Annotated in this window: 51 protein-coding genes (2 of these 51 only partly in view); 22 read left to right on the top strand and 29 right to left on the bottom strand. The window is 72.6% G+C overall.

The window, feature by feature from the left end:
* The 6 genes from AB0I06_RS15030 to AB0I06_RS15005 all read right to left on the bottom strand — a co-directional run.
* Positions 1–1,060: the 5' portion of a cytochrome P450 gene (locus tag AB0I06_RS15030; protein ID WP_363119199.1), read on the bottom strand. Its footprint begins 173 nt before the window's first position; the window shows 1,060 of its 1,233 coding nt (coding positions 1–1,060); it begins with the start codon at positions 1,058–1,060; its stop codon lies beyond the left edge, outside the window.
* A gap of 140 nt (positions 1,061–1,200) precedes the next feature.
* Complete coding sequence (locus AB0I06_RS15025) at positions 1,201–3,291, bottom strand: SWIM zinc finger family protein (RefSeq protein ID WP_363119215.1); 2,091 nt, start codon at positions 3,289–3,291, stop codon at positions 1,201–1,203.
* 590 nt (positions 3,292–3,881) lie between these two features.
* Positions 3,882–6,734 (bottom strand): SNF2-related protein, encoded by a 2,853-nt coding sequence (locus AB0I06_RS15020; protein WP_363119198.1) that lies wholly within the window; start codon positions 6,732–6,734, stop codon positions 3,882–3,884.
* Positions 6,735–6,819: 85 nt separating this feature from the next.
* Entirely contained in the window at positions 6,820–7,401 is a 582-nt protein-coding gene (locus tag AB0I06_RS15015; protein ID WP_363119197.1) for a sugar kinase, read from the bottom strand.
* On the bottom strand, positions 7,398–8,546 hold the full coding sequence (locus AB0I06_RS15010; protein ID WP_363119196.1) for an ROK family glucokinase: 1,149 nt from the start codon (positions 8,544–8,546) through the stop codon (positions 7,398–7,400). Before AB0I06_RS15010 ends, AB0I06_RS15015 begins: the two co-directional genes overlap by 4 nt.
* A 123-nt stretch (positions 8,547–8,669) precedes the next feature.
* Positions 8,670–9,407, bottom strand: coding sequence for a GntR family transcriptional regulator (locus tag AB0I06_RS15005; protein ID WP_363119214.1), 738 nt, complete (start codon positions 9,405–9,407; stop codon positions 8,670–8,672).
* A 128-nt stretch (positions 9,408–9,535) separates the two neighbouring features.
* Between AB0I06_RS15005 and AB0I06_RS15000 the strand changes: the two genes are divergently transcribed.
* On the top strand, positions 9,536–10,558 hold the full coding sequence (locus AB0I06_RS15000) for a Gfo/Idh/MocA family oxidoreductase (protein ID WP_363119195.1): 1,023 nt from the start codon (positions 9,536–9,538) through the stop codon (positions 10,556–10,558).
* A 574-nt stretch (positions 10,559–11,132) separates the two neighbouring features.
* Here the strand turns inward: AB0I06_RS15000 and AB0I06_RS14995 are convergent.
* Together AB0I06_RS14995 and AB0I06_RS14990 are read right to left on the bottom strand one after the other, a co-directional pair.
* On the bottom strand, positions 11,133–11,810 hold the full coding sequence (locus AB0I06_RS14995) for a response regulator transcription factor (RefSeq protein WP_363119194.1): 678 nt from the start codon (positions 11,808–11,810) through the stop codon (positions 11,133–11,135).
* Positions 11,811–11,916: 106 nt separating this feature from the next.
* Positions 11,917–13,191, bottom strand: a complete 1,275-nt coding sequence (locus AB0I06_RS14990; RefSeq protein WP_363119193.1) for a histidine kinase — start codon at positions 13,189–13,191, stop codon at positions 11,917–11,919.
* Positions 13,192–13,369: 178 nt separating this feature from the next.
* Here AB0I06_RS14990 and AB0I06_RS14985 point away from each other — a divergent pair, with 178 nt between their 5' ends.
* A complete protein-coding gene (locus AB0I06_RS14985; RefSeq protein ID WP_363119192.1) occupies positions 13,370–13,570 on the top strand; it encodes a hypothetical protein in 201 nt (66 codons plus the stop codon).
* A gap of 38 nt (positions 13,571–13,608) precedes the next feature.
* On the opposite strand, the gene AB0I06_RS14980 is transcribed toward AB0I06_RS14985, so the two are convergent.
* Complete coding sequence (locus tag AB0I06_RS14980) at positions 13,609–14,004, bottom strand: ribonuclease domain-containing protein (protein ID WP_363119191.1); 396 nt, start codon at positions 14,002–14,004, stop codon at positions 13,609–13,611.
* A 106-nt stretch (positions 14,005–14,110) separates the two neighbouring features.
* On the bottom strand, positions 14,111–14,737 hold the full coding sequence (locus AB0I06_RS14975; RefSeq protein ID WP_363119190.1) for a dihydrofolate reductase family protein: 627 nt from the start codon (positions 14,735–14,737) through the stop codon (positions 14,111–14,113).
* Positions 14,738–14,944: 207 nt separating this feature from the next.
* Between AB0I06_RS14975 and AB0I06_RS14970 the strand changes: the two genes are divergently transcribed.
* A complete protein-coding gene (locus tag AB0I06_RS14970) occupies positions 14,945–15,688 on the top strand; it encodes an SDR family oxidoreductase (RefSeq protein WP_363119189.1) in 744 nt (247 codons plus the stop codon).
* A gap of 57 nt (positions 15,689–15,745) precedes the next feature.
* Here AB0I06_RS14970 and alc read toward each other — a convergent pair whose 3' ends face one another.
* Complete coding sequence (gene alc, locus AB0I06_RS14965) at positions 15,746–16,861, bottom strand: allantoicase (protein ID WP_363119188.1); 1,116 nt, start codon at positions 16,859–16,861, stop codon at positions 15,746–15,748.
* 38 nt (positions 16,862–16,899) lie between these two features.
* Positions 16,900–18,240 (bottom strand): allantoinase AllB, encoded by a 1,341-nt coding sequence (allB, locus tag AB0I06_RS14960; RefSeq protein ID WP_363119187.1) that lies wholly within the window; start codon positions 18,238–18,240, stop codon positions 16,900–16,902.
* 246 nt (positions 18,241–18,486) lie between these two features.
* Between allB and AB0I06_RS14955 the strand changes: the two genes are divergently transcribed.
* A complete protein-coding gene (locus AB0I06_RS14955) occupies positions 18,487–19,284 on the top strand; it encodes an IclR family transcriptional regulator (RefSeq protein WP_363119186.1) in 798 nt (265 codons plus the stop codon).
* Between the two features lie 319 nt (positions 19,285–19,603).
* On the opposite strand, the gene AB0I06_RS14950 is transcribed toward AB0I06_RS14955, so the two are convergent.
* Positions 19,604–19,933 carry a DUF5955 family protein gene (locus AB0I06_RS14950; RefSeq protein WP_363119185.1) on the bottom strand — a complete coding sequence of 110 codons (330 nt, stop codon included), beginning with the start codon at positions 19,931–19,933 and terminating at the stop codon, positions 19,604–19,606.
* A 243-nt stretch (positions 19,934–20,176) separates the two neighbouring features.
* Between AB0I06_RS14950 and AB0I06_RS14945 the strand changes: the two genes are divergently transcribed.
* A complete protein-coding gene (locus tag AB0I06_RS14945) occupies positions 20,177–20,791 on the top strand; it encodes a nucleotidyltransferase family protein (protein WP_363119184.1) in 615 nt (204 codons plus the stop codon).
* Between the two features lie 221 nt (positions 20,792–21,012).
* Entirely contained in the window at positions 21,013–22,638 is a 1,626-nt protein-coding gene (gene aceB, locus AB0I06_RS14940; protein ID WP_363119183.1) for a malate synthase A, read from the top strand.
* Positions 22,639–22,707: 69 nt separating this feature from the next.
* On the opposite strand, the gene AB0I06_RS14935 is transcribed toward aceB, so the two are convergent.
* A complete protein-coding gene (locus tag AB0I06_RS14935; protein WP_363119182.1) occupies positions 22,708–23,622 on the bottom strand; it encodes a HipA family kinase in 915 nt (304 codons plus the stop codon).
* 185 nt (positions 23,623–23,807) lie between these two features.
* Between AB0I06_RS14935 and AB0I06_RS14930 the strand changes: the two genes are divergently transcribed.
* The 3 genes from AB0I06_RS14930 (at position 23,808) to AB0I06_RS14920 (ending at position 26,988) form a co-directional block, all read left to right on the top strand.
* Positions 23,808–24,740, top strand: a complete 933-nt coding sequence (locus tag AB0I06_RS14930; protein ID WP_363119213.1) for a Rieske 2Fe-2S domain-containing protein — start codon at positions 23,808–23,810, stop codon at positions 24,738–24,740.
* On the top strand, positions 24,718–25,266 hold the full coding sequence (locus AB0I06_RS14925) for a DUF1360 domain-containing protein (RefSeq protein WP_363119181.1): 549 nt from the start codon (positions 24,718–24,720) through the stop codon (positions 25,264–25,266). Before AB0I06_RS14930 ends, AB0I06_RS14925 begins: the two co-directional genes overlap by 23 nt.
* Before the next feature lie 222 nt (positions 25,267–25,488).
* A complete protein-coding gene (locus tag AB0I06_RS14920) occupies positions 25,489–26,988 on the top strand; it encodes an APC family permease (protein ID WP_363119180.1) in 1,500 nt (499 codons plus the stop codon).
* Positions 26,989–26,994: 6 nt separating this feature from the next.
* Here the strand turns inward: AB0I06_RS14920 and AB0I06_RS14915 are convergent, their stop codons facing one another.
* Both AB0I06_RS14915 and AB0I06_RS14910 read right to left on the bottom strand, forming a co-directional pair.
* Complete coding sequence (locus AB0I06_RS14915; protein WP_363119179.1) at positions 26,995–27,366, bottom strand: (2Fe-2S) ferredoxin domain-containing protein; 372 nt, start codon at positions 27,364–27,366, stop codon at positions 26,995–26,997.
* A gap of 62 nt (positions 27,367–27,428) precedes the next feature.
* Entirely contained in the window at positions 27,429–28,967 is a 1,539-nt protein-coding gene (locus AB0I06_RS14910; protein ID WP_363119178.1) for an IucA/IucC family protein, read from the bottom strand.
* A 102-nt stretch (positions 28,968–29,069) separates the two neighbouring features.
* On the opposite strand from AB0I06_RS14910, the gene AB0I06_RS14905 reads away from it, so the two are divergent.
* The 3 genes from AB0I06_RS14905 to AB0I06_RS14895 are packed head-to-tail and all read left to right on the top strand — an operon-like array spanning position 29,070 to position 32,661.
* The gene (locus tag AB0I06_RS14905; RefSeq protein ID WP_363119177.1) at positions 29,070–30,560 is read left to right on the top strand and encodes an IucA/IucC family siderophore biosynthesis protein; all 1,491 of its coding nucleotides are present in this window, start codon (positions 29,070–29,072) and stop codon (positions 30,558–30,560) included.
* Positions 30,561–30,604: 44 nt separating this feature from the next.
* A complete protein-coding gene (locus AB0I06_RS14900) occupies positions 30,605–31,870 on the top strand; it encodes a VWA domain-containing protein (protein WP_363119176.1) in 1,266 nt (421 codons plus the stop codon).
* Entirely contained in the window at positions 31,870–32,661 is a 792-nt protein-coding gene (locus tag AB0I06_RS14895) for a hypothetical protein (protein ID WP_363119175.1), read from the top strand. Before AB0I06_RS14900 ends, AB0I06_RS14895 begins: the two co-directional genes overlap by 1 nt.
* Positions 32,662–32,713: 52 nt before the next feature.
* Here the strand turns inward: AB0I06_RS14895 and AB0I06_RS14890 are convergent, their stop codons facing one another.
* A complete protein-coding gene (locus tag AB0I06_RS14890; protein WP_363119174.1) occupies positions 32,714–33,370 on the bottom strand; it encodes a helix-turn-helix domain-containing protein in 657 nt (218 codons plus the stop codon).
* 87 nt (positions 33,371–33,457) lie between these two features.
* On the opposite strand from AB0I06_RS14890, the gene AB0I06_RS14885 reads away from it, so the two are divergent.
* From AB0I06_RS14885 to AB0I06_RS14875, 3 genes are all read left to right on the top strand, one after another.
* Positions 33,458–34,666, top strand: a complete 1,209-nt coding sequence (locus AB0I06_RS14885) for a pyridoxal phosphate-dependent aminotransferase (RefSeq protein WP_363119173.1) — start codon at positions 33,458–33,460, stop codon at positions 34,664–34,666.
* A gap of 94 nt (positions 34,667–34,760) precedes the next feature.
* Entirely contained in the window at positions 34,761–35,393 is a 633-nt protein-coding gene (locus AB0I06_RS14880) for a hypothetical protein (protein ID WP_363119172.1), read from the top strand.
* A gap of 79 nt (positions 35,394–35,472) precedes the next feature.
* Positions 35,473–35,895, top strand: coding sequence for an acyl-CoA thioesterase (locus AB0I06_RS14875; protein ID WP_363119171.1), 423 nt, complete (start codon positions 35,473–35,475; stop codon positions 35,893–35,895).
* Between the two features lie 142 nt (positions 35,896–36,037).
* Here AB0I06_RS14875 and AB0I06_RS14870 read toward each other — a convergent pair whose 3' ends face one another.
* The 9 genes from AB0I06_RS14870 to AB0I06_RS14830 form a co-directional block, all read right to left on the bottom strand.
* On the bottom strand, positions 36,038–37,468 hold the full coding sequence (locus tag AB0I06_RS14870; protein ID WP_363119170.1) for a non-reducing end alpha-L-arabinofuranosidase family hydrolase: 1,431 nt from the start codon (positions 37,466–37,468) through the stop codon (positions 36,038–36,040).
* Between the two features lie 236 nt (positions 37,469–37,704).
* Positions 37,705–39,339 (bottom strand): serine/threonine-protein kinase, encoded by a 1,635-nt coding sequence (locus AB0I06_RS14865; RefSeq protein WP_363119169.1) that lies wholly within the window; start codon positions 39,337–39,339, stop codon positions 37,705–37,707.
* Between the two features lie 82 nt (positions 39,340–39,421).
* Positions 39,422–40,810 carry a nucleobase:cation symporter-2 family protein gene (locus tag AB0I06_RS14860; RefSeq protein ID WP_363119168.1) on the bottom strand — a complete coding sequence of 463 codons (1,389 nt, stop codon included), beginning with the start codon at positions 40,808–40,810 and terminating at the stop codon, positions 39,422–39,424.
* A gap of 264 nt (positions 40,811–41,074) precedes the next feature.
* Positions 41,075–42,454, bottom strand: a complete 1,380-nt coding sequence (locus tag AB0I06_RS14855; RefSeq protein WP_363119167.1) for an 8-oxoguanine deaminase — start codon at positions 42,452–42,454, stop codon at positions 41,075–41,077.
* A 117-nt stretch (positions 42,455–42,571) separates the two neighbouring features.
* Positions 42,572–43,519 (bottom strand): factor-independent urate hydroxylase, encoded by a 948-nt coding sequence (gene pucL / locus AB0I06_RS14850; protein ID WP_363119166.1) that lies wholly within the window; start codon positions 43,517–43,519, stop codon positions 42,572–42,574.
* 6 nt (positions 43,520–43,525) lie between these two features.
* On the bottom strand, positions 43,526–43,924 hold the full coding sequence (uraH, locus tag AB0I06_RS14845; RefSeq protein ID WP_363119165.1) for a hydroxyisourate hydrolase: 399 nt from the start codon (positions 43,922–43,924) through the stop codon (positions 43,526–43,528).
* Between the two features lie 7 nt (positions 43,925–43,931).
* Positions 43,932–44,441, bottom strand: a complete 510-nt coding sequence (gene uraD, locus AB0I06_RS14840; RefSeq protein ID WP_363119164.1) for a 2-oxo-4-hydroxy-4-carboxy-5-ureidoimidazoline decarboxylase — start codon at positions 44,439–44,441, stop codon at positions 43,932–43,934.
* A gap of 132 nt (positions 44,442–44,573) precedes the next feature.
* Complete coding sequence (locus AB0I06_RS14835; RefSeq protein WP_189593286.1) at positions 44,574–44,942, bottom strand: helix-turn-helix domain-containing protein; 369 nt, start codon at positions 44,940–44,942, stop codon at positions 44,574–44,576.
* Entirely contained in the window at positions 44,939–45,190 is a 252-nt protein-coding gene (locus tag AB0I06_RS14830; protein ID WP_363119163.1) for a hypothetical protein, read from the bottom strand. Before AB0I06_RS14830 ends, AB0I06_RS14835 begins: the two co-directional genes overlap by 4 nt.
* A 160-nt stretch (positions 45,191–45,350) precedes the next feature.
* On the opposite strand from AB0I06_RS14830, the gene AB0I06_RS14825 reads away from it, so the two are divergent.
* The 4 genes from AB0I06_RS14825 (at position 45,351) to AB0I06_RS14810 (ending at position 49,297) form a co-directional block, all read left to right on the top strand.
* The gene (locus AB0I06_RS14825; protein ID WP_363119162.1) at positions 45,351–46,172 is read left to right on the top strand and encodes a TIM barrel protein; all 822 of its coding nucleotides are present in this window, start codon (positions 45,351–45,353) and stop codon (positions 46,170–46,172) included.
* A gap of 26 nt (positions 46,173–46,198) precedes the next feature.
* Entirely contained in the window at positions 46,199–47,092 is an 894-nt protein-coding gene (locus tag AB0I06_RS14820; RefSeq protein ID WP_363119161.1) for a 2-hydroxy-3-oxopropionate reductase, read from the top strand.
* A 207-nt stretch (positions 47,093–47,299) separates the two neighbouring features.
* Entirely contained in the window at positions 47,300–48,757 is a 1,458-nt protein-coding gene (locus AB0I06_RS14815; protein ID WP_363119160.1) for a catalase, read from the top strand.
* A 303-nt stretch (positions 48,758–49,060) separates the two neighbouring features.
* Positions 49,061–49,297: a hypothetical protein gene (locus tag AB0I06_RS14810; protein ID WP_363119159.1), complete on the top strand. Its 237-nt coding sequence runs from the start codon at positions 49,061–49,063 to the stop codon at positions 49,295–49,297.
* 548 nt (positions 49,298–49,845) lie between these two features.
* Here AB0I06_RS14810 and gcl read toward each other — a convergent pair.
* Positions 49,846–51,630 (bottom strand): glyoxylate carboligase, encoded by a 1,785-nt coding sequence (gene gcl, locus AB0I06_RS14805; protein ID WP_363119158.1) that lies wholly within the window; start codon positions 51,628–51,630, stop codon positions 49,846–49,848.
* A gap of 210 nt (positions 51,631–51,840) precedes the next feature.
* Here gcl and AB0I06_RS14800 point away from each other — a divergent pair, with 210 nt between their 5' ends.
* Both AB0I06_RS14800 and AB0I06_RS14795 read left to right on the top strand, forming a co-directional pair.
* Positions 51,841–52,782: a hypothetical protein gene (locus tag AB0I06_RS14800; RefSeq protein WP_363119157.1), complete on the top strand. Its 942-nt coding sequence runs from the start codon at positions 51,841–51,843 to the stop codon at positions 52,780–52,782.
* Between the two features lie 41 nt (positions 52,783–52,823).
* Entirely contained in the window at positions 52,824–53,330 is a 507-nt protein-coding gene (locus AB0I06_RS14795) for a GNAT family N-acetyltransferase (protein ID WP_363119156.1), read from the top strand.
* A gap of 18 nt (positions 53,331–53,348) precedes the next feature.
* On the opposite strand, the gene AB0I06_RS14790 is transcribed toward AB0I06_RS14795, so the two are convergent.
* Both AB0I06_RS14790 and AB0I06_RS14785 read right to left on the bottom strand, forming a co-directional pair.
* Entirely contained in the window at positions 53,349–54,935 is a 1,587-nt protein-coding gene (locus AB0I06_RS14790) for an AMP-binding protein (RefSeq protein WP_363119155.1), read from the bottom strand.
* Positions 54,932–56,611: an AMP-binding protein gene (locus AB0I06_RS14785; RefSeq protein WP_363119154.1), complete on the bottom strand. Its 1,680-nt coding sequence runs from the start codon at positions 56,609–56,611 to the stop codon at positions 54,932–54,934. The genes AB0I06_RS14790 and AB0I06_RS14785 overlap by 4 nt, the downstream gene beginning before the upstream one ends.
* Positions 56,612–56,737: 126 nt before the next feature.
* Here AB0I06_RS14785 and AB0I06_RS14780 point away from each other — a divergent pair, with 126 nt between their 5' ends.
* Positions 56,738–56,777: the 5' end (the start) of a LuxR C-terminal-related transcriptional regulator gene (locus AB0I06_RS14780; RefSeq protein WP_363119153.1), read on the top strand. The gene runs 770 nt beyond the window's last position; the window shows 40 of its 810 coding nt (coding positions 1–40); the start codon lies at positions 56,738–56,740; the stop codon falls past the right edge of the window.

Here is a 56,777-nt window from a genome sequence, read left to right as displayed (position 1 = left end):
GTGGGTCCGCGCCGCCTTGCGGGATCAGCTCGTCCCGGCCGGGCGGATGGTCGAGGAACCTCTCGGGGCGGAAGGAGTACGGGTCCTTCCAGAGGCGTTCGTCGTGGTTCTGCCCGTGGACGTCCAGCAGGACGAGCCCGCCGGCCGGGACGTGACGGCCCTGCCAGGTCAGGTCGGTGACGGCCCGCCCGCCCAGGAAGGGGGCGAAGGGGTAGAAGCGACGGACCTCGTGGGCGAACGCCGTGGCGAACCCGGCCTCGCCCGCCCGGAGCCGCTCCCCGTGTTCGGGCCAGCGGTGCAGGGCGTGTGCCGCGAAGGTCACGAACCAGGTCAGGGCCGTGGTGGGGCGGATGACGTTGAGCAGCTCCACCGCCGCGATCCGGGGCGTCAGCTCGGCACCGTCCGCGTCACGGTGGCGGCAGACCCGGTCCAGCACGGAACCGGCCGGGGCCCGGACCGTCCCGGACCTCACGTCGCCGACGAGATCGGCGAACCGCTGTTCCTGACGGGCCCGCGCTCGCCTGGCCCGCCAGTGCCGGGCGCCCGCCGTGGCGAATCCGTCCACCATGGCCAGCAGGTCGCGCGCCAGCCGCTCCTCCTCGTCCTCGGCGAGGGAGACGCCCGCCCAGCGGCAGACACCGCGGGTGATCACCCGGCCGACGGCGTTGAAGAGCACCACGCTCGGCTGCTGCCGCCAGCGCGGTACGGCCTCGTCCCAGGCGGTGGCGATGTGCTCGGCCGAGCCCGTCACGGCGTCCGTCTCCAGCAGGGGCAGGAAGAACGACTTGCGCTGCCGGTGGGCTTCGCCGTCGAGGGTGTGGACCGCGCCGTGACCGAAGAGGGTGCTCAGGACCGGGCCGGGCAGTGCGCCGTGACGGCGGACGTGACTCTCGTCGTAGAAGAACCGGACCGCCTCGGGGCCCCGCACGGCCAGGGCCGGGCGCCCGAGGACGCGAAAACTGAGCGCGGTGTCGTCCTCGGCGCGCATCAGGTCGGGCAGCCAGGCGTAGCCCTCCGTCAGGAGCGCCAGGGACTCGGGTACCAGTCGGTGGGGACTCATGCGCCTGGAGTGCCCCTGACGGCTTTCCCGACACCGGCACGGTGCGGCGGCCGACGGTCGTCACGCCGTCGATTCCGCCGCCCGGGCCCCCTCACCCGGCTCTTGCGGTCGCCCTCGCCTCTGCCCTGCGGGTGTGGATGTCAGAGGTCGCTCGGCAGGCCCAGGCCGGTGAGGGCGCCGACCGGGTCCAGGTCGGGGGTGCCCCGGGGCCACCAGTCGTCGTGGCCCGGCTCGGACTCGTAGGCGTACCAGAGGCCGTCGCGGCCCAGGCGGAGCTGCACGTGGCCCCGGGGGTGGGTGAGGTGGTTGCGCCAGGGCCGGAAGGCGGGCAGGTCGGCGGCGAGGAGCAGGGGCCGGGCCCTGTCGAACCGGCCGGCGGGCGGGTCCCACGGCTCCTCCAGCACGGCGAGGCCCTCCAACCCGCCCTGACGCCAGGCGGCGACCGCCCGGGCCAGCTCGGACGGGGTGCGGCCCGCCGCTTCGGCGAGGGACGCGTACAGCGCCCGGGTGCCCGCGGTGAGCCCCGCCCCCGGGCGGGCCGCGGCCAGCCGGACCGCGTCCTGCCAGAAGGTCAGCTGTCCGACCGGGTCGCGGCCGGTGCTGAGCAGGGCGTGGGCACGGGCGGCGGCGTCCGTGGCCAGCTGGTCCAGGGCGAAGGGGTCCGGGCCGCCGGGGGCCGCCGGATAGGCCGGGGGCTGCTCGGGATGCGCGGGCGCAGGCAGTGGTGCGGGCAGGGGCGGGTGGGCGCGCGACGCGAGCACGTCGGCGGCCCGCACACCGGGCAGGGGCGCCGGGCCCCTGTCCTGCGCGGCCCGGGCGGCGCGGGTGGCGCTCAGCCGGGACAGCGCGTCGAGCAGTTCCCGCTCGCCCCGGCCTCGCAGCAGGAGCAGCACGAAGGGATCGGCGTCGAGCAGCCGGGCGGTCTGGTAACACAGGGCCGCCGCGTGCTTGCAGGGGTGGCCGCGGTCGGGGCAGCTGCACCGGGGCTCCAGATCGCCCGCCCCCGGCAGCAGCGGCACGCCGCAGTCCGCGAGCGACTGGGGCATCTCCTTGTCGAGCAGCGCCGCGATGTGCCCGGGGCGGTCGGCGGCGGCGTCCAGGAAGCGGTCCCAGTCGGTGTCGTCGAGCGTGCGCAGACGGACCTGGACGCGGTAGGGGCGGGGCCGGCTGCCCTGGACGTAGGCCAGCACCAGGCCGGGTGTCACCGTGATGGCGTCGACGTGTCCCTGCCCGGCGTACCCCCTCCCGCGCTCCAGCCGCTTCACGTCCAGCGCGCCCTGCTCCAGGGCACTCACCCAGGCGTTTCCCCACCAGCTCTCGGCGAAGCGGTCGCCGTCGCGGGGCGGGAAGGGCGGGAAGGTGCGGCGGAGTTCGCTGTCACGGGTCGGGGCGGCCATGGAGCGGGGGGACCGAGGGGGGCGATGGCTTCGGGCGGCGGCGGCCGGGAACGGGGCGTGGGCCGGGTCCAGGTCCGGGGCTGCCGGGTCACCGGGGTGCGGGCCGGGTTCCGGTGCCCGGGGGGCCGGGCGGCTGGACCCGGCCGGAGCGGAGTGGGGCTCGGGCGGAAGTTCTGCGTTCTCGGTGCCGGGTGCGCTGTCCGGCGTGTGCGCGCCGGGCGCGGCCGGGCCGTGCAGCAGGCCGGTCATGCGAGGCGACCGGCCCTCATCCTGCCCGGACGTCTGCTCGCCGTCGTCCGGAGTCGCGTCGGGCGGGCTCGGCATGCGGAACGCGTCGGACAGCAGCTGACGTACGTCACGCGCGCCGCCGCCCGGGGCGTCCGCACTCGCCCGCCGCACAGCCGCCGTCCTTTCGTCCACGGCACTCTGCCGGGCCCGGCGCCTGCGGCGGGCGCCTTCCCTTTCGGTCTCCTCCCGGGCCCGTCGCGCGTCGTCCCGTGCCGCGCGCAGCGCCTCCCGTGCGACGTCCGCGGGGCGTTGCCCGGTACCCGGCCGGTACTCGGACCGTACGGGGGCGGCACCGGCCGGGGTGGGCCCTGCCGGGGCGGCCGGCTGCGGGTCACCGGGGGTCTCCGGCTCCGGCGACGGGACGGCCGGGGTGTCGTCCGGCGGGCTTACGGTGCGGGGGGCGGCGGCGGACTCCGGCGCAACGGCGCTACGGGGTACGGCAGCGACCCCTGGCGCGTTGACCGCCCCGGGCTGGGAGCCGTCCTCCGACGCACCGGCACTGCGGGACACACCAGCCGATCCCGACGCACCGGCACTGCGGAGCACACCCGCAGACCCCGACTCACTGACCCTGCCGGGCTCGGAGCCGCCCTCCGACCCACCAGCACTGCGGGACACACCAGGAGATCCCGACGCACCGGCACAGCGGAGCACACCCGCAGACCCCGGCTCACTGACCTTGCGAGGCTCGGAGTCGCCCTCCGGCGCAGCGGTCTCCTCAGGGGTGCCCGAGGAGACCGGCGCGTAGGCGGCCTCGGCGGTATCGGAGCCGTACGGCGCACCGGGCACCTCACGCCCACCCCGAATCCCCTGGTCCTCGGCCTCCTCAGTCTCAAGCTCGTCGACCGGCTCGGCGGCATCGGCCGCCCTATGCCGGACCTCCCCCGCGTCGGCGTCCTGCCGGTCGGCACCGTCTGCCGCGTCTGCCGCCTCGTCCGCCGGGTCGGTCAGCCCCCTCTGGTCGGACACCGCTCTGCGCAGCGCCTCGCGTGCCACGTCCGCCGGCCTGGGCGCCTCCTGGCCGGCGTCTCGGGCGGCTCCGGCAGCCGGGGACGGGTCCGGGAGGGCCGGGTCCTGGGCCGCCCGTTCCCTGGCCTCCCGCAGCGCGCGGCGGGCCTCGTCGGCCGGGCGGGATGTCATGCGGGCCTCCGCAGGGAGACCAGGTCGGACAGCTCGCGGTCCGTCAGTTCGGTGAGGGAGGATTCGCCGGAGCCGAGGACGGCGTCGGCGAGGGCCCGCTTGGACTGGAGCATCTCGGCGATGCGGTCCTCGACCGTGCCCTCGGCGATGAGGCGGTGCACCTGCACCGGCTGGGTCTGGCCGATGCGGTAGGCGCGGTCGGTGGCCTGTTCCTCGACGGCCGGGTTCCACCAGCGGTCGACGTGCACGACGTGGCCCGCGCGGGTGAGGTTCAGGCCGGTGCCCGCGGCCTTGAGCGACAGCACCAGGACCGGCGTCGAACCGGCCTGGAAGCGGTCGACCATGCGCTCCCGCTCGGGAACCGGAGTGCCGCCGTGCAGGAGGTCGACCGGGACCGCGCGGCCGGCCAGGTGCGAGGTGATCAGGCGGGCCATCCCGACGTACTGGGTGAACACCAGGGCGGACCCGTCCTCCGCCAGCACCGTGTCCAGCAGCTCGTCCAGCAGGGCGAGTTTGCCGGAGCGGGCGGCGAGCCGGTCGCTCGCGGCCGGGGTGTGCTCCTCCTTGAGGAACAGCGCCGGGTGGTCGCAGATCTGCTTGAGCGAGGTGAGCAGCTTGAGCACCAGGCCCCGGCGCGGCATGCCCTCGGCCGTCTCGATGGCGAGCATCGACTCCCGGACCACCGCCTCGTACAGCGCGGCCTGTTCACGGGTGAGCGGGACGGGATGGTCGGTCTCCGTCTTGGGCGGCAGCTCCGGCACGATGCCCGGGTCGGACTTCTTGCGGCGCAGCAGGAACGGCCGGACCAGCCGGGCCAGGCGCTCCACCGCCTCTTCGTCCTCGCCGTTCTCCACGGCCCGCGCGTGCCGGGCGCGGAAGGACTTCAGCGGGCCGAGGAGGCCCGGGGTGGTCCAGTCGAGCAGGGCCCACAGCTCCGAGAGGTTGTTCTCGACGGGTGTGCCGGTGAGGGCGACGCGCGCGGGGGCCGGGATGGTGCGCAGCGCCTTGGCCGTGGCGGAGTAGGGGTTCTTGACGTGCTGGGCCTCGTCGGCGACGACCATGCCCCAGCCGCGCTCGGCCAGGGCGGGGGCCGCCGAGCGCATGGTGCCGTACGTGGTGAGGACGAAACCGCCGTCCAGGTCGTCGAGGCTGCGGTCCGGGCCGTGGAAGCGGCGGACCGGTGTGCCGGGGGCGAAGCGGGTGATCTCCCGCTGCCAGTTGCCCAGCAGGGAGGCCGGGCAGACGACCAGGGTCGGCTCGCGGCGGGAGCGCTTGAGGTGCAGGGCGATGAGGGTGACGGTCTTGCCGAGGCCCATGTCGTCGGCGAGGCAGCCGCCGAGGCCGAGGGAGGTCATCAGGTCGAGCCAGGCCAGGCCCCGGAGCTGGTAGTCGCGCAGGGTGGCCCGCAGGCCCGGGGGCGGCTCGGCGGGGCGGATCCCGGCGGTCAGGCGGTCGCGCAGGGCGGCCAGGGCTCCGGCCGGTACGGCCTCGACCGTCTCGCCGTCCACCTCGGCGGTGCCGGTGAGGGCGACGGACAGCGCGTCGACCGGGTCGAGCAGGCCCAGGTCCCGTTTGCGGGCCTTGCGGACGAGGGCCGGGTCGACCAGCACCCACTGGTCGCGCAGCCGGACCACCGGGCGGTGGGCCTCGGCCAGGGCGTCCATCTCGCTGTCGGTGAGCGGGTCGCCGCCGAGTGCGAGCTGCCAGCGGAACTGGAGGAGGTCCTCGCTCTCGAAGAAGCCGGTGCCGTCGGTCGCCGAGCCGGGGGCCGGACGCACCACCGCCGCGGCGGACAGGTCCTGGGCGAGGTCCCGGGGCCAGTGCACGGCGACCCCGGCGGCGGCGAGCCGGGTGGCCGCGACGCCGAGCAGGTCGCTCAGCTCGTCCTCGGACAGGGCCAGCACATCGGGCACGTCCTGGTCGGCGAGCCGGTCCAGCGGGGGCCAGACCCGGGCCGCCCGGCGGACGGCGAGGGCCGCGTCCACGCGGGCGCGGGGCCCGAACGTGTCGTCGGCCGCGCCCGCCCAGAGGGCCGCCGCGTCGGTCACGAGTGTGGGGTCGGCGAGGCTGTGCACCTGGACGATCGCGGCTCCGGCGCTGCGGGCGGCGTCGTCGGACGCGCCGTCGAACAGGTCGTAGGCCGACAGGTCGAGGCGGAGCGAGATCCGCACGCCGGCGTCCATTCCGGCGGCGACCTCGGCGGCCCAGTCGTGGGCGGTGGGCAGGTGCTGGGGCGGGCGGGCCGCGAAGGGCCGGCCGGAGGCGTGGGGCGCCGCCGGGGTGCGGGGCAGGGTGTCGGCGACCGCGTCCAGGAAGGCGCGCACCAGCGCTTCCGGTTCGGGCAGCCGGATCGGCCCCGGGCCGGGAAGCGGTACGGCGTGTCCCTCGGGGGGCAGGGCGGCGGCCACCGCGCGCAGGTGTGCGATGTCGTCCGGGTCGAGGGGGCCGGCGCGCCAGGCGTCGTGGCCCGTGGCGGTCAGGCCGGGCAGCAGCCGGCCGCGGGCGGTCAGCCGCAGGGCGTGCAGGGCGGCCGCGCCCCAGCAGGCCGTGGCCGGATGGGCCGCGGGGTCGTGCCGGGCGCGGACGAGGAGCGGCAGGGCGGCGTCCAGCGGGAGGATCAGGGCGGGGGTGGTGCGCCGCCGGACTCCGTGAGCGCCGTGCCGTCGGACGACGGTCAGCTCGGTGTCCTCGGCGGGCAGGGGCTCGCCCCGGGGGTCCCAGAAGGCGATACGCCCCTCGCGCGGCAGAGGCGCGGGCAGGAAGACGGCCGGCAGCCGGACCGGCACCGGCGCGGCCGGTGATTGCGGTGAGTCCGGAGCCCGGTCGATCGTCGGAGCCGTCTCTCGCATACGTCCTGCCACCTCCCGCCCTGCGTGTCGGATCAGTCGTCTCCGACTCTACGGGCGGGGTCCGACAATCGGCTCCGGCGGCGGCTCAGGGCACGGTCCGGGACACCACGTACACCCAGGGGTACGCCGGGTTGGAGAGGTCCACGACCACGTCGTGGGTGGGGGCCGGGTTCTTCTGCCGGTGGACGAAGCCGTACCAGGAGTCGGTCGTGGCGAACTTCCAGCCGGTGATCTTCCGGTCGCGGGCGCCAATGGTGACGTCGCCCCGCTTCAGGTCCGCACGCGTCACGCCCAGGCCGGTCAGGTAGGCGTCCAGGCCGGCCGCGTTGGTCTCGAACTGGGTGTAGAGGCGGCTGGTCTTCCAGTTGTTGGTCTCGTAGTACGCGACGTGCCAGGCCGGATGCGGGACGGGCACCTGGTAGATCCGGCGCTGGAGCTTGGAGGGCCAGCCCGCGGTCAGGCCGGTCGCCGAGTACTTGGCCTCCTTGTCCTTGCCGCTGTCACGGCTCTGGTTCGCGGAGATCACGAGGTAACCGGCCGGGACGCCGATGAGCAGCACGATGATCAGCAGGGTGAGGGCCCTGCGGCGGATCATGTGGCGACGGTCCTCGACCGGACGGTCCGGCCCGTCGGTCCAGGAGCCCTGGTGCGGCAGGGAGGCGGTCACAGCGTCTCCTGGCTGCTGCGCAACGACTGCGTGTACCGCTCGTAGCGCTCGTGGCGCTCCACGCGGCGGCGCTTGGCGCGGCGGAAGCGGCGCGCGACCAGCCGGGCGAGGTCGGCGGCGCCGACCATGCCGGCCTCGGGGCCGAGCTGGGCGCGGACGATGCGGGCCTCGGGGCGGTAGCCGCGGCCGGTGAGGTGCCGCTTGAAGGCGTCCCGGGCGGGGCCGATGAGCAGGTCGTCGGCGGCCGAGACACCGCCGCCGATCACGAAGCAGGAGGGGTCGAGGGCGGCGGCGAGATTGGCGATGCCGACGCCGAGCCACTGGCCGATGTCCTGGAGCAGCTCGATGCACATGGCGTCGCCGTCACGGGCCAGCTCGGTGATCATCGGGCCGGTGATGTCGCCGATGCTGCCCTTGACGTGCTCGATGATCCCGTACGCGACGGGCGAGTCTGCGGCGGCCAGCTCGCGGGCCTCGCGGACCAGGGCGTTGCCGGAGCTGTACTGCTCCCAGCAGCCGCGGTTGCCGCAGGGGCAGCGATGGCCGCCGGGCACGACCTGCATGTGGCCGAATTCGCCGGCGACGCCGTACTTGCCGCGCTTGACCTGGCCGTCCTCCAGGATCGCGCCGCCGATGCCGGTACCGAGGGTGATCATGACCAGGTGGTCCTCGCCACGCCCGGCGCCGAAGCGCCACTCGGCCCAGGCGGCGGTGTTGGCGTCGTTGTCCACGAGGACCGGGACGGAGAGCCGGCCCGAGAGGCGGTCGCGCAGCGGTTCGTTGCGCCAGGACAGGTGCGGGGCGAACAGCACCCGGTTGCGGTCGGCGTCCACCCACCCGGCCGCGCCGATGCCGACGGCGTGCACGTCGTGCCGATCGGAGAGGTCCAGGACCAGCTCGGCGATGGTGTCCTCGACGACCTTGGGGCTCTTGGACTTGTCCGGGGTCTCCGTGCGGAGCATCTCCAGGATGTTGCCGTCGGCGTCGACGACGCCCGCCATCACCTTCGTGCCGCCGATGTCGATGCCGACCGTGGGCACGCGGGGGGCCGTCAGGTGTGAGCGGCGCTCCCGCGTGCCGACGGTGCGGAGCGCGGTGGCACGGCGGGAGCCGATGGGGGCGGTGAGGTCGCGGTAGGTGCTCATCGCCGCCGATTCTGCCTCACGGGGAGGCAGGGTGCGGAGCAGAGGGGTGGTGCGAATCGTCGCCGAGGGCGGGCCGGTGGGGGCTTGTCGCGCAGTTCCCCGCGCCCCTCATCAGCATGACCATCACGTGCGTACGAGCAACTGGAACTCGAACGAATAGCGCGTCGGGCGGTACGTGTGTGTGCCGTACTCCACTGCCCGGCCGGTGTCGTCGAACGTGACGCGTTGCATGGTCAGCAGTGGCGCGCCCGTCTCCTCCGCCAGTCGCTCCGCCTCCTCCGTCGTCGCCGCCCGGGCGCCGATCGACTGGCGGGCGCTGTGCAGGGTGATGCCCGCCGAGCGCATCAGACGGTAGAGGCCGGTCGTCTCCAGCTGGTCCGTGTCCAGGTCGATCAGGCCGGGGGGCAGGAAGTTGCAGAGGTGGGCCATGGGCTCGCCGTGGGCGAGGCGCAGCCGCTCGACGCGGTGCACGTCGCTGTCCTCGGCGACGCCGAGCGCGGCGGCGATCTCGGCCGTGGCGGGCACGAGGGTGTTGACGAGGACCTTGGTGGCCGGGCGCTGGCCCGCCGCTTCGAGGTCGTCGTAGAGGCTGCTGAGCTCCAGCGGGCGTTTGACCTGGCTGTGCACGACCTGGGTGCCCACGCCGCGGCGGCGGACGAGGAGGCCCTTGTCGACGAGCGACTGGATGGCCTGGCGGACGGTCGGCCGGGACAGGCCGAGCCGGGCGGCGAGTTCGATCTCGTTGCCCAGCAGGCTGCCGGGGGTCAGCGTGCCGTGCTCGATGGCTGCCTCGAGCTGCTGGGACAGCTGGAAGTACAAGGGCACGGGGGAGCTGCGGTCCACGCTCAGCTCGAGCTGCACGGTCGGGTCCACTTCTGGTTTCGGCACGGGCCGAGCGTAGCTCCGTGCGTTGTTGACGGGAAGTCGTGTAGTCAGATTGTCCGGACATACGGATTGACAGCGGCGGACTGTGCCCGCACTTTGTTCTCATGCGCATCGGCGTCATCGGTACGGGCCGCCTCGGCACCATCCACGCGAACACGCTCAGCCGGCATCGCGACGTCGGCTCCCTGATCCTGACGGACGCGGATCCCGCCAGGGCCCAGGAACTGGCGCACCGGCTGGGCGAGACCGCGGCGCCCGGCGTGGAGGAGATCTACCGCTGGGGAGTCGACGCCGTGGTGATCACGACGGCGACGTCGGCCCACGCCGAACTGATCGGTCGGGCAGCACGCTCGGGCCTGCCGGTGTTCTGCGAGAAGCCCATCGCGCTGGATCTGCCGGGGACGTTGAGCGCGATCGCCGAGGTCGAGACGGCCGGGACGGTGCTCCAGATGGGCTTCCAGCGCCGGTTCGACGCGGGCTACACGGGGGCGCGCGAGGCCGTGCGCAACGGCAGGCTGGGGCGGCTGCACACCGTGCGGGCCCTGACCAGCGACCAGGCGCCGCCGGACGCCGCGTGGCTGCCGCTGTCCGGCGGGCTGTACCGGGACACTCTGATCCACGACTTCGACGTGCTGCGCTGGGTGACCGGCCGGGAGGTGGTGGACGTCTACGCCGCCGGGTCCGACGCCGGCCCCAGGATGTTCCGGGAGGCGGGCGACGTCGACACCGCCGCCGCGCTCCTCACCCTGGACGACGGCACGCTCGCCACGCTCACCGCGACCCGGATGAACGGGGCCGGCTACGACGTGCGCATGGAGCTCGCCGGCGAGCGCGACCAGATCGTGGTCGGTCTGGACGACCGGACGCCGATCGCGTCCACCGAGCCGACCGGACCACCGGCCGCGGACAAGCCGTGGACGGGCTTCCTGGAGCGGTTCGGGCCCGCCTACGAGGCGGAGCTGAACGCGTTCGTCGAGGTCGTCCGGGGCGAGCGGGCCAACCCCTGCGACGGGCGCGAGGCGTTGCAGGCACTGCGGATCGCCGAGGCGTGCGAGCTGTCACGGCGGGAGCGCAGGCCGGTACACCTCGCGGAGATCCCCGGCGGCCCCTCCCCCACGTTCGCCTGACGGAAGCCACGGCCCCGACCCGCCCGGCGCAAGCACCCCACTCGCCGACCAAGAGCCCAGGCCCCCTGCCACCCCCTGCCGGAGAGCCCCAGCCTCCCTGACCGAAGCCCCCGCCCCTGACAAGCAGCCTCGACTCGCGTATCGGGAGTCCCCGTCCGCCTGTAATGGAGTCCCGGCCTCCGGCGAAGGGCCCGACCGCCCTCCTACGGAGAGTTCAGCCCCTAACGCGCAGAGCCCCGATCCCCTGAGGGAGGTCCGCCCCCTCAACGAACAGCCCCGCCGCCACCTGAGGGAGAGCCTTAGCCCCCTGACGGAGTGCTCCCGTCCGCTGACGAAGAGCCCAGTCCCCCTGGCGGTGAGCCCGCTTGTCCCCTGACGGAGAACCCCGCCCTCCTGACGAAGAGCCCGGCCCCCCTCGACGAAACCCCGACCGCCCCCTGGCAGAGAGCCCGCACACCCGCTGACGGAGAGCCCCAGCCCCCTGACCGAAGTCCCCCCATGACCGGGAGGTCCGACTCGCCTGGCACGGAGCCGTGACTCGCCTCGCAGGAGCCCCGTACGGCTCCGGAATCGGTCAGTGCTCCTCCTGGTCCTCCTCCAGGAGCCCCGCGTCATAGGCGAGCAGCGCGATCTGCACCCGGTTGTTGAGGTCGAGCTTGGCCAGGATGCGTGAGACGTGGGTCTTCACGGTGGCGACGCTCATGAACAGGCCGGTGGCGATCTCGGCGTTGGCCAGGCCCCGGCCGACCGCGACGGCGACCTCGCGCTCGCGGTCGTTCAGGACGGCCATGCGGTCGCGAGCGCGGGTGCGCCGCGTGTCGGCGGTGGTGCCGACGGCGTGCCGCATGAGCTGCCGGGTGACCGTGGGCGACAGGACGGGATCACCGGAGGCGATCCGGCGCACCGCGGCGAGGATCTCGGCCGGCGGGGTGTCCTTGAGGACGAACCCGGCGGCGCCCGCCCGCAGCGCCCGCAGCACCTGCTCGTCGGCGTGGAAGGTGGTGAGCACCACCACCTGCGGGGCGTCAGCGCGAGCACGCAGCCGCTCCGTGGCGGTGAGACCGTCGACCTTCGGCATCCGGATGTCCATGAGGACGACGTCCGGGCGGGTGCGGTCGACGAGGGCCTCCACGTCGGCGCCGTCGGCGGCCTCGCCGACGATCTCGATGTCGTCGGCGCCGCCCATCATGAAGGACAGCCCGGCCCGCACCAGCGGATCGTCGTCGACGAGGAGCAGTCTGATCGCAGTCATGGGCCCTACGTAATCACGGCGGGGCGGGGCGGCGGCCCCGGAAGGGCGGTGCCAACTCCTCGCGCCGCGCGCGGGGTTGGCAGCCGGGTGGCGGAACGAGGCGTGTTCACTGCCACGGCAGCCACGCCCGCACCTCGAAACCGCCTGCGGGCGTGTGCCCGTGCTCCAGCCGGCCGCCCGCCAGCGTCGCCCGCTCCGTCAGGCCGATCAGGCCCTGCCCGGAGCCGGGGACGGGGGGCACCTCGCCCTCGGGCGGCGGATTGTGCACGTGGACGGTGAGGCCCGTGCCCGGCGCGCCGGTGACGGTCACCGTGACCTCCGTGCCGGGGGCGTGCTTGCGCGCGTTGGTCAGGCCCTCCTGGGCGATCCGGTAGGCGGTGCGGCCGACGGAGGACGGGACGGCGGCGGGGGTCTCGACCCGCTGGTCGAGGGCGACTTTCATACCGGCCTCGCGGGACTCGGCGACCAGTGTGTCCAGCGCCGCGAGGGTCGGCTGCGGCCGGCCCGTGTCGTCGGGTTCGCCCGCGCGCAGCACACCGATGATCTCCCGCAGGTCCTGGAGCGCCTCGTGCGCGCTCTCCCGGATCACGCCCGCCGCCCGCGCCGTCTCGGCCGGGGGCGCGTCGGGCCGGAACTCCAGGGCGCCCGCGTGCACGCTCAGCAGTGTCAGCCGGTGGGCGAGCACGTCGTGCATCTCCCGTGCGATGTCCTCGCGGGCGAGCCGCTGCGCCTGCTCGGCCCGCAGCCGCGCCTCCGTCTCGGCACGCCGGGCACGGTCCCTCAGACTCACCAGGAGCTGCCGCTTGGCCCGCACGAACATGCCCCAGCCGACGATCGCGACGGTGAGCAGCCCGGCGAAGGGCACGCTGACCAGGTAGGGGATCTCGGCGTCGGGACGCAGCCAGTAGAAGAGGGGCGTCAGCGCCACATTGACGCCGCCCACCCAGGCCACGTACCGGAAGGGCCGGTGCACGGCGAGGGCGAACAGGGCGATGAGGCCCGCGCCGCCCGCGGTGTCCGAGACGAAGGCGACGGGGGTCATGGCGACGGCGAGCCCCAGGGGCCAGCGGCGGCGCAGCCAGACCGCGGCGCAGGCCAGCGCGCCGATCAACTGGTCGGCGACGGCCAGTGCGTGCGGCACCCGGGGGTTGTCGGCGAGGGCGTCGACGGCCGTCAGGCCGACCAGCACGGCCAGCAGGAAGCAGGAGAAGTCGACGACCCAGTCGCGGGCGGTGCGCCGGGGCCGCCGCCCGGCCCGTGCGGCGTCGGGGTCGAGTTCGTGCAGGAGGGCGGACGGAAAGAACCATCTGCGCCCGGTGAACAGCACGGGTGTCTCTCCCCCGGCTGCCGGGGAGGCGTGCCGCACGTCGTCACCAGTCACGAGCGACAAATCTACGCAGCCGCCGCCCGTGCCACCCGGGTGCGGCCGGGTTCGTCGACCAAAGTCGGCACACCGCAGACTTTCGATACCGCCATGGCGCCGGAGGGCGGACTTCCGTCGCCGGGTGCCCGTCTCGCGGCCGATGTGCGTGGGGGGTCCGCGGGGCGAGGCTCGTGGCATGAAGCAGGTACTGGAGTTTCTCGGTTTTCTCGCCCTGGTCCAGGGCGTGGCGGGCCTGGCGCACGAGTTCACCGACTGGGACTGGGGCCTGGTGCAGCGCCTGGGGTTCCTGGACGGTCACGAGGTCTACGCGAGCGTCGCGCTGCTCGTGCTGGGCGTCGCCCTGTTCGCGGCGGCCGGGAGCCGGAAGTCCGCCTGAGCGGGCAGGGACGTCCGGCCCACGGCCCCGGCGGGGGTTCAGCAGCCGTAGTCGACCAGGTCGAACGACGCGTAGTGGTCGGCGGTGTAGTAGTCCTCCCGGTTCTCCTCGCCGGTGACGATGCGCCGCGCGCCGCGGGTGGAGGAGCCCGGGGTGATGACCGTGTACTCGTGGTAGTAGCCCGACGCCCGGCTCGGCAGGACGCCTTCGCGGTTGCGGAAGACGGTGCCGTCCTGGTCGAACGGGTAGGGGCCGCCCTGCTCGATCAGGTCGAGCGTGTCATGGGCCTGGGAGGGGAGGTCGCTGTAGCAGATGTCGCCGACGGCGGTGGGGGCCGCGTCGGCCGTGGTGGCGGAGACGGTACCGCCGACGAGGAGAGCGGACAGGAGGGCGGCTGCTGCGCCGAGCCGCGAGGCGCGTGGGGGGAAGTTCATGACGGTCATGATGACGCGCGTAGAAGCTGGCATGTCAATGACAAGCAGAGAGAATTTCCTGTGAAACCCCGTGCGTTCGCGGGACGTTCACCCTCCCCCGGCGCCCTCACGCCTCCTCCGGCAGTCCGAACTCGCCGTACTCCGGGCGGCCCTTCAGGTCGTACGTCTGGATCGATACGCCCGCGCCGGTGACGCTCCCGCCGGCGTGCTCGAAGGCGGTCGGCACGGCGCCCTCCGCGAACAGCCGGAACCCGGAGCCGAGCACGACCGGGAACGTCAGCAGGTGCAGGGTGTCGACCAGGTCGAGTGCCAGCAGGGACCCGACGAGAGCGCCGCTGCCGTGCACCTGGACCTCGCCGTCGGTGGCCTCCTTCACGGCGGCGACCTCCCCGGCGAGGTCACCGGAGAGCACCCTGGTGCCTTCCCAGCCGGGGTCCGTCAGCGTCGAGGACGGCACGTACTTCGGCAGGGAGTTCAGCTTGGAGGCGACCGGGTCGGTGGGGTCGGTCATCCGGGGCCAGTAGGTGGCGAAGATGTCGTACGTGCGGCGGCCGAGCAGGAAGGCGCCCGGGCGGGCGAAGACCTCGTTCATGAACCGGCCGAAGTCCTCGTCGGCGTACGGGAAGCTCCAGCCGCCGTGGGCGAAGCCGCCACGGGTGTCCTCCCGCGGCCCGCCGGGGGCCTGGTAGACGCCGTCGAGGGTGATGAAGAGGGTGGAGACGAGCTTGCCCATGGCGGGTGCCTGCTTCCTGGTGCGGGGCCTGATGCCATCACGTCAGACCCCGCCGGCACCCGCAACTCGTCGCTGGTCCGTACGCCTGCTCAACGGCCCGCCGGCCGGACTCGCGGCTCGCTCCGGTGGACGGCCCTCCCCCGGCCCGGGAACCTCGACGTCCGTTCGCCGCCAGCGGCACGGCCGCGCCGCCGCTGAGATGGACCCATGACTTCTGAAGGAACTCTGCACGGCAAGGTGGCTCTCGTGACCGGCGGGAGCCGTGGCATCGGAGCGGCGACGGCGCTGCGTCTGGCCCGGGAGGGCGCGGACGTGGCCGTCGGCTATGTGAACGGCAAGGAGGCGGCGCGGGACGTCGTCCGGGAGGTGGAGGCGCTCGGGCGCCGGGCGGTGGCGCTGCGCGCGGACGCGGCGCGGGCCGACGAGGCGGCCGGGGTGGTGGACGCGGCGGCGGAGGCGCTGGGCGGGTTCGACATCCTGGTGAACAACGCGGGCGTGGGGGTGCTCGGACCGCTGGAGTCCCTGTCGCTCGCCGACGTGGACCGGGTCCTCGACATCAACGTACGGGGTGTCTTCCTGGCGTCCCGGGCGGCCGCCGCGCGGATGCCCGACGGCGGGCGGATCATCACGATCGGCAGTTGCATGGCCCAGCGGGTGCCGGGACCCGGCGGGACGCTCTACACGATGAGCAAGGCGGCCCTGGCCGGGCTGACGAAGGCGCTGGCCCGGGAGCTGGGGGCACGCGGAATCACCGCCAACCTCGTCCTTCCCGGCCCGATCGACACCGACATGAACCCGGCGGACGGGCCGTACGCGGCCGGGCAGGCGGCGTTCACGGCGCTGGGGCGGTTCGGGACGGCGGACGAGGTGGCGTCGACGGTCGCCCATCTGGCGGGGGCGACGTACGTGACCGGCGCGGAGATCTCGGTCGACGGGGGCCACGCGGCGTGAGGGACGCGGGGCGCACCGGTGCTGTCCGGCCGGTGCGCCCCACGGTCGAGGGGTGGTTCAGCCACCCAGTTCCTGGTGGCGGGCCGCCAGCCGGCTCGCCCCCTCCTGGGTCAGGGAGCCGAACAGCCGCAGACGGGAGATGCCACCGTCCGGGAAGATGTCCACGCGCGCGTGCGTGCCGACGGCCGGGGCCGGCAGGACGAAGCGGTGGTTGGTGTCGGGCTGGAGGCGGGTGCGGGGCAGGATCTCCTGCCACTCGCCGTCCTCGCCGTCCTTGACGGACACGGACGCCCAGCCGGCGCTGTTGCCCTTGAGGTAGGCGGTGTCGATCTCCAGAGCGCGGATGTGGGCCTGGGCGGCCAGCCGGTAGCGGATCCAGTCGTGGCCCCGGTCGCGGCGGCGGCGGGTCTCCCAGCCGTCGTCCATCTTGCGGGAGCGGCCCGGCTGGATGGTGTTGGAGGCGGGCGAGTAGAAGAGGTTGGAGGCGTCCTCGGCCCGGCCGCCGTTCTCCAGGGCGACGACGTCGAACGTGCCGAGCGCCTCAAGCCAGGCGGGGTCGGGGACGACCTCGCCGTGCACACGCAGGCGGGCGATACCGCCGTCGGGGTGCTGGTTGACCCGGAGGTGCGTGAAGCACTGCTCGACGTCGACGGCGAAACCGTTCGCCGCGTGGCCGCCGACCGGGGTGCGCGGGACGAGGGTCGTCCACTTCACGTCGTCCCCGAGGAGTTCCCGCGGCGAGGGGGAGCCCGGTACGCGGGTGCCCTCGACGGAGACGGCCTGCGGGTAGTTGCCGCGGAAGTGGGCGGTGTCGACGACGATCCCGCGGATCACGCCCGGGGCGCCGAGGCGGACCAGCGCCCAGTCATGGTCCTCCTCGGTCGGCCAGGGGTGATCGGCGGAGGCGCCCCGGCGGCGGCGTGTCTCCCAGCCGTCCATGATCTTGCCCTTGTGCCCGAAGTGCTCGGGGTCGAACTCGGCGGGCCCGGGCACCAGCAGATTCTCGCGCTGGGCGAAGAACTCGTCGTTGGCGGCGATGACACCGGCGCCCAGACGCCGGTCGGCGAGGTCGGTGTACCGGGTGAAGGGGAAGTCGGCGGTGCGGTAGTCCGCGTACGGGTCGCCGCCTCCGTAGGGGTTCGCGTCGCCGGTGAAGCTGGGGATCGCCGTCACGATGATCAGGTCTGCCTTTCGGGTGTCCGGGATGGGATTCAGTGGGTCCGGGTGAGGAGCCGCCCCTTCGGTTCGGTGAACTCGCCGTCCGCGACGATGCGCTGCCCGCGCAGCCAGGTGGACTTCACGACGCCGTACAGGGTCCTGCCCGCGTACGCGGTGACGCGGTTGCGGTGCTGGAGGGCCGCCGGGTCGACGGTGAAGGTCTCGTCGGGGGCGAGCACGGCGAAGTCCGCGTCACGGCCCGCCGCGATGGCGCCCTTGCGGTCGTCGAGGCCGACGAGTTCGCAGGTGCGGGTGGACATCCAGCGCACCACGTCCTCCAGCCCGTGCCCGCGCCGGCGTGCCTCCGTCCACACCGCCGGCAGACTCAGCTGGAGTCCGGAGATGCCGCCCCAGGCCGTCGCGAAGTCGTCGGTCTTCAGGTCGGCCGTGGACGGGGAGTGGTCGGTGACGACGCAGTCGATGGTGCCGTCGGCGAGCGCCTGCCAGAGCAGGTCCTGGTTGGCGCTCTCGCGGATGGGCGGGCAGCACTTGAACTCGCTGGCGCCGTCGGGGACTTCCTCGGCGGTGAGGGTGAGGTAGTGGGGGCATGTCTCCACGGTGACGCGGACGCCCTCCGCCCGCGCCTCGGCGATCATCGGCAGGGCGTCGCTGGAGGAGAGGTGCAGGACGTGCACGCGCGCGTTCAGGGCCTTCGCCTCGCGGATGAGCTGGGCGATGGCGCTGTCCTCGGCGTCGCGGGGGCGGGAGGCGAGGAAGTCGGCGTACTTCGGGCCCGGCTGCTGCGGGGCTGCGGCGAGGAGGCGGGGGTCCTCGGCGTGCACGATGAGCAGCCCGTCGAAGGCGGCGATCTCGGCCATGGTCCGGGCCAGGGGGTCCCGCTCCAGGTGCGGGAACTCGTCCACGCCGGACGGCGACAGGAACGCCTTGAAGCCGAAGACGCCGGCCTCGTGCAGCGACCGGAGTTCCTTGGTGTTGTCGGGCAGGGCGCCGCCCCAGAAACCCACGTCGATGTGCGCCTTGTCGGCGGCGACCCGCTGCTTGGTGCGCAGGTGCGGGACCGTCGTGGTGGGCGGGAGGGAGTTGAGGGGCATGTCGACAAGGGTGGTGATGCCGCCGGCCGCCGCGGCGCGGGTGGCGGTCCAGAAGCCCTCCCACTCGGTGCGGCCGGGGTCGTTGACGTGCACGTGGGTGTCGACCAGGCCGGGCAGCAGGACGTGGTCGCCCAGGTCCTCCAGACGGGCGCCCCGCGGTACGGGAGCGTCGTGCGGGAGGACGGCCGTGATCCTGCCGTCGGCCACGGCCACGGAGGCGGCACGTGTTCCCTCGGGAGTGATGACGCGCGTCGAGCGCAGCACCAGTTCAGTGTCGGACACCCGAACCCCTTACTTCCGCTTACTTCCGCGTAACGGAATTCAACTTTCTGTTGAAGGAGTTTTCACTCCCTCTCCCGCCCCGTCAAGGGCACACTGGACCACGGCGCCCTTCCGGCGAAACTCCTGGACGTTTCCACAAAGCGGAATTAAACTTCCAGCAAGCAGAACGTAGCTACGTCCAAGCGGGGAGTCAACCGACTGCCGGGTAGGCTTCTGCCCTTCCCGCCCGCCCGAAAGGAACGCGCCGTGCCGACGTCCAGCGCCAGCACCACCGACTCCGCCCGGTCCTCCGCCAACGGCGGGGTCCAGTCCCTGGAGCGCGCCTTCGACCTGCTCGAACGGATGGCGGACGCGGGCGGCGAGGTCGGCCTGAGCGAGCTGTCCGCGAGCAGCGGGCTGCCCCTGCCGACCATCCACCGCCTGATGCGCACGCTGGTGGCCTGTGGGTACGTCCGCCAGCAGCCCAACCGCCGGTACGCGCTCGGCCCGCGCCTGATCCGGCTCGGCGAGTCGGCCTCCCGGCTGCTGGGCACCTGGGCGCGGCCGTATCTCGCGCGGCTGGTCGAGGAGACCGGCGAGACGGCGAACATGGCGCTGCTGGACGGCGACGAGATCGTCTACGTGGCGCAGGTGCCGTCGAAGCACTCGATGCGGATGTTCACGGAGGTCGGACGGCGGGTGCTGCCGCACTCCACGGGTGTGGGCAAGGCCCTGCTCGCCGGTTTCCCGCCGGAGGAGGTGCGGGCGCTGCTGTCCCGTACGGGCATGCCCGCCGCGACGGAGAAGACGATCACGACGGCCGACGGCTTCCTCGCGGCCCTGGAGGACGTACGCCGGCAGGGCTACGCCATCGACGACAACGAGCAGGAGATCGGGGTCCGCTGCCTCGCGGTCCCGGTGCCGGACTCCCCCACCGCCGCGGCCATCTCCATCTCCGGCCCGGCCGGCCGGGTCACGGAGGCGGCGACGGACAAGATCGTGCCGGTCCTCCAGCAGGTCGCCGGCGAACTGTCCGCGGCGCTCGCCAGCCAGAGCCCGGCCTGACGCCCCAGCCGTCCCCGCGGACGACCCGGACCGGCCCTTCGGAGCACCGGGCGGACCCAGGAGCCGGGCCACCCCTTCGGGGACACCGGACGGTCTCAGCCCCCTGGGCACGCCCCGGCCGTCCGCGAACCGAGGAGGCGGCCGAAGCCAGAGCATCCCGGGCCTCCTGCGCACCGGTCGGCGAACCACCCCGGCGCCGCGGCCTCAGCCCCGGGTGACGCCGCGAGCCACACCCACCGGCCACCGAACCGGCAGAGCGTGCCGGGGTCGTCCGGTCGACGGCGCGGCAGACCTCCGTTCCGGGCGGCGGGCCGGCTCGTCAGCCCTGGCCGCGCACCGGGCTTCCGAAGAGGTCCACCGCGCGCCGGACCTCCGTCAGCTCCGCGGAAAGCGCGCTCACCGAGCCGATCGCGCCGGCGATCAGCAGGAGGGAGCGGTGCAGGCGCGGGATCTCGGGAAGGCCGTCGGCGGCCATCGCCGCCAGCGCGGCCAGTTCCTCCTCGGCGATGCTCCGGTCGGCGAACTCGCCGGGATGGGCGGCCAGTCGGCGGCGCAACCGGGACACGGCGGAGCACAGCTCCGTCACGCGCGGGTCCTCCTCGCCGCCGGTCACAGGCCCCTGCCGCTTCTGCTCCACGCTCCGCAACACAGTCCTCCCCCTCGCACCTCGCCGTGCGTGTGCCCTTCCGACGCGAAGTCCCCCCGGCCGTACGGGCGTCGGCCGCCCGGCCGGTCGGTGCGGGCGACAGTAAACGACGCGGACCGCCAGGCGCCAGTCCATTGCGTCATCGACTTGTCTCGCTGCGTGACTTTCTGGCCCGAGGCGCACGCCTGTCCGAGGCGCGCCGCGCGCTGTCGTACCCCTGTGCGGGGCGTGCGGTATGCAGGAGGCATGACGACACCGGAGACGACGGGCGGGGTGCAAGCGGTTGCGGGGCTGCTGCTGGCCGCCGGAGGCGGGCGGCGGCTCGGCGGACGGCCCAAGGCGCTGCTCCCCCACCGGGGACGGCCGCTCGTGGAGCACGCCGTGCGGGTGCTGCGGGAGGGCGGCTGCGCGACGGTCCACGTGGTCCTGGGCGCACAGGCCGACGACGTGCACGCACGCGCCGCACTGCCGGGCTGCGTCCTGGTCGACAACCCCGACTGGGAGCAGGGCATGGGCAGTTCCCTGCGCGCCGGGCTCGACTCGCTCGCCGGCACCGGCGCCCGGGCCGCGCTGGTCTCGCTCGTCGACCAGCCGGGCATCGGGCCGGACGCGGTGGCCCGGGTCCTCGCGGCGTACGAGGGAGAGGAGTCCCTGGCATCGGCCGCCTACGACGGCGTACGCGGCCACCCGGTGCTCTTCGGAGCCGCCCACTGGACGGGTGTCGCCGCGACCGCGGCCGGCGACCAGGGGGCCCGCGCCTACCTGAAGGAGCACCGGCAGGCGATCACCTTCGTCGAGTGCGGGGACATCGCCCAGCCGTTCGACATCGACACCCCGGCCGACCTGAGCCACCTGGAGTGAACGCCCGCAGTGAGCGGGGTGGCACGGAGCGCCACCTTGCCTCGACCCGGAGAATCTCGACATCAACAGACGATTGAACTTCCACCATGAGGAAACTAGTATCCACTGTTCAGAAGCGCCCGACGGCTGCCCGGGCGCCGAACGCCGTATCCGGGAAGACTGGCACCCGGTGCCACGCACGCCGGCTCGTCTTCACAGCTCGCTGAAGGAAGTGACCGTTCATGTCCGCTCCAGCGCCGTCCCCGCTGGCCATCGTCGACGCCGAGCCCCTGCCCCGGCAGGAGGAGGTCCTCACCGAAGCGGCACTCGCCTTCGTGGCCGAGCTGCACCGGCGGTTCACGCCCCGGCGTGACGAACTCCTCGCCCGCCGCGCCGAGCGCCGCGCCGAGATCGCCCGCACCTGCACCCTCGACTTCCTCCCGGAGACCGCCGCGATCCGCGCCGACGACTCCTGGAAGGTCGCCCCGGCCCCGGACGCCCTGAACGACCGCCGGGTCGAGATCACCGGCCCCACCGACCGCAAGATGACCATCAACGCCCTCAACTCGGGCGCCAGGGTGTGGCTCGCGGACTTCGAGGACGCCTCTGCGCCCACCTGGGAGAACGTGGTCCTCGGCCAGGTCAACCTGATCGACGCCTACACCCGGAACATCGACTTCACCGACCCGAAGTCCGGCAAGTCGTACGCCCTGAAGGCGGACGAGGAGCTCGCCACGGTCGTGATGCGCCCGCGCGGCTGGCACCTGAACGAGCGCCACCTCGTCGACGCCGACGGCACACCCGTGCCCGGCGCCCTCGTCGACTTCGGCCTGTACTTCTTCCACAACGCCCAGCGCCTGCTGGACCTCGGCAAGGGCCCGTACTTCTACCTCCCGAAGACGGAGTCCCACCTGGAGGCGCGCCTGTGGAACGAGGTGTTCGTCTTCGCGCAGGAGTACTGCGGCATCCCGTACGGCACGGTCCGCGCGACCGTCCTCATCGAGACGATCACCGCCGCCTACGAGATGGAGGAGATCCTCTACGAACTGCGCGACCACGCCTCCGGGCTGAACGCGGGCCGCTGGGACTACCTGTTCTCCATCGTCAAGAACTTCCGTGACGGCGGCGCCAGGTTCGTCCTGCCGGACCGCAACGCGGTGACGATGACGGCCCCGTTCATGCGCGCCTACACCGAACTCCTCGTCCGCACCTGCCACAAGCGCGGCGCGCACGCCATCGGCGGCATGGCGGCCTTCATCCCCTCCCGCCGGGACGCCGAGGTCAACAAGGTCGCCTTCGAGAAGGTCCGCGCCGACAAGGACCGCGAGGCGAACGACGGTTTCGACGGCTCCTGGGTCGCCCACCCCGACCTGGTGCCGATCGCCATGGAGTCCTTCGACAAGGTCCTGGGCGACAAGCCGAACCAGAAGGACCGGCTGCGCGAGGACGTCGAGGTAGAGGCGGCCGACCTGATCGCCATCGACTCGCTCGACGCCAAGCCCACCTACGCGGGTCTGGTCAACGCCGTGCAGGTGGGCATCCGTTACATCGAGGCGTGGCTGCGCGGCCTCGGCGCGGTCGCCATCTTCAACCTCATGGAGGACGCGGCCACCGCCGAGATCTCCCGCTCCCAGATCTGGCAGTGGATCAACGCGGAGGTCGTCCTCGACAACGGCGAGCAGGTCACCGCCGAGCTGGCCCGCAAGGTCGCCGCCGAGGAACTCGCGACCATCAAGGCGGAGATCGGCGAGGAGGCCTTCGCGGCCGGCAACTGGCAGGAGGCCCACGACCTGCTGCTGACGGTCTCCCTCGACGAGGACTACGCCGACTTCCTGACCCTGCCGGCGTACGAGCGGCTCAAGGGCTGACGCGGCGGGGACGCCCGCACGCGGAGCGGCCCGGGGCCTTCCCCGGGCCGCTCCGTCGCGTACGGCCGCTCACCCGAGGTGCGCCGACCAGTCCTGCCGGGCCGCGGGCTTGCCGTGCAGGTCGGGGACCTGTTTGAGCCAGGCGGGGCGTCCCCGCTGGTTCCTCGCGGCCCGCTGGGCGTCCTCGGCGGCGAGCTCCTCCCGGGTTGGGAAGCCGGTGGGCAGCCAGTGCGCGGAGGCCCGGGCGCGGGCGAGGAGGTAGGTCACATAGGCCTCGCGCACCTCGTCCGGGGTGGCGAAAGCCGGCTCGTCCGCCAGCCAGGCGTCCGGGACCTCCACGAGGATCCGCCGCAGCAGCTCCTCGGTGACCCGGGGCGCCAGCTCGGCGTCGGCGGCCCGGACGTCGGGTCCGTAGTGGCCGAGGGCGTGGTGCCGGAAGTCGTAGGCCTTGCGGGGGTCCGAACCGTCCCAGCGGTGGTGGAAGACCAGCGCGGCGCCGTGGTCGATCAGCCACAGGCGCGGGGGCGCGACGCCGAGGGTGGGCCAGACCATCAGGTTGGAGCTGTGGACCGTACGGTCGACGTTCACGGTCAGGGCGTCGAGCCAGACGATCCTGCCCGCCTCCAGCGGATCGACGGGGAAGACCCGGGCGATCTCCGGGGTGAGGTCCACGGCGCCCGGGAGGTGGTCCATGCCGAGGTTGACGCCCGCGCTGGCCGCGTGCAGGTCGCGCACCTCCTGGTGCGGCTCGTGCTCCGCGATCGCCGGGTCGAACCGCACCAGGACCAGCTCGGGGAAGCGCAGCCCGAGGGCGCGGGCCAGTTCCCCGACGATCACCTCGGCGACGAGCGCCTTGCGGCCCTGCGCGGAGCCGGTGAACTTCACGACGTAGGTGCCGAGGTCGTCCGCCTCGACGACGCCGGGGACGGAGCCGCCGGAGCGCAGGGGTTCGACGTAGCGGGTCGCGGTGACCTCTCTCAGCATGGTCCAGGGCTCCCCAAGGGGCGGAATCCGAAGGGGCCATGGTAACCGGGCGTGACAGCCGGCGAGGGTCGCTGGTCCGGGGGCCGAGCCGGTCAGCCGCCGCGACGTCGCACGCGAGGTGCCGTTTGCCGCTGGTGCGGGTGGGGACCCGGCCGAGCATGAGCGCAACCCCACGTCGCCGCCTGATGCGGCAGAACCGTCTCCTGTGGTTGCTGGACCGCCTGGAACACGAGTCCAGGGCCGATGCGGTGATCGACACGCTCCGCAAGCGTGTGCGGGCCCTGCCCCTGGGGCCCGGCCGGGACCTGCTGCACGGAAGGTGGCTGGGACACCCCGTGCACCCGCTGATGGTGCAGGTGCCGATAGGGAGCTGGCTGTCGGCGGCGGTCCTGGACCTGCGCCCCGGCCACTCCCGCGCGTCGCGGCTGCTGATCGGCGTCGGGCTGGGCTCGGCGGCTCCCGCGGCCGTGGCCGGCTGGGTCGACTGGGCGGAGCTGCATCCCCGACAGCAGCGGATCGGACTGGTGCACGCCCTGTCCAACACGGTGGCCGTCGGCCTGTACGCCGCCTCGCTCGCCTGCCGCGTCAAGGGCCGCGAGGGGGCGGGCCGGGCCTACGGCTTCCTGGGGCTGACCGCGGTCGGGACCGGCGGCATGCTGGGCGGCCACCTGGCCTACCGGCAGGCCTCCGGCGCCAACCACGCCGAAGAGGTCCCGAACGTCGTCTCCGCGGGCTGGCACCGGATCGGAACCGTCGCCGAGTTCCCCGCCGGGGAGCCGGTGCGGCGCAGCGTGGACGACGTGCCGGTGCTGGTGGTGCGCGAGACCGGCGGGGCGATCCACGCGCTGGCCGACCGGTGCAGCCACCTCGCGGGGCCGCTGTCGGAGGGCACGGTCGCCGACGGCTGTGTGCGGTGCCCGTGGCACGGCAGCGTCTTCCGGCTCTCCGACGGCTGGAACGTACGCGGACCCGCCACCGCGCCCCAGCCCTCCTTCGAGACGCGGATCACCGACGGGCATGTCGAGGTGCGGCTGCGTCATCAGAACGGCGGGGAACCGGCCGGGCGACGGAACACGACACGATCGGGGGCTGCCCATGGACACGGCGACCATGACTGACAACCGTCTCGCGCGACGGCTGCGCGGGGCACTGAGGCGTACCGGCCGGGACTACTCGGCCGGGCACGACCGGCCGCTGGGCGGCTACGTCGCGGCCATGGCGGGCTTCGCGGCCTGTACGGCGGCCTGGACCACGGCGGTACGGCGCAGCGGGCGCCCGGTGCCCGAGCGGCCCGAGCCGTGGGACGTGGTGCTGACGTCGGTGGCGACGTTCCGGCTGAGCCGGCTGCTCAGCAAGGCGGCCGTGACCAGTCCGCTGCGGGCCCCCTTCACCCGGTACGTCGGCCCGCAGGGCCCCGCCGAGCTGCACGAGGAGGCACAGCCCGAGCAGGGCAGGCACACCGTCGGCGAGCTCGCCACCTGCCCGTTCTGCATGAGCGTCTGGGTCGCCTCGGCCCTGACCGCAGGCCAGCTGCTCTGGCCGCGCGCGACCCGGACCGCCATGGGCACGCTCGCCGCCCTGGCCGGGGCGGACACGCTGCAACTGGCGTACGGCGCGCTGATGGACAAGACGACGGGCGACTGACCGCGCCGGAGCGGGGCGCCGACGCGGGTGGGGCTCGCCGTGCTGCTGCTGGTCGCGCGCCCGGCCGACGCGCCCGACCGGCGGTTGCGCGCGCCGGCCTGATGACCGCGGTGGCTGCTGGTGTGGAGCCGGACGTCGACATGACGCCCGAAAAGCCCATGAATGACTGATACGCACCTTCGCTCCCTGTTGTATGGACGCACACACAGGGAGCGAGGGAGCATGGCCGAGGACGGCACGGACGCGGAGCAGCCCCCTCAGGCGAGCCTCAAGCCCGACGCCATCGGGTTCGTCGACGCGCTGGTCATCGGGCTCAACGCGACGTCCCCCGCGTACTCCGTGGCGGCGGTCATCGGCCCGATCGTGGCGCTGGTCGGCATCCACGCCCCCGGTGTGATGCTCGCGTCGTTCGTGCCCATGCTGCTGATCGCGTCGGCGTTCTACCACCTCAACAAGGTCGACCAGGACTGCGGCACGACCTTCTCCTGGGTCACCCGCGCCATGGGGCCCTGGGCCGGCTGGCTCGGCGGCTGGGCCATCACGATGACCGGCGTCCTGGTCGTCGGATCGCTCGCGGACGTCGCCGTGACGTTCTTCCTGCTCGCCGTCGGCCTGGACGGCTGGGCCGAGAACGACGTGGTGCGCCAGGTGCTCACGGTGCTGCTCATCCTGCTGATGACGGCCGTGTGCGTCATCGGCACCGAGGTGTCGGCCAAGGTGCAGAACGTCCTCATCCTGGCGCAGGTCGTCTGTCTGCTGGCCTTCGCCGTGGTGGCGCTCCAACGCGTCTACGCCGGCACCGGCACCCTCGGCTCCCTCGACCCGGGGTTCGGCTGGCTCGACCCGTTCGGGGCCGGCGGAGCGTCATTGACCGCTTCCCTGCTGCTGGGCGTGTTCACCTACTGGGGGTGGGAGTCGGCGGTCAACCTCACCGAGGAGGTCGAGGACTCGGCCACCGCCCCGGGCAGGGCGGCCGTCTGGTCGACGGTGCTGCTGCTGGTGACCTACCTCGCGGTCGCCTTCGCGGTCGTGGCGTACGCCGGGACGGACTACCTCGCCGAGAACGCGGCGGAGGAGGAGTTCGTCTTCGCCCTGCTCGCCGAGGAGGCCATGGGCGGCTGGGACTGGGTCGTGCTGCTGGCGGTGTCCACGTCCGCGCTCGCCTCCACGCAGACGACGATCATCCCGGCCTCGCGCACCGGCCTGTCGATGGCCCGCCGGCACGCCCTGCCCGCGCACTTCGGCCGTATCCACCCCCGCTTCCGCACCCCCGACGTGAGCACCTGGTGGGTCGCCGGCATCGCCATCGCCTGGTACCTCGTCCTCTACCACCTCAGCGAGAACGCCCTGTTCGACTCCCTCACCGCCCTGTCCCTGCTGATCGCCTTCTACTACGCGCTCACGGGGCTCGCCTGCGCGGTGTACTACCGCCGCCAGCTGACCCGCAGCGCCCGCAACCTCTTCTTCATCGGCCTCGGCCCGCTGATCGGCTCCGGCCTGCTGGCGTGGCTGCTGGTGGAGTCCGTGGCGGACATGTCCGACCCCGCCAACTCCTACAGCGGCGACTCGTGGTTCGGGCTCGGACCGCCGCTCGTCATCGGCGTCGGCATCGTGCTCGTGGGTGTCGTCCTCATGATCGTGCGCCGGCTGAGGGCGCCCGCCTTCTGGTCGGAACACCCGAGCGTGGTCGACCCGGCCCTCGTCGACGGCAAGGAGTCCTGAAATGTTTCATGAGCTGCCGGCGGCGCGTTTCGTGAACGGGCTGAAGACGTACAGGTCGAGGATCTCGGGCACCGGCGCGACGCCGGGGCCGCCCGCCCGCACCCAGGAGACGACGTCCTCGGTGGCGGCCTGGTCGTTGACCAGCCCCAGCCACACCGGACGGCCCCCGGCGGCCCGGCCCTCGGTGGAGGGCTGGACGACGATGACGTTGGCCTGGTCGCAGACGTCGAGGCAGTCGGAGACACGTACCGGTGCCACCTCGCGCAGGCGGTCCGTCTGGGCGGCGTGATCGACGCCTCTGATCTTGCGGGTGCCGCAACAACAATCCCGGCAGACGACGACGCGGCAGGGGACCCCAGCGTCCGGCGTCGCGGACATGCCGCTCCCTCCCTTTCTGCGCATGGCGATGATCATGTCACGCGGGTGCCGGGCCCGGCGGGTCAGGTCCCTTCCCTCAGCGGGTTGGGCAGCGGAAGGTAGCGGGCGTCGGCGCCGTCCGCCCCCGTCCAGCGCAGCACCAGGTTGGTCTTGGCGGGCAGGGTCGGTGAGGTGAGCAGGGCGGGGATCTCCGGAAGGTCGTGACGGGCGAGTTCACGGCGGGCCGCGGGCCAGGGGTCGAACCCGGGGTGGCGTGCGGCGAGGGCGCCGGCGATCTCCATCAGGTGGTTGACGACCAGGCAGTACACGAGCCGCTCCCAGCCGGCCCGCCGCGGAACGTCCGGCAGCAGCTTCACGCCCTCGGCGTCCCGGTACAGCGCCTGCACCGGCAGGCCGTCGGCGTCGACGGCGACCAGGGTGTTCTGGAGGTGGGCCTCGATGACCACGCCGTGCTGGGCGAACGCCGTCAGCGCCGGGGGCACGACCCGGGCCAGATAGGCCGTCCACCAGGTTGCGGGGTCGATGGCACGGTCGAGCGGGCTGCCGTCGAAGCCCTCGACGAGACCGGCGGCGAGCAGCGGAGTGGCACCGGGCAGCAGGCGCTCGCCGAAGCCGTCGCGGACGAGGACGGCCAGGGCCTCGAAGGCGAAGTCCGCGGTGCGGTACCCGCGATCGCCGAGCCACGCCGGGGGCCCGTCGAACGTCCGGAAGGCGGAGCGGACGGCCGCGTCGGTCCGGCACACGGCGAGCAGGTCGTGGCGCCACAGGCGGCGGATGTCGTTGGTGATGCGCACGTCCAGGCTGAACTTCAGGAACAGGTCGTGCTCGGGCGTGTAGAGGGTGCGGACGGCCGCCGTGGGCCAGGTGTCGAAGGCGGTCGCGCCCAGCCGGACCAGCCTGCCGTCGGCGAAGGCGGCGGCGAGCTCCGGGCCGGCCAGGTCCAGTTGCCAGGGGTGGGCCGGAAGGAGGCGGTAACCGGGCGGGGCCGTGCCGAGGCCGTCGAGGGCGGAGGTGTCACCCTCCTCGACGACGGTGTCCTCGCGCAGCCCCAGCAGAGTGATCGGAAAGCGGGCGTAGGCCTCGGGCGCGTACGGCAGCCAGCCGGTGGCGGGGCCGCCCCCGCGCGCCTTGGGGGCCGGGTGGTGGGTGTGGCCGGTGAGGAGGGACTGCTCGGAGCGCAGGTAGAGGTCGTCGGGCGGGGTGGCCCGGGCCCGTGCGGCGAGCAGGGCGGCCACGACGTCCCGGCTGGCGAGCATCTCGGCGGGCAGTTCGTGGTTGGGCAGACCGGTGTGCCGGCGCATTTCCTCGGCGACGAGTGCGACGAGTCCGGTGTGGCCGAGGCGCTGCCAGACGCCCGCGACCTCGACCTCCGGTTCGATGGGCCGCCGCGTCCCGCGCACCCGAAGCAGGCGGTCCCCGCCGGGCAGCCGGTGCACGTGGTGCGCGCCCTCGCTGCGCACCGGCCGGGCCACCTCGCGCAGCAGGCAGTTCAGCAGGGGGACGGCGGCGTACGCGTCGGCGAGGGCGCCGTCGCCGGGGCCGGAGTCGCCGTGGGCCGAGTCGTCGTCGGCGGGCGGGGGCATGAGGTCCACGCGTTCCACTCGTCCCTACGGTCCTTCCAGCGTTCCGGGCGGAGATGATCAGTATGGAGGTCGTCGCCATTCCGCTGTGACGCCCCCTATGCGTACCCGAGGAGCCCGCCCGTGCACCGTCCCCCCACCGCCGAGACCGAGGTCGCCGACGAGCTGTCCGTCGTTCGGCCCGGCCTGCTGGCGCGGTACGAGGCCGAACTGCCCGGCGCCCGGGCGGCCGTGCTGTCCCGCCTGTGGCGCGGTCTGGCCCATGATCCGCTGCCCTGGGTGACCCGCAGGGAGCCGGACGGGGACGGGCTCACGCTGTCGCTGTCGGACGGCCGCCGGCTGCACGGCCCCCGGCCGGACCCGTACGCGACCGGCGCGTACGTCACCGTCGTACGGCTCGGTGAGGCGGCGTACGAGGATCCGGCGCGGCTGATGACGGACCTCGCCGTCGCGCACTCCGCTTCCTTCGCCGCCGAACTCGGGCACAGCGTCGCCTCGCTGGCGTTGTCGCGGGCGGGGCAGGTGGGCGAGGGGGACGACTGGCCGGAGAGCGACTGGGAGTGGGAGCAGCGGATCGTCGACGGGCACCCGTTCCATCCGACGTGCCGGTCCCGGCCCGGCTTCTCGGTGGCCGAGCAGCTGGCCTACGGGCCCGAGCACCGGCCGGTCGTGGAGCTGGGGCTGGTGCCGGTGCGGGCGGAGGAATGCCTGGTGACGGGCGTGTGGCCGGACGAGCTGCGCGATGAGGGGCGGGTGGTGCTGCCGGTGCATCCGTGGCAGGCGGAGCATGTGCTGAAGCGGACGTGCGAGGAGCGGCGCCCCGCGCATCCGCTGATGTCGCTGCGGACGCTGGCCCTGCCCGGCGGGCCGCAGGTGAAGACCTCGCTGAGTGCCCGGCTGACGTCCTCGGTGCGGGACATCTCCCTGCCGTCGGTGGCCGCGTCGGCGGTGCTGTCGGACTTCGCCGGGATCCCGGCGGCGCGCACCGACGGCCTGCTGCACGTCACCCGCACGCTGGGCGCGGCGGCCGGTTCCCCCGACCTCGCGGCCGTCCTGCGCGAGTCGCCGCAGACCTACGCGGGCAGCGGAGAACGGGTGCTGCCGGTGGCGGCGCTCGCCACGACGGATCTGCCCGGCTCCCCCGCCTGGCTGGCCGCCTTCGCCCGGCTCGCCCTCACAGTCGGGCTGCGGCTGCTGGAGCTGGGCGTGGCCCTGGAGGCACACGGCCAGAACCTCCTGGTGGTCCTCTCCAGGACGGGTGAGCCCCTGCGGCTGGTCTACCGCGACCTGGCCGACATCCGTGTCAGCCCGGCCCGTCTGGCCCGGCACGGTATCGAGGTGCCCGAGTTGCCCGCCCGGATGGTCACGGATGACGAACGTGCCCTGCGCCGCAAGGTGTTCGGCTCGCTCGTGGCGGGCGCCCTGGCCGGGACGGCCGGGTCGGGTCCGGCGCTGGCAGCTGCCCTGGAGGCGGCCGTCCGGGATCTGCCGCGCACCCCCGACCTGGCGGCGCTGTGCGCGGATCCCCTGCCCGCCAAGGCGCTGACGCTGATGCGGCTCTCACCGCGCACGCCCGGGGACCAGTGGGCGGAACTGCCCAATCCGCTGCGCTGAGCCCCGTTTTGGAGCCGGAGCGGGGTGATCAATAGGATCCGGCGATGATCACAAGAACACGGCTGGCGGCAGGGGTCTGTACCCTGCTCGCCGCGCTGGCGGCCGGGCTCGCCTTCCCGGCCGGGGCGTTGGCCGGTGAACCCACGGGCCAGGACGCCCCCAAGGTCGACCTCGTCCTCGACGTGAGCGGCTCCATGCGGGCGCGGGACATCGACGGCCGGTCGCGGATGGCCGCCGCGAAGCAGGCGTTCAACGAGGTGCTCGACGCGACACCCGAGGAGGTCGAACTCGGCATCCGCACCCTCGGCGCGAACTACCCGGGCGACGACCGCAAGACGGGCTGCAAGGACACCGCGCAGCTCTACCCCGTCGGTCCGCTCGACCGCACCGAGGCCAAGACGGCCGTCGCCACCCTCTCCCCGACGGGCTGGACGCCGATCGGCCCGGCCCTGCTGAAGGCGGCCGGCGACCTGGACGGCGGCGCCGATTCCAAGCGCATCGTGCTGATCAGCGACGGCGAGGACACCTGCGCCCCGCTCGACCCGTGCGAGGTGGCCCGCGAGATCGCGGCCAAGGGCATCGGCCTGACCATCGACACGCTGGGACTGGTGCCCACCGCCAAGCTGAGCAGGCAGCTGAGCTGCATCGCCGAGGCCACCGGCGGCACCTACACCTCGGTCGAGCACCAGGACGAACTCACCGACCGGGTGAACGAGTTGGTGGACCGGGCGGCCGATCCGGTGGTGACGCCGGTGCCGGCCGAGGGTGCCGACCGGTGTGCCGGGGCGCCGACGCTGAAGTCGGGCCTGTACACCGACCGCGAGGAGTTCGGGCAGCAGCGCTGGTACCGGGTGGACGTGCGGCCGGGTCAGGAGCTGCGCGCCTCGGTGAGCGTCGCCGCGGACCGGGCCGTGAACCCCGGCTACGGGGTGCTGATGCGGGCCGTGACGTCCAAGGGCCGCGAGATCGTGCGCGGCGAGGCCGCGGGCAACGGCCGTACCGACGTGATCTCGACGGGCCTGCGCTACCCGAAGGCCGACAGCGACGACGAGGACGCGCCCGCGGAGGCGGTGTGCCTGTCCGTCTCGCACTCCTTCTCGGCGGCCTCGGGCGTGAAGACCACGCCGGGCCTGCCGCTGGAGCTGACGGTGGACGTCGTGGACGCTCCCAGCCAGGCCGGCGACGTGGCCGCCTTCGGACTGGGCCGCGGCTGGTGGCTGCTCGGCGTGCTGATCCTCACCGGCTTCCTCGCCGGTCTCGTCTGGGGCTGGCTGTCGCGCTGGCGGGTCGCGGTCTGGAGGACCAACTGATGCGAGTGGCACGAGCGTTGAGCACGGCATTGCTGTTCCTCGGTGTGGCGGCCGCCCCTGCGGCAGCCGACGCCTCGCCGAGCCCGTCGCAGGACGGCGCGTCGGCCCCCACGCGGGCCGGCACGTCGTTCCGTACGGCGGCGGAGATCGAGCAGGGCCGGTCGGCCACGGCGAGCGGCTCCACGGGGGACTACCTGTACTGGTCGTTCCCCGCGGACACCGGACAGCGCCCCACCATCGAGGCGAAGGTGAAGCTCCCGCAGACCCACGCCTCCCAGACCTGGCAGATCGACGTCTACGACGGTCTGCGCCGCCGTCAGGCCTGTCAGTACGGGGCGCAGACGCGCACGGCCGCGGCGGACGCCTCCTCCGTCGAACTCGCCTGTGTGCTGCGCACGGTCCGGGCCTGGTCGGAGCCGTGGGCGAACGACCCGCTGCCCGGCACCTACTACGTCCGGCTGACGGCCATCGGCGTCCCCACCGCCGACCTCGGCCTCCGGGTCGACACCGAATTGCGCGTGGACTCCAAGGACATCGGCGGATCGGCGGCGGTGGACGGCTCGCTCGCCGAGCCGCTGGTGCCCGGGGTCGCCAGTAAGCCCGGCGAGGAGCGCGAGGACGCCGCGGTGCTGGCCGGACTCGAACCCGAGGACGGCTGGGCGTCCGGCTGGTGGTCGGACCGCTGGGTGTGGACGGCGCTCGGTGGCGTGCTCGCCGCGCTGGCCGGGGTCGGCGGGTACGCGCTGACGCGCGGGACGGGACGGCCGTCCCGGGTGCCGCCTGGCAGCTGACCGGCCCACGGTCGACCGCCCCACACCTGACCGTTCAGAACCTGACCGGCTCTCAGAAGGCCCGCCCCGTGCGGGCCTTCTCGCCTTCCTCGCGCAGTGACGTGGCGAGGGCGCCCTCGCCGCTCACCCCGGCCCGGCCGTCCCGCACGGCGTCGGCCAGGCTCAGCTCCCCGCGGGCCAGAGCCGTGCACGTGGCGGTGTCCAGGACCAGCCGGGCGTCCGGCTCCGCGGGGGCGGGTCCGTCGCCGTACACGGGCCCGTCCTCGGCACCGGCGTGCAGATGGAACAGGCCCTCTTCCAGCCGCACTTCGACGAGTCCCTCGCCGTCGAGCAGGCGCAGCAGGGGCAGGGCGAACCAGTGCGCCCGCACCGCGTCCGTCGGCCTGCGCTCACCGAGTTCGGCCCGCCCCCACTCCCCCAGCGCCTGGAGCACGGGCAGCAACGCGCGTCCGCGAGGCGTGACTTCGTACACGTACGCCGCACCGGGCGGCGGCAGCCGGCGCCGGGTCGCCAGGCCGTCGCGCTCCATGTCCTTCAGCCGCGAGGCGAGTACGTCCGTGCTGACGCCGGGCAGATCCGCGTGCAGGTCGGTGTAGCGGCGGGGACCGGCGAGGAGCTCCCTGACGATCAGCAGGGTCCAGCGGTCACCGACGACGTCGAGCGCACGGGCGGCGGAGCAGTACTGGTCGTAGCTTCGGCGAGGTGGCATGCGACGCAGTCTAGACAACTTGTTGGACTTTCCAAGCGCCTACTTGGTAAAACCAAGCAGCACCAGTCGCCAGAGGGGAAGCAGCGCATGGAGTTCCGGCAGTCGAGCAAACTCAGCGAGGTCTGTTACGAGATCCGCGGCCCGGTCATCGAGCACGCCAACGCGCTGGAGGAGGCGGGCCACAGCGTGCTGCGCCTGAACACCGGCAATCCGGCGCTGTTCGGGTTCGAGGCGCCGGAGGAGATCCTCCAGGACATGATCCGGATGCTGCCGCAGGCCCACGGCTACACCGACTCGCGCGGCATCCTCTCGGCCCGCCGCGCCGTGGCCCAGCGGTACCAGACGCTCGGCCTGGAGGTCGGCGTCGACGACGTCTTCCTCGGCAACGGCGTCTCGGAACTGGTGTCGATGGCCGTCCAGGCGCTCATCGAGGACGGCGACGAGATCCTGATCCCCGCCCCCGACTTCCCCCTCTGGACGGCGGTGACGACCCTCGCGGGCGGCAAGGCGGTCCACTACCTGTGCGACGAACAGGCCGACTGGTACCCCGACCTCGACGACATGGCATCGAAGATCACCGACCGGACGAAGGCGGTCGTGATCATCAATCCGAACAACCCCACCGGCGCGGTCTACCCCAAGGAGATCGTCGAGGGCATCCTCGACCTCGCCCGGCGGCACGGCCTCATGGTCTTCGCCGACGAGATCTACGACCAGATCCTCTACGACGACGCCGTGCACCACTCGGCCGCCGCCCTCGCCCCGGACCTGGTGGTCCTCACCTTCTGCGGCCTGTCCAAGACCTACCGCGTGGCGGGCTTCCGCTCCGGCTGGCTGGTGGTGACGGGCCCGAGGCAGCACGCGAGGAACTACCTGGAGGGCCTGACCATGCTGGCCTCCATGCGGCTGTGCGCCAACGCGCCCGCGCAGTACGCCATCCAGGCCGCGCTCGGCGGCCGGCAGTCCATCCGCGAGCTGACCGCGCCGGGCGGGCGGCTGCTGGAGCAGCGGGACGTGGCCTGGCGGATGCTCAACGAGATCCCGGGGGTGACCTGTGTGAAGCCGAAGGGCGCGCTGTACGCCTTCCCCCGCCTCGACCCCAAGGTGCACAGGATCCACGACGACGAGCGGTTCGTGCTGGACCTGCTGCTGCGGGAGAAGATCCAGGTGGTCCAGGGCACCGGCTTCAACTGGCCGGCCCCGGACCACTTCCGCATCCTGACGCTGCCGCACGCGGAGGACCTGGAGGCGGCGATCGGCCGGATCGGGCGCTTCCTCGGCGGGTACCGCCAGTAGCCGGGCCGGCCGGTGGGGACGCGACTGTCAGTGGCCGGTCGTAGCCTTCGAGCAGGTGGGCCAGTGCCCGAGACCGGCCGGAGAGGAGTACGCCGTGACCCGACCGCCGACCGCCGCGCAGCGGCGTGTCATCGACGCCGCCGACCCCGTCACCGGGCGGCTCCGGGGCACGGAGTCGCAGCTCACGGCACTGGTGAAGCGGGGCTTCGCCTTCCGCCACCCCCGCCCGCCGCACGATCACTTCCTGACGCCGGAGGGGCACCGGGTGCGGCAGGGCATCACACAGGCGCCCGTGCCCGCCGGGGAGCGGATCCCGGAGCCGACGGGCGTGTTCGCCGCCCGCGTCGGTGGTGAGCGGGGTGCGGCGCAGGCCGGGCCCTCCCGGCGCCGGGAGGTGCACAGCGCCTGGCAGGGGTTGCTGGAGCTGCGCCGGATGACCAACCCGGACGGGTCCGTGGACCGGCCGTGCGGCTGGGAGCGGGGCCATCTGGTGCAGGCCGCCGCGCTGGCCCTGGAGGCCGCCGGGCACGCTCCGGCGGGGCAGGAGGGCGGGGGCTACCGGGTACGGGAGACCCCGCAGCCGGAGGCCGTCGCCGTGCACGAGCCGGACGCACAGGCGCTGCGGGCCTGCGCGGCCACCCTGGAAGGGGCGGGCTGGCAGGTGAGCGAGCACCGCGAGCCGCGCGGCGGGGAGCGGTACCTGCTGGCTTCGCCGCGCCGGATGTGAGGGGCATGCCAGGATCGGTGGGTCGTTGCGCAGTGCACGAGAGTCCGGTGCGAGAGATCCGGCGCGAGAAGGGAAAGCCGTGAGCGAGCCGTTTTCCGTCCCTGTGACCGTCCGTGGATACGAGACGGATGTGCAGGGGCATCTCAACCAGGCGGTCTACCTGAACTACGCGGAGCACGCCCGCTGGTCGCTGCTCCAGGCCGCGGGGATCAGCCAGTCCGCCCTCATCGGCAGCGGCGTGGGACCGGTCGCCCTGGAGACGACCATCCGCTACCAACGCGAGCTGCTCGCGGGCGACGAGGTCGAGGTGACCTGCGCCTTCGAGTGGGGCGGCGGCAAGACGTTCAGGATCCGGCAGAGCGTCGTGAAGGCCGACGGCACGGTGGCGGCCGAGATCACGGCGGTCGGCGGCATCCTGGACCTGGAGAAGCGCAGGATGGTCGCCGACCCCGCGGACGTCCTCCGGAAACTGGCGTCGAATCCGGGGCTGTTCGGGCTCTAGTACTGCAAGGGTGCTTGTTCTGAGTGCCAGGCAGTTTGCAGGGGCTGTGTCCGCGTCCCCCCGGGGCCCGCCGCCCGCCAAAGGGGAGGAACCCCAGCCGACGTGCGGCTGGGGTTCCACTGGGTTGTGCGTGTCGAGCGGGTCAGCGCTGCAGGGTGAGGACACCCGGACGGTACGGCCACAGCGAGTAGTCGAGGCCGTTCTGGGTGGCGCCTCTGCCTTGGTAGAGGAACTGCAGGTTGCAGGGGTCGATGGTCTTGGTCTGGTCGGGGTTGTTGCGGACCAGGTCACCGTGGCTGATGTCGTTGGTCCAGGTGGCGCCGCTGTTGGCCTTGCCCGCGAAGGGGGCGCTCTCGCTGCCGGCCTGCACGGTCCACGGACCGTTCAGGCTGGAGGCGGTGTACGAGCGGAAGTAGCGCCCGTTCGCGCCCCGCGCCTCGACGATCATGAGGTACTGGTCCTGGCCCTGGACCTTGTAGACCTCCGGCGCCTCGAACACCTTGTCCACGGTGTCGCTGATGACCGTCGTGTACGACGACCCGAAGTTGCCCGGGAAGTTCGCGAGCGGCATGGTCGACTTGTAGATCTTGCCGTTGTCACCGGCGAAGAACAGGTACATGTTCTGGTTGTCGGCGATCAGGGTCTGATCGAGCGCGCCGGTGGGAGAGTTCTCGGTGCTGGGGAGGGTGCCGGTGAACAGCGGCTGCGGCGCGGACCAGCTGTTGGGGTTGGTGGGGTCGGTCGACGTGCGGTAGTTGAAGGGCCAGCCACCGCTCCACTGGGAGGCCATCACCCAGATGTTCTTGGGCGCGAAGTAGAACAGGGTGGGCGCCACCGCGGTCTGGCTCATGGCGGTCTGGGGGGCGGAGGCCATGTCCGACCAGTTCGTGAAGGCGCCGAAGCCCATCGACTTCCAGTTGCCGTCGGAGTACGTCCCGTAGACCAGGTGCTTGCCCTGATACGTCACAGTGGTGAAGTCCTTGAGCGCGGCCCACCCGTTCGCCGGCTGGGCCAGTGCCCCGGTCGAGGTCCACCGGTATGTCGACGGAAGGGAACACGTGGCGCCCGAGGCGGACAGGCCGGTCCACTTCTGGTTGCTGCCGCCGTTGCAGGTCGCGATCTCCACCGCAGTGCCGTTGGCGGTACCGGCACCCACGACGCTCAGGCACAGCCCGGACTCCACGCCGACGACCGTACCGTCCGTGTTCACCCGCCACTGCTGGTTCGTACCGCCGTTGCAGTCCCAGATCACCGGCCGGGTCCCGGACGTCGTGGCGTGGCCGGGCACATCCAGGCACTTGTTGCCGTACACGGTCAGCTGGTTGCTGTCCGTCAGCGTCCACTGCTGGTTGGTCCCGCCCCAGCAGTCATAGATCTGGGTTGCGGTGCCATTGGTCTGGCTGGCGCCCGGCACGTCGAGACACCGGCCGGAACCGGTGCCACGCAGGGCGCCGCTGGTGGCCGCCTGGGCGGCCGGGCCGGCGACCAGCAACGCCGCAAGCGAGACCATGGTCGCGGTCGCGGCGGCTATGACCGCGGACGGACGTCTGCGGCTGAAGCTGAGTCTGTGCATGGGGACCTCGCGTTTCTGAGTGCGCGGCTCTGCCGGCTCCTCGGAGGCTGTGCGTGGGGTGGTGCGGCGCGACCTCGCATGCGTTCGCCATCTCGAACAGAGGTCGAAGTATCGAGCAAGTGGATAATAAAGATCCAGCCACCCGCGTCAATGCTTCTCACAGAATTCACGAACAGGAAAAGTCACGAGCCGGAAGAAGGCCTGAAGCTGTTGCACAACCCGTTGTGCAACACCCTTCAGGCCTGGGCGGCGTCTCGCCAGATCGTCATGTCCAGTTGCAGGAAGGCGATGTCGGGCAGCGCCGTCGACTTGGTCTGGAGCACGAGCAGGGCGATGTCCCCGTTCTTGTGCTTGACGCAGATCTCGGTGCCGGCGGCCGCCGCGGCCAGGGTCCAGCGGTGCCGGTCGGCACTGGCGAGCATCAGCCGGCACTCGTCGAGGGTGGCCCCCGACTTGCCGAACAGCTGAAGGAAGACGCTGGTGTCGCTCTCCACCGCGCAGCCGACGTTCTCGCAGTCGAAGCGGATGTCCCCGTCGCGGTCGTCGCGCATGAACGGCTTGCGGAAACTCAGCGAGCTCTCCGGGGTCAGCATCAGCAGGGCCTGTGATTCGACCTGCGGTGACGGTGACTTCGCCGGGGAGGGCTCGGCCCCTTCCGGCGTCCGCCCGACGGTCCCCGACGCTCCGGTCCGGCCTTCGGACTCCGTCGACGGCCCCGGCCCCGACGACCGCCCGGACTGGTGCGGGCCCGGGCTCGCCGGTGCGCCCGCCACCCAGTCGTGAAACCTGTCGCCCGCGTCCTGGACCGTCCACAGCAGGCCCCCGAGCGCCACGACCCCCGCCGTCACGGCCGCGGCCGTGATCAGCGCGGTGCGCCGTCGCCGCGTCCGCCGCTGCCCCGGCCCGCCCGGCAGCCGTTGCGGCTCGGTGACGACCAGCGGTTCGGGCATGACGCGCGTGGGAGTGGGGAGCGGGGACGGGACCGTCGGCTCCGGCCCCATGACGTCCCGCCACACGGCCGGGCCCGCGCCCGCGTCGGCGTCCGTCCCCAGTCGCTGCCGGCACCAGTCGACGATCTCCGCCAGGTCCGCCCTGTCCTTCGGGTCGGCGGCCAGGCAGCGGGCGAACAGCGGTCGGAGCTGCTCGGGCAGCACGGACAGCTCGGGCCGGTCGTGCACGATCCGGTACAGCACGCCGACCGCGGGGCCCTCCCCGTAGAGCGGGCGGCCGAGGGCCGCGAACGCGGCCGTCTGGCCCAGCGCGAAGACATCGGTGGCCGCCGTGACCTCGCCCGCGGACGCCTGCTCGGGAGCCATGAAGTGGGGCGTGCCGACGGCGGCGCCGGTGACGGTGTACGAGGTGAAGTCGGCGGCCAGCGAGATGCCGAAGTCGATCACACGCGGTCCGTCGGCGGCGAGCAGCACGTTGGACGGCTTGAGGTCGCGGTGCACGATGCCGGCGGCGTGGACGGCCTGGAGTGCCTCGGCCACCCCCGCCATCAGCCACAGCACCGCGGGGACGGGCAGCGGTCCGCGCCGGGCGACGGCGTCGGTGAGGGACGGACCGGGCACGTACAGCGTGGCCGCCCAGGGCGGTGTGCCGTCGGCGTCGGCGTCGATCAGCTCGGCGGTGTAGGCGCCCCGCACCCGCCGGGCCGCCTCCACCTCCCGGCGGAACCGGCGCCGGAAGTCGGGGTCGTCGGCCAGTTCCGGCCGGATCACCTTGAGGGCCACCGGCCGCCCGCCCTGCGTGTGCGACAGGTAGACACGGCCCATGCCGCCCGCGCCGAGCCGGGCCGCGAGGCGGTACCCGGCGACCACGGGCGGATCGTCCGCCCGCAACGGCTGGAACACCTCGGTCGCGTGATTCATCGGCCCGTCTTCCCCTTGTCCCCTGATCCCCCGGTCAACCATGGGTTGACCAAGGCAGAAGCCTAAGCGGAGTCCGGCGGGCTCAGGACGCGGCCGGGGCCTTGGGCGGGCCCGTGAGCTCCTCGCCCGTCTCCATCGGGTGGGTCACGTCCTGGGCGTCGCGGGTGCCCTTGCCCAGGTGGTTGAAGACGAGGTTGAGCAGCACGGCGGCCACACAGCCCGTGGAGATGCCCGAGTCCAGGACGATGCGGGCCGTCTCCGGGAAGGCGTGGTAGAACTCCGGCGCCGTGATGGGGATGATGCCGACGGCCAGCGAGACGGCCACGATCAGGACATTGTTGTCCTTGTCCAGGGCGGCCCGGACCAGGGTCTGGATGCCGCTGGCGGCGACCGAGCCGAACAGGACCACGCCGGCCCCGCCGAGCACCGGGCGCGGTACGACGGCGATCAGCGAGGCGGCCATCGGGCACAGGCCCATCAGCACCAGGAAGCCGCCGCCCGCGGCGACGACGTACCGGCTGCGGATCCTCGTCATGGCGACCAGGCCGATGTTCTGCGCGAAGGCGCTGCACATGAAGCCGTTGAAGAGGGGGCTGATCGCCGAGCCGAGGGTGTCGGCGCGCAGGCCGGCCGCGATGGTCTTCTCGTCGGCCGGGCGCTCGACGATCTCGCCCAACGCCAGCATGTCGGCGGTCGATTCGGTCATCGACACCACCATCACCACGCACATCGAGATGATCGCGGCGAGCTGGAACTGCGGTGCGCCGAAGTGGAACGGGGTGGGGAAGCCGATGACGGCCGCGTCCCTGACGGGGCCGAAGTCCGTGGCGCCGAACGGGATCGCGATGAGCGTGCCGATCACCAGGCCGAGCAGCACGGCGATCTGCTTGACGAAGCCCGTGGTGAAGCGGCGCAGCAACAGGACGATCAGCAGGGTGGCGGCGGCCAGGCCCAGGTTGGTCGCCGAACCGTAGTCGTGGGCGGCCGGGTTCGGTCCCTGCGCCCAGCCGAAGGCGACCGGGAGCAGGGATATGCCGATGAGGGTGATGACCGTGCCGGTCACGACGGGCGGGAAGAAGCGGATCGCCTTGCAGAAGACGGGGGCGGCCAGGAAGCCCAGGAGTCCGGCGACGACGACCGCGCCGAAGATGATCGGCAGGGCCTCGGACTTGTCCTCGGTGGAGGCGACGATCGCGGTCATCGGGGCGACTCCGGCGAAGGTGACGCCGTTGACGAACGGCAGCCGGGCGCCGATCTTCCAGATGCCGAGGGTCTGCAGGAAGGTGGCGAGGCCCGCGGTGAACAGGCAGGCGCCGGTGAGGAAGGTCAGGTCGGTGGCGGTCAGGCCGATGGCCGCGCCGACGATCAGGGGTGGGGCGACGACTCCGGCGTACATGGCGGCCACGTGCTGAAGGCCGGTCGTCGCCATCTTGAGCGCGGGGAGTTTTTCGTCAACGGGGTGGTCGGCCACGGCGGCGTCCCTCCGGTCGGTTACACGGCTGTGCCCGAGGGCCGCCGTGGGTGTCAGGGAGGTGGTGCGGGTGTGGTCATGGGGGGTGCCTCCCTGCTCGAGCGAAGCCGAGAGCTTGAGGGAGGGACCGGGCGTGCGGCGGACGGGGGTGGCCGTTCCGGGGCGCGCGGGTACGCGCGCCCCGGAGACGACCGCCGTGGACCCCGCTCGGGTTCACGGCCACCGGCCGGGAGCCGTCCCTCCCGGCCGGAGTCATCGGGGTGTTCAGGCCCGGGCGGCGATCTCCGCCAGGCGCCGGGCCTGCCCGCGCGTGGCGCGGGCGATGGCGTCCTCGTCGGCCGTGAGCAGCCGCCCGTCCTCGACGATCTGCCGGCCGTCCACGAAGGACGCGGTGACCGGGGCGGCCGCGCCGAAGACCAGGGCGGTCACCGGGTCGGCGATGGAGGCGTGGGCGAGCGTGTCCAGCTTCCACAGCACGAGGTCGGCGAGCTTGCCGGGCTCCAGGGAGCCGGTCTCCGCCGCCCGGCCCAGTACCTGGGCGCCGCCGTACGTGCCCAGGCGCAGGGCCTGACGGGCGTTCAGGGCGGCTTCCTTGTGGGCGCCGAGGCGGTTGATGAGGAGGGCGTTGCGCAGCTCGGTGTGGAGTTCGCCGGACTCGTTGGAGGCGGTGCCGTCGACGCCGAGGCCGACGGGGACGCCGGCCGCGAGCATGTCGGGGACGCGGGCGATTCCGGCGGCGAGGCGGGCGTTGGAGGACGGGCAGTGCGCGACGCCGGTGCGGGACCGGGCGAAGGCGGCGATGTCGGAGTCGTTCATGTGGACGCAGTGCGCCATCCACACGTCCTCGCCGAGCCAGCCGGTGGACTCGAAGTAGTCGGTCGGGCCCATGCCGAACAGTTCGTGGCAGAACTTCTCCTCCTCCACGGTCTCCGAGCCGTGGGTGTGCAGGCGGACGCCGAGACGGCGGGCCAACTGGGCCCCGTCGCGGAGCAGTTCGGTGGAGACGGAGAAGGGGGAGCAGGGCGCGACGGCGACCTGGGTCATGGCGTCGAAGGAGGAGTCGTGGTGCCGGCGCACGGTCTCCTCGGTGGCGGCCAGCGCCCCGTCGAGGGTCTCGACGGCGAAGTCCGGGGGCAGGCCGCCGTCCTTCTCGCTGCGGTCCATGGAGCCGCGGGCGAGGGTGAAGCGGACGCCCATGTCACGGGCGGCGCCGATGATCGCGCCGGAGAGGTCGCCGGAGCCCCGCGGGAAGACGTAGTGGTGGTCCATGGCGGTGGTGACGCCGCCGCGGGCCATCATGGCGAGGGAGCCCTGGGCGGCCGCGCGGACCATCGGCTCGTCGATGCGCGCCCAGGTGGGGTAGAGCGCGACGAGCCAGTCGAAGAGGTTGTGGTCGGTGGCCAGGCCGCGGGTGATCCACTGGTAGAAGTGGTGGTGGGTGTTGATCAGGCCGGGGGTCACGAGGTGGCCGGAGGCGTCGATACGGCGTGCGACGTTGTCCAGGCCCTCGGGGGCCGCGCCCGCGCCGAGGGACTCGATGCGGTTGCCGGCGAGGACGACGTGTCCGGAGGCGTACTCGGTGTCGTTCGCGTCGACGGTCGCGATCGCGCAGTTCTCGATGACGATGCGCCGCTCTGCTGCCATGGTTCGTCCCTTTTCACGGAGTGTGCTGAATCGGAGAGGGCACGGCAGGACCCTGGGATTTTGAGTGCCGTGGCCGGGAGGAGCGTTCCCCGGCCACGGGTGCCGAAAGAGGGAACGTCAGAGGTTGGTGAGGTCCTCGGGGATCCGCGCCTCGCAGCCGTCCCTGAGGATCGTCGCCTCGATCAGGCCGTAGGGGCGGTCGGCGGCGTAGTACACCTCATTGTCGTTCTTCAGCCCGAACGGCTCCAGATCGACCAGGAAGTGGTGCTTGTTCGGCAGGGAGAAGCGGACCTCGTCGATCTCGCTGCGGTGGTTGATGATCCGCGAACCCATTTGGTACAGCGTCTGCTGGAGCGAGAGCGAGTAGGTCTCGGCGAAGGCCTGGAGCATGTGCTTGCGCACCTGCTCGTAGGACTTCTCCCAGTTCGGCATGCGCTGCTCGTCGTCGGTCCAGTTGAACCGCCAGCGGCCGGAGACCTCGGTGGCCAGGATGCGGTCGTAGGCCTCCTTCAGCGTCGTGTACTTGTCCTTGACGTAGCCCCAGAACTCGGAGTTGGTCGAGTTCATCACGACGAGGTCCTTCAGGCCCGAGATCACCTCCCACCTCTCGCCGTCGTAGGTGATCTGGGTCAGCCGGGTCTCCTGGCCCTTGCGGACGAAGGAGTGCTTGACCTCGTCGGCGCCGATGAACTGCGAGGTGGCGTCGGATGCCTCGATCCGCTCCCAGGCGTACTCCTCGATGCGGATGCGGGCCCGGTGGATCGGCTCCTGGCTGGTGACGAAGTGCCGGGCGAGGTGGATGCCGAACTGCTCGGCGGATTCGATGCCGTGTTCCTTGGCGAACGCGTACACCGTGTTCTTGGTGGTGTCGGTCGGCAGGACGTTCGCGTTCGAGCCGGAGTAGTGGACCTCGTCCATGTCGCCGCTCAGGGCGACGGAGACGTTCAGGTCCTTGATGTGGTGGGTGGCGCCGTCCCGCGTGATCTTGACGACCCGGTTCTCGGCCTTGCCGTACTGGTTCTGTCCCAGGATCACAGGACGGGCAGGGCGGGAAATGTCTGCCATCTTTAGCTAGCTCCCTCGGTATACGGAGTAGCCGAACGGGTTGAGCAGCAGCGGTACGTGGTAGTGCTCACCGGCCTCTACGGCGAAGGTGATCACCACCTCTGGAAAGAACGCACCGCTGTCCCGATTCGCGGGGGCGTCCTGCTGCGCATCGGCTTGCTTCTTCGCAGATTCTTCGAAGTACGGCTCCACCGCGAAGTCGAGCCGTACGTGGGTGGTGCCCTCCGGCAGCGCCGGCAGGTCCTTGCACCGCCCGTCCGCGTCGGTCGCGGAGCCGCCGAGCGCCTGCCAGTCAGCACTCCGGCCGGTGCGGGCGCAGAGCTGGACGGCGACGCCCTCGGCGGGGCGGCCGGCGCTGGTGTCCAGGATGTGCGTGGACACGGAGGCGGTGGCGGAGGTGCTCATGGTGCTGTCAGTCCTCTTCGACGAGTCGGGCCAGACGGATGCGGTTGATCTTCCCCAGTTCGGTGCGGACGATCTCCCGCTCCTGCTCCGGCGTGTTGCCGATCCGCTCCCTGACCGCGTCGCGCATCTGCTCGCCGGTGCGGCCGGTGGCGCAGATCAGGAAGACATGCCCGAACCTCTCCTGGTAGGCGAGGTTGAGCTCCAGCATCTCCGCCTTGAGCGCGTCGGAGGCGCCGGCCATGCCGCGCTGCTCCCGCGCCGAGGTGGGGTCGCCGGGTTTGGGGCGGCCGATGGGCGGGTGACCGGCCATGGCCTCGTCGAGGTCCGCGGCGGTCAGCTCCGCCATGGCGGCGTCGCTCGCGGCGTACAGGTCCTCGGAGGTGGCGTAGGGGCGGGCGGCCAGCAGGCGCTTCGCCCACGCCGTGGAGGCGCACGCCTCGTGGAGGGCGGTGAGGGCCGCGTGCTCCTCGAGCGTGTTGAACCGGGCCAGGCCCGGCGGCGTGGAAGTGGACGTCACGGGAGCCTCCGTGGCCGCTTACGGCCTTCGTGCTGAACGGGCGTGCCGATAGCTAACGCCCTTCCGCGACAGCACGTCAACAGTTTGTTGAAAATTCGGTGGCGTGAAACCGGACCGGTGCCGCGCGGACCCTCAGGCCCCCTTCTCGCGGTTGAGGTAGTTGTAGACGGTGAAGCGGCTGACGCCGAGGGCGCTCGCCACGGTCTCCACCCCGTGCCGTACCGAGAAGGCGCCGCGCGCCTCGAGTATCCGTACGACCTCCTGCTTGGCCCTGCGGTCCAGATCGGCCAGCGGCATGCCCTTGCGGCGCTCCATGGCGGCCAGGATGTGATCGAGGGAGTCGGCGAGCTGCGGCAGCCGCACGGCCACGGCGTCCCGGCCCTCCCAGGCGAGGACGACGTCGTCGGGGCCGGCCTCGTCGGGCGGGATCATCTCGCCGCCCATGGCGTCGACCAAGGGCTTGACGGCCGCGATGAACGGCTCGTCCCCCGCGCCGCTCACGCCTCGCCCTCCTCGACGACGTTGACCTGGAGCGAGACCCGGGTGGCGCCGGCCTCCAGCGTCCTGCGGAGCAGGGCGTCCACGGCGGCGAGCACCGCGTCGGCACCACCCTGCGCGGTGTTGCCGAACGGGCCCACGTCCACGGCGTCCAGTTCGGCGGCCTCCACGACCTCGCGGGCCACCACCGCGTGCGCGGGCGCCTCGTCCAGGTCGAACGGCTCGGTCGTGAACTCCACTCTCAGTCGCACGCGCTCAACCTAACGCGCGGGGCGGGCTTTCCGGCAGCCCCTCTTGACAGCCCTCGCACCGCACAGGCAATCTTCCGTTAAGCAGAAGTGAGATTCCGCAATACGGAATAAGTGCCATGGGTGACGCACCATGGAAGACACGGAAGGGAGCGCCGCCCCGATGGGATTCGCAGACCAGCGCTTCAACGTCAACCTGTCGATCCTCTTCACCGAGCTCCCCCTCCTGGAGCGTCCCGCGGCGGCCGCCGCGGCGGGCTTCTCCGCGGTCGAGCTGTGGTGGCCCTGGGTCGACTCACCCGTCCCCGAGCGGTCCGAGCTCGACGCCCTGAAGCGTGCGATCGAGGACGCCGGCGTCCGGCTGACCGGCCTGAACTTCTACGCGGGGCAGCTCCCGGGCCCGGACCGCGGCGCCCTGTCGATCCCCGGTGCGCAGTCGGAGCGGTTCCGCGCCAACATCGACGTGGCCGCCGACTTCGCCGCCTCCCTGGGCTGCACGGCGCTCAACGCGCTGTACGGCAACCGCGTCGAGGGCGTGGACCCGGCCGAGCAGGACGCGCTCGCGCTGGAGAACCTGGTCCTCGCCGCCCGGGCCGCCGACCGGATCGGCGCGATTCTGCTGATCGAGGCGCTGAACCGGCCCGAGTCCCCGCTGTACCCGCTGGTGTCGGCCCCGGCGGCCGTGGAGGTCGTCGACCGGGTCAACGAGGCGACCGGGCTGGGCAACGCCCGCTTCCTCATGGACCTCTACCACCTGTCCATGAACGGTGAGGACCTCCCGGACGTCATCGAGCGGTTCGCCTCGAAGACCGGGCACGTGCAGATCGCCGACAACCCGGGCCGCGGCGCGCCGGGCACGGGTTCGCTGCCCCTCGAAGACCTCCTCGACCGACTGGGCAAGGCGGGTTACGACGGCTGGGTCGGCCTCGAGTACAAGCCGGGCGACCGCCCGAGCGCCGAGGCCTTCGACTGGCTGCCCCGCTGACCCCCTTCACCGAAAGGCACCCCATCATGAGCACCACTCTCCCCAAGGTGGCCTGGATCGGCCTCGGCATCATGGGCTCCCCCATGTCCGAGAACCTGATCAAGGCGGGTTACCAGGTCACCGGCTACACCCTGGAGCAGGACAAGCTGGACCGCCTGGCCGCCGCCGGCGGCACCGCCGCCGGCTCGATCGCCGAGGCCGTGCGGGACGCCGATGTCGTCATCACGATGGTCCCGGCCTCCCCGCAGGTCGAGGCCATCGCCTACGGCCCGGACGGCATCCTGGAGAACGCGAGGTCCGGCGCGCTGCTGATCGACATGTCCTCGATCACCCCGCAGACCTCGGTCGACCTGGCGAAGGCCGCGAAGGACAAGGGCGTTCGCGTGCTGGACGCCCCGGTGTCCGGCGGTGAGGCCGGCGCGATCGAAGCGGTGCTGTCCATCATGGTGGGCGGCGAGCAGGCCGACTTCGACGAGGCCGAGCCGATCTTCCAGGCGCTCGGCAGGACCATCGTGCTGTGCGGCCCGCACGGCTCCGGCCAGACCGTGAAGGCCGCCAACCAGCTGATCGTCGCCGTGAACATCCAGGCGTGCGCCGAGGCGGTGGTCTTCCTGGAGAAGTCCGGCGTGGACCTGAAGGCCGCCCTGGACGTCCTGGGCGGCGGGCTCGCCGGCTCGACCGTACTGACCCGCAAGAGGGACAACTTCCTCACCCGCGACTTCAAGCCGGGCTTCCGGATCGACCTGCACCACAAGGACATGGGCATCGTCACCGACGCCGCCCGCACCGTCGGCGCGGCCCTGCCCGTCGGTGCCGTGGTCGCCCAGCTGATCGCGAGCCTGCGCGCGCAGGGCGACGGCGGCCTGGACCACTCGGCGCTGCTGCGGGCCGTGGAGCGGCTCTCCGGCGCGCAGCTCTGACCCCTGCCCGGCCCCTGTGACCCCGGGGGTCCCCAGACCCGGGCGGCGCCGCCCCTGACACCTGTCCTGTCGCGCCCAGAGGGGCGGCGCCGCCCGGAACCAGCCATGCCCTTCACTTCAACAAACTGTTGACGCTCCGCTCATCCCGATCCTAGGCTCCACAAAGCGGAAACATTTTTCCGCTGCCCTCTCGTACGGAAGGTCACGATGTCGCAGCGCGTGCTCACCACCGAGTCCGGCGCCCCCGTCGCCGACAACCAGAACTCCGCCACCGCCGGCATCGGCGGCCCGCTCCTGCTCCAGGACCAGCACCTGCTGGAGAAGCTGGCGCGCTTCAACCGCGAGCGCATCCCGGAGCGTGTGGTGCACGCCCGCGGCTCGGGCGCCTACGGCCACTTCGAAGTCACCGACGACGTCACGGAGTTCACGCACGCCGACTTCCTCGGCGGCGTGGGCGAGCGCACCGAGGTGTTCGTGCGCTTCTCGACGGTGGCCGACTCGCTCGGCGGCGCGGACGCGGTGCGCGACCCGCGCGGTTTCGCGGTGAAGTTCTACACGGAGGAAGGCAATTACGACCTCGTCGGGAACAACACCCCGGTGTTCTTCATCAAGGACCCGATCAAGTTCCCGGACTTCATCCACTCGCAGAAGCGCGACCCGTTCACGGGCCGTCAGGAGCCGGACAACGTCTGGGACTTCTGGGCCCACTCCCCCGAGGCCACGCACCAGGTGACCTGGCTGATGGGCGACCGCGGCATCCCGGCCTCGTACCGCCACATGAACGGCTACGGCTCGCACACCTACCAGTGGACGAACAGCCGGGGCGAGGCGTTCTTCGTCAAGTATCACTTCAAGACCAACCAGGGCGTCCGGTCCCTGAGCAGCGAGCAGGCCGCCGAGATCGCGGGCAAGGACCCCAACTCGCATCAGACGGACCTGCTCCAGGCCATCGAGCGGGGCGTGCACCCGTCCTGGACGCTGTACGTCCAGATCATGCCGGCGGCCGAGGCGGCGGACTACCGCTTCAACCCGTTCGACCTGACCAAGGTGTGGCCGCACGCGGACTACCCGCTGCGGCGCGTGGGCCGGCTGGTGCTGGACCGCAACCCGGACAATGTCTTCGCGGAGGTCGAGCAGGCCGCGTTCTCCCCGAACAACTTCGTGCCGGGCATCGGCCCCTCCCCCGACAAGATGCTCCAGGGCCGGCTGTTCGCCTACGCGGACGCCCACCGCTACCGCCTGGGCGTCAACCACACGCTGCTGGCGGTCAACGCGCCGAAGGCCACGACCGCGCGGAACTACGGCCGGGACGGCCTCATGGCGTCCAACCCGCAGGGCCGGTACGCCAAGAACTACGAGCCGAACTCCTACGACGGCCCGGTCGAGACCGGCCGCCCGCTGTCGGCACCGCTGGCGGTCTCCGGCCACACGGGCACCCACGCGGCGCCCGCGCACACCAAGGACGACGACTTCTTCCAGGCGGGCGAGCTGTACCGGCTGATGTCCGCCGAGGAGAAGTCCCGCCTGGTCGCGAACATCGCCGGGGGCCTGTCCCAGGTCTCCCGCGACGACGTGATCGACAAGAACCTCGCGCACTTCCACGCCGCCGATCCCGAGTACGGGCGGCGCGTGGAGGAGGCGGTCCGCGCCCTGCGCGAGGACTGAACTCCCTGACCGTGCCCGACCGCCCGGGGCGACCCGGATGAGGGGTGGTCCCCCGGGCACGGGCACGGTCAGGGCGCGGACCGCGGCGGCTGCGAGCCAGTGCGGTGGTGAAGGGCCCGGGCCGGTTTCTCGACCTGAGGGAAACCGGCCCGGAGCCCGTCGCACCCGCCGCGGTCCCAGTACCACCCCTCTCCCCGAACCCCGTCCGGCGGCGCGAACGTCCTGTCGCGCCCAGCCTCGCGCCGCCGGACGGCCAGCCCGCCCCGGGGTGCGGAACCGTCCTGTTCGCAGCAGCCTGGAGGCATGGCTCCTCCCGCCGAGCATCCGCATGTCGTGGTCCACGCTCCTGCCCTGGACGGCTCCCGCCGGGTCACCCTGGGTGAGGAGCCGCTGGGCGTCGCCACGCACACCGACGACGTCGCCGAGATTCTGCGCCTGGCCGACCTGTACGTCACCGATGTCGCGCAGAGCGATCTCGTCGAGTGGCAGGGCGGCGGCCCGGACGACTGGCCGGGCCTTTCGGAGCACCACGACGCGTGAGCGCGCTGACGCCACCGGTCGTACCCGGCGTACGCAACCCTCGGAAGAACCTCTGAACCCGGCCCCGGGGGCTTCAACCGCCCCCGGGGCCGGGCACATTTGCGTCATACGGGGCCCGCGGCACGGGGGCGGCGGGCTCCCGGTGCGGGGCGGCCATCGGCGACGGTACGGCGGTCCGGCTGGAGCCGCACGAGATCTCACCGCTGGGGGGGGGGAGGCCCGCGCGCCGCCGTGGTGGACGCGCGTCCGCGGGGTCCTGTGGAGCCGGACCTGCGTCATCCCTGCCCCGCGCTACACGCGTCGCCCGCCGCCACGTCCGGGACCTGCGGCCCGACCGTCCTCTGCCGGCGAGCAGGCACGGCCCGACCGACCGCGCACGGCTGCTCCCCATCGCCCTGCACGGCGAGACGGCCTGCGGCTGCCGGTACCGCCCTTAACTCTGCGGGCGGGCCCGGTCCGCCGGGCCGAGGTGGGTGGGTGGGTGGGGGGGAAACGCGTGCGGGGCGGCTCGTCCTCCCGGACGGGCCGCCCCTCGCGCCGTGTGGGTCTCAGACCTTCAGCGGCTTGATCGACGTCGGCGCGTGACCCGGCTCCGTCGCGATCTCCTCGAACTCGACGACGTTGCCGATGTCGTTCGTCGTCGACATGGAGATGTTGGTGACGCGCTCCAGGATCGCCTCGACGACGACCGGGACCCGGTACTCCGCGGCCAGCTTCTTGGCCTGCTCGAAGGCACCGCCCAGCTCGGCGGGGTCGGTGACGCGGATCGCCTTGCAGCCCAGGCCCTCGGCGACCCTGACATGGTCGACGCCGTAGACGCCGAGTTCGGGCGCGTTGATGTTCTCGAACTCCAGCTTGACCTGGAAGTCGATGTCGAACGCCCGCTGTGCCTGGCGAATCAGCCCCAGGTAGGAGTTGTTCACCAGGACGTGGACGTACGGGATCCTGTGCTGTGCGCCGACGGCCAGTTCCTCCAGCATGAACTGGAAGTCGTAGTCGCCGGAGAGCGCGACGACGGGCGCCTCGGGGTCGGCCTTCGCGACGCCGAGCGCGGCCGGGATGGTCCAGCCGAGCGGGCCGGCCTGGCCGCAGTTGATCCAGTGCCGGGGCCGGTAGACGTGCAGCATCTGCGCGCCGGCGATCTGCGAGAGGCCGATGGTGGAGACGTACCGGGTCTCCGGGCCGAAGGCCTTGTTCATCTCCTCGTAGACGCGCTGCGGCTTGATCGGGATGTCGTCGAAGTGCGTACGGCGCTGGAGGGTCGCCTTGCGCTCCTGTGCGGAGGCGGCCCACGCGGAGCGGTCGGGCAGCCGGCCCTCGGCCTTCAGCTCCTCGGCGACCTCGACGAACAGCTCCAGGGCTGCCTTGGCGTCGGAGGCGATGCCGTAGTCCGGGGCGAAGATCTTGCCGATCTGGGTGGGCTCGATGTCGACATGGACGAACGTCCGCCCGGCCGTGTAGACGTCGAGCCTGCCGGTGTGACGGTTGGCCCAGCGGTTGCCGATGCCGAGGACGAAGTCGGACTCCAGGAAGGTCGCGTTGCCGTAGCGGTGCGAGGTCTGGAGGCCGACCATGCCGGCGTTCAGCTCGTGGTCGTCGGGCAGCAGGCCCCAGCCCATCAGGGTGGGGACGACGGGGGTGCCGGTCAACTCGGCGAAGCGGACGAGGAGTTCGGCGGCATCCGCGTTGATGACGCCGCCGCCCGCGACGATCAGGGGCCGCTGCGAGGCGTTCAGCATCCCGATCGCCTTCTCGATCTGGGCACGGCTGGCGGCGGGCTTGTAGACCGGGAGCGGCTCGTAGGTCTCGGGGTCGAACTCGATCTCCGTCAGCTGCACGTCGATCGGCAGGTCGATGAGGACGGGCCCGGGACGGCCGGAGCGCATCAGGTGGAACGCCTGCTGGAAGACGCCCGGGACCTGCGCGGCCTCCAGGACGGTGACGGCCATCTTGGTGACGGGCTTGGCGATGGAGGCGATGTCGACGGCCTGGAAGTCCTCCTTGTGGATCACCGCGGTCGGGGCCTGGCCGGTGATGCACAGGATCGGGATGGAGTCGCCGATCGCGGAGTACAGGCCCGTGATCATGTCGGTGCCGGCCGGGCCCGAAGTGCCGATGCACAGGCCGATGTTGCCCGGGTGGGTCCGGGTGTAGCCCTCGGCCATGTGCGAGGCGCCCTCGACGTGCCGGGCGAGGGTGTGCGCGATGCCGCCGGAGGCTTTGAGCGCCGCGTAGAAGGGGTTGATCGCCGCGCCCGGGACACCGAACGCGTCGGTGATGCCCTCGCGCTTGAGGATCTCAACTGCCGCTCGGGCAGCGGTCATTCGAGCCATCGAGTACTCCTGCTTCGGCTGTCGGATTCGCACTCCCGTCGCGCCCCGCGGTGAGCTCTTCCGTAATGTGGAAAGTATTTTCTACTATCTGGAATGAATGTATGCGGGGCGGGTGAAGGGCGTCAAGAGACGGCAAGCGCCGGACAGGTGGCGGTTCGAGGGAGCACGATGGGCACCGCTGTCCCGACGCGACACGGTTCTGGAGTGGCCATGGCCGAGACCGTTCCGGTGCGCTGCCCCGCCTGCCGCCGCGAGCACCGCTACACGGCTCCGGCGTACCCCTGTGTGTGCGGTGCGCCGGTCGCCCCGCTGCTGGACCGGGCCGGCTCGGCGACGCCCGTCTCCCACCGGGTCTGGCAGGACGACTGGGTGACGGTGCGGTGCGGATCCTGCGGGCGGCGCGGCGAGTGGCCACGCCCGGAGGTGGGGTGCGCGTGCGGGGTGCTCCTGCGGGTGGCGGTGGTGGAGGCCCGTCACGGCGACGTGCACCGGGACGCACCGACCGGGGAAACGCCCCTCACCGGCGGGCAGGACACGGCGACGGACCAGGACGACACCCCCGCCCCGCACACGGCGGCGGACGTGACGGCGGACCAGGACGGCACCCCCGCGGCGGACCAGGACGGCACCCCCGGCCAGAACGTGTCGGCGGACCAGGACGGCACCCCCGGCCAGGACGCCACGCCCCCCGGCCTCGATCGCGCGGCCGGTCCGCGTGAGGCCGCCGCCGCGCCCGCCGCCGATATCGGCTCGGCCCAGCCCCCCTTCCGGTCCGTCACCATCCGCACGGCCCTCGACGCCGTCACGGCCACCGCGCTGTATCTGCGCTGGCTCGGCTACCGGGGCGTCCGCCGGGCCGACCAGCGGCCCCCGTCCGGCATCGGGCTGGCCGCCCGCGGCGTCCTCGCGCAGGTCGATCCGGCCGTGCGCCCGGCGACGCTGCGGGACGTGGAGTGCCTGTGGCTGACGGCCATGACCGAGTCGGCCGAAGGCCTCTACTTCTCCCTCACCGGGTACGCGGACGACGCCCGGGCCCGCGCCGACGCCCTGGGCGTCCCGTTGTTCGTCCTCGACCTCACCGGCACACCCCGGCCGGTGAACGCCCCGGCCGAGACGCTGGTCGCCGCCGGCCCCGGGAAGCGGACCTCCTGAACCCGGGCCCGCCGAACCGCAGGCTCACGGATACTCGCCGCATGCGCATCCGCCCCGCCACCCGAGCCGACCTCCCAGTGCTCCAGGACATCGAACGGGCCGCCGGCGCGCCCTTCCACGACCTCGGCATGCCGGAGATCGCCGGCGACGAGCCGCCCGCGCTGGACGTCCTGGAGCGCTACCGCCGCGCGGGCCGCTGCTGGGTCGCGGTGGACGACGGGGACCGGCCGGCCGGTTATCTCGTCGCGGACCCCGTCGACGGCGCCCTGCACATCGAGCAGGTCTCGGTCCACCCGCGCGCCGCACGCCGGGGTGTGGGCCGTGCCCTGCTGGCCCACGCCGCAGGCCACGCGCGCCTGGAGGGCCTGACGGCCCTGACGCTGACGACCTTCACGGACGTGCCGTGGAACGCCCCCTACTACGCACGCCTCGGCTTCTGTCCCCTGGCCGAGGCGGCCCTGACCCCCGGCCTGCGCGCGATCCGCGCGACGGAGGCCGCGCACGGCCTGGACCGCTGGCCACGGGTGTGCATGCGCGCGCCGCTGTGACCGGCGGACCCGTGCCTGTCAGCCGTCCGCGAACCTCTCGCGCAGTTCCACCTTCCGTACCTTCCCGGACACCGTCATCGGGAAGGAGTCGAGGATCCGAACCCGGGCCGGGACCTTGTAGTGGGCCAACTGCCCCTCGCAGAAGGCCCGGAGCTCCTCCAGCGTGGGCGGGTCGGCCGGGTCGCGGGCGATGACGCAGGCGAGGACCTCTTCGCCGTAGCGCTCGTGCGGGACGCCGACGACCTGAACGTCCTGGATCTTCGGGTGGCCGTAGAGGAACTCCTCGATCTCGCGCGGGTAGATGTTCTCGCCGCCCCTGATGATCATGTCCTTGATGCGGCCGACGATCTCGACGTAGCCGTCCTCGCGCATCACGGCGAGGTCGCCCGTGTGCATCCAGCGGCCCGCGTCGACCGCCTCGGCGGTCTTCTCGGGCTCGTTCCAGTAGCCGAGCATCACGCTGTAGCCGCGGGTGCACAACTCCCCCGCCTCACCGCGCGGCCGGGTGACGCCCGTCGCGGGGTCGACGATCTTCACCTCGATGTGCGGCAGGACCCGGCCGACCGTGCCGGTGCGGTGCTCCAGGTCGTCGTCCCTGCGGGTCTGCAAGGACACCGGGGACGTCTCGGTCATGCCGTAGCAGATGGAGACCTCCGCCATGTGCATCTCGGCGACCACCCGCTTCATCACCTCCACCGGGCAGGGCGAGCCCGCCATGATGCCGGTGCGCAGGGAGGTGAGGTCGTAGCTCGCGAAGTCGGGGAGGTTCAGCTCCGCGATGAACATGGTCGGGACGCCGTAGAGGGAGGTGCAGCGCTCCTGCTGGACGGCCTCGAGGGTGGCCCTCGGGTCGAAGGAGGGGGCGGGGATGACCATGCAGGCGCCGTGCGAGGTGGCGGCGAGATTGCCCATCACCATGCCGAAACAGTGGTAGAAGGGCACCGGGATGCAGATCCGGTCCTGCTCGGAGTAGCCGAGCGTCTCACCCACGAAATAGCCGTTGTTGAGGATGTTGTGGTGGGAGAGGGTCGCGCCCTTCGGGAAGCCCGTCGTGCCCGACGTGTACTGGATGTTGATCGGGTCGTCGCAGGAGAGGTCGTCGTACACCGCGTCGGGGGTCGCCCGCCCGAGCAGCGCCTCCCAGCCCGGGTCGCCGAAGTAGACCACCTCCCGCAACTCCGGGACACGGCCCCGCACCTGGTCCACCATCGCCCGGTAGTCGCTCGTCTTGTGGCTGAGGGAGGCGAACAGCAGGGACACACCGGCCTGCTTCAGCACGTACTCCACCTCGTGGGTGCGGTACGCCGGGTTGATGTTCACCATGATCGCGCCGAGGCGGGCGGTGGCGTACTGGACGAGCACCCACTCGGGGCAGTTGACCGCCCAGATGCCCACCCGGTCGCCCTTGGCGACGCCGGAGGCGTGCAGGGCGGAGGCGAGTTCGCCGACCGCCGCGCCGAACTCGGCGTACGTCCAGCGCCGTCCGGACGGTACGTCGACCAGCGCCTCGCGGTCCGGCCAGGCGGCCACCGCCCGGTCCAGGTCGGCCCCGATGGTGTCGCCGAGCAGCGCCGTCGCGCCGGTGCCGTGACTGTAGGAATTCACCGGAAGTCCTCCTCGCGGTACTCGGCGTCCGACCCGGCCGCCGTGGCCTCACGCAGCTCGATGCGGCGGATCTTGCCGGAGACGGTCTTGGGCAGCTCGCCGAACTCCAGCCGGCGGATGCGCTTGTAGGGGGCCAGCGTCCGGCGGGAGTGCTCGAACAGGACCTTGGCCGTGTCGGGGCCGGGCTGCCAGCCCTCCGCCAGGACGACGTAGGCCTTCGGGACGGCGAGCCGCAGGTCGTCCGGGGCGGGCACGACCGCCGCCTCGGCGACCGCCTCGTGCTCCAGCAGCGCGCTCTCCAGCTCGAACGGGCTGATCTTGTAGTCGGAGGCCTTGAAGACGTCGTCGCTGCGCCCGACGTACGTCAGGTATCCCTCGTCGTCCCTGGAGGCGACGTCTCCGGTGCGGTAGTAGCCGCCCGCCATCGCCTCCGCCGTGCGGTCGGCGTCGCCGTGGTAGCCGGTCATCAGGCCGACGGGGTGCTCCGAGAGGTCGAGGGCGATCTCGCCCTCCATGGCGCCCGGGGCACCGGAGACCGGGTCGAGGAGTTCGACGCGGTAACCGGGGCTGGGACGGCCCATCGAGCCGGTCTTGAGCGGCTGGCCGGGGCTGTTGGCGACCTGGACGGCCGTCTCGGTCTGGCCGAAGCCGTCCCGGATGGTGCGGTTCCAGGCGCGGCGGACCTGTTCGATGACCTCCGGGTTGAGCGGCTCACCTGCCGCGACGACCTCGCGCGGCGGGGTGCGCAGCTGGGTCAGGTCGGCCTGGATGAGCATGCGCCACACGGTCGGCGGGGCGCAGAAGGTCGTGACGCCGGCCCGGTCCATCTCGGTCATGAGACGAACGGCGTCGAAACGCGTGTAGTTGTGCAGGAAGACGGTCGCCTCGGCGTTCCACGGGGCGAAGAGGTTGGACCAGGCGTGCTTGGCCCAGCCGGGTGAGGAGATGTTCAGATGCACGTCGCCGGGTTGCAGGCCGATCCAGTACATGGTCGACAGGTGGCCGATCGGGTACGACGTGTGGGTGTGCTCGACGAGTTTGGGCCGGGCGGTGGTGCCCGAGGTGAAGTAGAGCATCAGCGGGTCGTCGGACCGGGTCGGGCCGTCCGGCCTGAAGCGGGCGGAGGCGCCGTAGGCGTCGTCCAGCGGCAGCCAGCCCCGCGGCACCGCGCCGGCCGCGCCCGCGGCGATGCGCGTGTAGTCGCCGGGGACCTCGGTGAACTTCCCGGTGTCCTCGGGGCGTGTGATGACGTGCCGGACCCGGCCGCGCTCGACCCGGTCGCGCAGGTCGGCGGGGCCGAGCAGCGGAGTGGCCGGGATGACCACCGCGCGCAGTTTCATCGCGGCGAGGGCGGTGATCCACAGTTCGGCCTGGTTGCCGAGCATGACGAGGACGCGGTCCTCGGCGCGCACGCCCCGGTCGCGCAGCCAGGTGGCGAACTGCGCCGACCGTACGGACATCTCGCCGAAGGACAGCCGAGTCTCCCGGCCGTCCTCCTCGACGAGGTGCAGGGCGGTGCGGGCGTTGCCCTCGGCGATCTCGTCGAACCAGTCCAGCGCCCAGTTGAAGTACTCGGGGCGGGGCCAGCGGAAGCGCGCGTAGGCCGTCGGGTAGTCCTCACGGTGTTCCAGCAGGAAGTCCCGCGCCTCGCGGAACATCTCCGTCGCCGATGTCATCTGTCCTCCTGGGTACCGGACCATTGCCGGGCGGCTCCGAGCCATCGTGTAATCCGTGATGCGGGTCTCACTACCCCCGAACGGGGGGTGCGGCCGCACCGGGGCCGTAGTGAGGGGGCGATTCAGGTGACAGCAGACGCGTCGGACGCGGCCGAGATCCGCAACG

The sequence above is a fragment of the Streptomyces sp. NPDC050674 genome (genome assembly GCF_040654575.1).
Classification (GTDB): domain Bacteria; phylum Actinomycetota; class Actinomycetes; order Streptomycetales; family Streptomycetaceae; genus Streptomyces.
This window is presented reverse-complemented; position numbering and strand designations above follow the sequence as displayed.

Bases quoted from the DNA above. Each gene is read 5' to 3' on its own strand.
- AB0I06_RS14885 (WP_363119173.1), top strand. From the start codon at position 33,458: ATGGAGTTCCGGCAGTCGAGCAAACTCAGCGAGGTCTGTTACGAGATC.
- AB0I06_RS14895 (WP_363119175.1), top strand. From the start codon at position 31,870: ATGCGAGTGGCACGAGCGTTGAGCACGGCATTGCTGTTCCTCGGTGTG.
- AB0I06_RS14870 (WP_363119170.1), bottom strand. From the start codon at position 37,468: ATGCACAGACTCAGCTTCAGCCGCAGACGTCCGTCCGCGGTCATAGCC.
- AB0I06_RS14985 (WP_363119192.1), top strand. From the start codon at position 13,370: ATGAAGCAGGTACTGGAGTTTCTCGGTTTTCTCGCCCTGGTCCAGGGC.
- AB0I06_RS14980 (WP_363119191.1), bottom strand. From the start codon at position 14,004: ATGAACTTCCCCCCACGCGCCTCGCGGCTCGGCGCAGCAGCCGCCCTC.
- AB0I06_RS15000 (WP_363119195.1), top strand. From the start codon at position 9,536: ATGCGCATCGGCGTCATCGGTACGGGCCGCCTCGGCACCATCCACGCG.
- AB0I06_RS14930 (WP_363119213.1), top strand. From the start codon at position 23,808: ATGCGGCAGAACCGTCTCCTGTGGTTGCTGGACCGCCTGGAACACGAG.
- pucL (WP_363119166.1), bottom strand. From the start codon at position 43,519: ATGGCAGACATTTCCCGCCCTGCCCGTCCTGTGATCCTGGGACAGAAC.
- AB0I06_RS15010 (WP_363119196.1), bottom strand. From the start codon at position 8,546: ATGAGCACCTACCGCGACCTCACCGCCCCCATCGGCTCCCGCCGTGCC.
- AB0I06_RS14890 (WP_363119174.1), bottom strand. From the start codon at position 33,370: ATGCCACCTCGCCGAAGCTACGACCAGTACTGCTCCGCCGCCCGTGCG.
- AB0I06_RS14970 (WP_363119189.1), top strand. From the start codon at position 14,945: ATGACTTCTGAAGGAACTCTGCACGGCAAGGTGGCTCTCGTGACCGGC.
- AB0I06_RS14935 (WP_363119182.1), bottom strand. From the start codon at position 23,622: ATGCTGAGAGAGGTCACCGCGACCCGCTACGTCGAACCCCTGCGCTCC.
- AB0I06_RS14855 (WP_363119167.1), bottom strand. From the start codon at position 42,454: ATGGCAGCAGAGCGGCGCATCGTCATCGAGAACTGCGCGATCGCGACC.
- AB0I06_RS14915 (WP_363119179.1), bottom strand. From the start codon at position 27,366: ATGTCCGCGACGCCGGACGCTGGGGTCCCCTGCCGCGTCGTCGTCTGC.
- AB0I06_RS14865 (WP_363119169.1), bottom strand. From the start codon at position 39,339: ATGAATCACGCGACCGAGGTGTTCCAGCCGTTGCGGGCGGACGATCCG.
- AB0I06_RS14800 (WP_363119157.1), top strand. From the start codon at position 51,841: ATGGCCGAGACCGTTCCGGTGCGCTGCCCCGCCTGCCGCCGCGAGCAC.
- AB0I06_RS14785 (WP_363119154.1), bottom strand. From the start codon at position 56,611: ATGACATCGGCGACGGAGATGTTCCGCGAGGCGCGGGACTTCCTGCTG.
- AB0I06_RS14815 (WP_363119160.1), top strand. From the start codon at position 47,300: ATGTCGCAGCGCGTGCTCACCACCGAGTCCGGCGCCCCCGTCGCCGAC.
- AB0I06_RS14925 (WP_363119181.1), top strand. From the start codon at position 24,718: ATGGACACGGCGACCATGACTGACAACCGTCTCGCGCGACGGCTGCGC.
- AB0I06_RS14820 (WP_363119161.1), top strand. From the start codon at position 46,199: ATGAGCACCACTCTCCCCAAGGTGGCCTGGATCGGCCTCGGCATCATG.
- uraH (WP_363119165.1), bottom strand. From the start codon at position 43,924: ATGAGCACCTCCGCCACCGCCTCCGTGTCCACGCACATCCTGGACACC.
- AB0I06_RS14795 (WP_363119156.1), top strand. From the start codon at position 52,824: ATGCGCATCCGCCCCGCCACCCGAGCCGACCTCCCAGTGCTCCAGGAC.
- AB0I06_RS14920 (WP_363119180.1), top strand. From the start codon at position 25,489: ATGGCCGAGGACGGCACGGACGCGGAGCAGCCCCCTCAGGCGAGCCTC.
- AB0I06_RS14810 (WP_363119159.1), top strand. From the start codon at position 49,061: ATGGCTCCTCCCGCCGAGCATCCGCATGTCGTGGTCCACGCTCCTGCC.
- aceB (WP_363119183.1), top strand. From the start codon at position 21,013: ATGTCCGCTCCAGCGCCGTCCCCGCTGGCCATCGTCGACGCCGAGCCC.
- AB0I06_RS14900 (WP_363119176.1), top strand. From the start codon at position 30,605: ATGATCACAAGAACACGGCTGGCGGCAGGGGTCTGTACCCTGCTCGCC.
- AB0I06_RS14825 (WP_363119162.1), top strand. From the start codon at position 45,351: ATGGGATTCGCAGACCAGCGCTTCAACGTCAACCTGTCGATCCTCTTC.
- gcl (WP_363119158.1), bottom strand. From the start codon at position 51,630: ATGGCTCGAATGACCGCTGCCCGAGCGGCAGTTGAGATCCTCAAGCGC.
- AB0I06_RS14945 (WP_363119184.1), top strand. From the start codon at position 20,177: ATGACGACACCGGAGACGACGGGCGGGGTGCAAGCGGTTGCGGGGCTG.
- AB0I06_RS14975 (WP_363119190.1), bottom strand. From the start codon at position 14,737: ATGGGCAAGCTCGTCTCCACCCTCTTCATCACCCTCGACGGCGTCTAC.
- AB0I06_RS15020 (WP_363119198.1), bottom strand. From the start codon at position 6,734: ATGCGAGAGACGGCTCCGACGATCGACCGGGCTCCGGACTCACCGCAA.
- AB0I06_RS14995 (WP_363119194.1), bottom strand. From the start codon at position 11,810: ATGACTGCGATCAGACTGCTCCTCGTCGACGACGATCCGCTGGTGCGG.